Source organism: Priestia megaterium (assembly GCF_023824195.1).
GTDB classification, from domain to species: Bacteria; Bacillota; Bacilli; order Bacillales; family Bacillaceae_H; genus Priestia; species Priestia megaterium_D.
In genome coordinates, this window is the sequence record NZ_CP085442.1 from 2,944,482 (window position 1) to 3,002,152 (window position 57,671).

A 57,671-nucleotide genomic window follows, 5' to 3' on the forward strand; every position below is an offset into this window, starting at 1 on the left:
TGCAAACGTTAAAAAAAGATATTAAAGCAGAAAAGCCTAATCCTATTTTTGAAGACATTGAATTGGCCAAAAAAGTGATGGATAAAAAAGTGGATACCGAACACTTAAAAAAGCTGTTTGGCGTGGAAAAACCTGAAGATATTTTAAAGATAAAGTTAAAAGAAGTAGAGACATGGGCTAAAAGTAAAAAAACAAACATTACCGATTTTCCTTATTTAGATTCAAAGATGAATTATCAAATAGAGAAAGCATTTCACACAGACTTTACTTTTTTAATTGCTGAAATCATACTAGAAAAATACAATGGAAATTTGAGTAACTGGATTGATAAAAGATTGAATTCGTGGGTAGAGGCCCCTATCTTCTCAAATGAAAGTCATTCTCTTAAAACCAATATGGAAGTTAAAACAAACTCCCAAGAAGTCGTTTTATATAATGACTATAAAGTTGATGAAGAATATTTCATTCGCACCATTATCCCTGTGAATGATAATCAAACGGTTCTTTCCAAACGAAATATGGTTTTAGATCCAAAAGATTCCCAAATTATCCAGTTTGCTCTTTCACAGCGCGACGAGATGTTTTATAAAGAAAAAACGGTGACTCTTGATTTAGCGGATATCGTTAAAGAAATTTATAATTCAAAAGGTGTAAAAAACTATGAAGCGGTTGAAGCCCGCATTATGAAAATTGCCAGATATCACGTAGAAGGTGTAGCGAAGAAGAAAAATTCCAGAGATACAAAATTTGCGATAAACTTCTTCCAAAAGGCTGTTATTGAAACCGATGAAGTAACGGGCAGACGATATGCAACCATTGTATTTAGCGACGATACGCATCAAGGCTTTTTAAATCAGCAGTTTGTACAAATTTACAGTGACGTTATTAAAAAGTTTAAAGATAACTCTCTGTCTTCTCTACTGCTATATGCATTTCAAAAAGAGCGATTAGATTGTTATTTACAAGAGAAGTCTTACACCCATTTTTACCCATATCAATATTTTGCTTCAAAAGTTCGTTTTCGTTCAAAGAAAATTGATGTCAATCTAAAATTAATTAATGAATCTCTAGCAGAGTTTGTTAGCAATCAAGTACTGATCCAAAGTTATCAGCAAAAACTTCAAGGATTTGAAATCTCTTTTATTCCTCTTCAAAATTATGAAATTCAAGACTATTTTGGAGGAGAACATAGAGAAACATTGGAAGGGTAAATTGTTCCCTTCCTTTTTTATTTGATATTTTGCCACTTTCAGCTTATAAATACAAAATATCCCTCTACTTTTATTTCATAGTTTGGAAGTTTTGTCATTTTTAACGTACTAACCAGAAGCTTTTGCCGTTTTTTACGTACCTCTTTGCTTCTTTTGCCGTTTTTAGCGTACTAATTACTACCTTTTGCTGTTTTTGACGTACCACTCTGATTCTTTTGCCGTTTTTGACGTACTAAATGCATTTTATTTACTAGTAATCACTTATTAATTGTTAATTATTCTCTTTTTTTCGTAAAACAATCCTACCTTTTGCCGTTTTTGACGTACTCCTTCACTACTTTTGCCGTTTTCTGCGTATTAAACATTGCTTTTCCCCTTGTTATTGCCTTTTCAAACCCCATTTTTTATTTTTTTCGCAACATATATAAAACTTTTGCCATTTTTGACGTACCAAACGAAAACTTTTGCTGTTTTTGGCGTACTACTACGCCTTTTTTGCCGTTTTTTACGTACTAAAAATAGCTTTTGCCGTTTTTGGCGTACCAATAAAATTCATTGTGTTATTTACAACGATCATGGAAGCGATTTTTTTACCTTTTTTTAGGTGAATCGAGATGACTTTTGCTGTTTTTGGCGTACCACTCTTTACTTTTGCTATTTTTGGCGTACTATACTGAGCCTTTTGCTGTTTTTTACGTACTAAAACGCATAAAGTTTTTTTTGATTTTTACTGATCGTAACAAACACTGTTCTACCGGTGCTTGCTTGCTTTTGCCGTTTTTGGCGTACTAAAAAACCTATACGCTGAACCCCTTGATATGACAGCATTCTTTGAACCTTTTGCCGTTTTTAGCGTACTACTCGTTCGTTTGCGATTCTATTTCTTATTGATATAATTTTCACAAGGTATTCTTTGTTATTTTACCCTAATAAATTATTGTTGATATGAAATAGATTGGAGGGATTCTCATGATAAAAAAAGAATTTGCGAAAATTGGAAAACAAATTATTCGCCAATTGTCTAGCACCGTAGAAAAATATAAAGATATTGAAGATCACATGGACCTAGACGCTCATGGGAACCCTACAATCAAAACAGTGGCAGAACATCACCGTTTATCTAAATCTCAAATTTCACAATTAATTTTTTATCACTTCCTTCACGTTGATGAAAGAGGTATTATTTGTGATGTTTCTGAAAAAGAGATTGCAGCCACTTTGAATTGTACAGTTCGAACAGTTCGCAACAACAATGTAGTATTAGCAGAAACAGAATTAATTTCCTATTCTCGCAGCGGCAAAGGAATCAATATTTGTATTGTTCCCTATCCTCAATATTTTGAAGAACACGGCTTTGGGTTTATGGAATTAGAATATACTCGCTTTGAAGAACTTATTCTAATTGAAAACGTAAACGCCCTTCGCTTAGAGCTGCGCAAAGAATTGGTTTATGACAACGATACGATTAAGCGTCAGTTTAATCCTGGAGAAAACACTTCAAAAATTAGCTTTAATGACTATAAAATTTTTACGCCGAAATATACTCACTACAAAGGTATGATGCAAAAAATAGCTGAAACGCAGACGAGTGCATTTAAAACCGTTGTCCAAGGATCTACTATTTTCTTTGTTTTAAAAGACGGAGCTAAAAATGGCAAGATGTCAAAACAAGAAAAGAAAGATCAATACGATGCGGCGATTCGACGTACTATTGAAGAGACTTTTGTAAAATTATCTGGACACAGCACAGATTCTACAGGAATTGTCATGTCTTCATTCCAAAACGAAGACATCGCTGATTTGGTTCAGCTTTCTTTTGAATATGGTATTGAACGAGTGAAGTCTGCCCTTTATTCTCTGATTGAACAGGCCTTCTTCAGCCATGATGCTCAAGTCGTTGAAAATTACGGTGGAAAAATCCGTACGCTCATTCGAAAAGAGCTTTCAAAAAATCTTCAAGATCAAGCCCCTGCCGAACTTACAGCTTCATAAGGGGCTTATTTGGCATGCCTTTTTTTATTTTTTCTCCCTTCTCTTCTCTTTTTGATACAAATAGCGCAAACAAACACCCATTTTTGCAGCTATCCAATTCCATTATCCTATCTATATAAACGTAATGAGTTCAAATAAATGATATTTCTTGTGTATAACTACGGAATATTACTAAAAAAACACCTTCATACTTATCCACAAAAGAAAGAAAACATATTCAATGACTGTTATATCATCCTCTTTGTTAATAAAAACATCCTTTTTATTTTTTTATTAACGATGATTTCCAGGTTATTTACTCTTTAACACGACTACTTTTATCCACAGTGGAAATAATTCATACTTTTAACAGCAATCTTCATACCATGAGTTTTAAAATCCATCTATTGCAGAAGAAAAAACATAGTGAATAAAATAGATTACATATCTGTTGTTATAAAAAACATCCTTTAGCTAAAGGATGCTGTTCACAAAAAAGGTCTATTTTCCACACAGTTATTTATTGAAAAGCTATTTCCTTTCTAACCCTTGATATCATTGGGTTTTTAGAGGATTTTTCTTTCTCTAATATCTGTATATAATGTTTGCTGATAAGATCTATACTAATATCTGCTATAAGTTTTTATTTAATATTTGTGTAAAGAAATGTTTTAAAAACCTCTATGCTTGAGGATTTTCGCTTTTTCTAAAATAAGGAGCTTTCATTACTTATACTAAATACAAATAAATTAAAATAAATAAATACACTCACTCAGGCGTATCTTAATAAATTCTAGTAGTATATTTTAAAAAATAAATTATACTATTCAGTAGAGAAAATTTTATAAAAGCAAGAAAGGGACTTAGTAATGAAAGACATACAGTGGGTGCAGCAAACTTTATTTAACACCGGTAAGTGGATTGAAATTAGTGAAGTAATCATAAAGATTATCTTGATTTTTATCATTGCTCAAATTGTCATACGGTTTGCTCGTAGTGCAATTAATAAAATCTTTGATTTCAGATTTAAAACTAAGCTGCTGAGGTACAACGAACGAAAAGAAATAACGCTGAAAAAGCTTTGTCTGAGCATTGTCACGTACGTAGTGTATTTTATTGTACTTATTACGTCTTTAGAGGCAATCGGAATTAATATGAAAGCACTTTTAGCTGGCATTAGCGTAGCAGGATTTATCACAGGCTTAGGTGCACAAAATTTGATTAAAGATATTTTAAACGGCTTTTTTATTCTATTTGAAGATCAATTCTCAGTAGGAGATCACGTATCCATAAACGATACGGAAGGAACTGTTGAAGAAATTGGATTGCGCACTACAAAAATTCGCGGTGTTGACGGAGAGTTTTACTTTTTTGCTAATAGTAACATTACAAAAGTAGCGAACTACACGCTCGGTGAAATTCCCGAAGTACATAAAGCTGAACAAGTAAAAACTCGTGAAGAATAGCTTCACGAGTTTTTATTTACGACAGTTGTAAAGAATTGATCGTATGATGTAAGGTGATAATCTGCTTCAATGTCGTCATTTTGAAATGCACATGTTTTGATGCCCAGTTCACGGGCAGGCTTTAAATCAAGCTCCCGGTCTCCAATTACTAAATCAAGCTGATACTTATCGTGAAGATAGGCATAAGCGCCGCTGTCAGGCTTTCGTTTGTAGCCATCATCTTTTGTAATAATCTCCGTGAAGTAGTGCTCCATATTAAAAAATGCAAGAATATCAAGAGTAGACTGTCTGGATTTATGCGTAACAATTACATTTGTATCCGCAAAGCTCAGTACATCTTCTACGTGGGGAAAAGCGGGCTTATCTTTTGGATTGATTTTTTGCTCGAGCACATGGAAGTGATTATCAAACAAAGACTTTTCAATATCAAAGTGCTTAATTGCTACGTCAGAAGATATCTTCATTTGTTTTAAAATATCATCTTCTGAGATTGTTGGATCTGTTAGTAATTCTTTGAATGCTTTTACAATCGTTGGATAGGTATCAAAGATGGTTCCATCGAAGTCCCATAAAATATTCATTTTCGCTGTCTCTCCTTTTTAAAAACGTAACGATTATACCAAATTTTTCATTGCTTGTCAGTGAACCTTTTTGCCATCGTTGCATTTAAAGTAAAAAAACTCGTTTTATACGAGTTTTTTTACTTTATTAACTGCTGCTGCAGCCACTCCCACAGCTAGAGCTTGAACAGCTGGAGCTGCTGCAGTTTGAACTAGAACAGCTGCTACCGCTGTCATGATGGTGATGACCTCCATCGTGGTGGTGATGGTGGCGATTGTCTTCCCATGGACTTGAACAGCTGTAGCCACTGTAAGAAGCTGTATCTCCCGCATACATCGTCTTTTTATATAGCAGCAGTTCATTCATATGTCTTGAAAAGTCGGTAGCTTCGTAAAGTGAATAAAAAACAAAGCCTTGAAAAAGAAGTTCGGTTGATACATTCCCTTTTTTTAATGCTTTTTTAAAGTACGACGATCCTCCCGATTTCATTCGTTTTTTTGCATCCTTAATTTCTTCTTTTAACGCTTGAATCAAATGTCTCTTCTGTTCTTCCCATTTGCCGTTTCTTAAAAAATAGCGATCTAGCAATTCATCTTCTGATAATCTTTGAAAATCTTGAAGCGTACTTTTATCAAGCGGATGCTGAAAAAATTTTCCCCAAAGCAATCTGCTGTTGCCCGTTATGTCAAACAAATGAGCATACATCCAATCAAAGAAGGCGCGCTTATCCGGCTGTGGGGATGGAGCTGTCTCTACATTTGGCTGGTGATGCAAAAAGCGGTTGAAAAAACGGTCTGTAAAACGCTCATAATCCACTGTAAACATGATCATTTCGTGCCACACTTCATCTACTTTTGCACTAAACATCGGTACGTCCTTGATGACTGCATTTAATAAAAAGTAGCGCTTTATCTCAAAGAACGTCCACTCCACTTCATCGTCTTTTATGCTGCTCCCTTTCATACGCTGTTTTACTTGCTGAACATAAGCTGTCGGTAACGAATCTTCTAGTGAATGAACAATATCTTCAAACCCCTGATCTTTATGTATTCCAAGCTCACCTGGAAGCTCCTCTTTGTACAAGCGAAATCCCCTTGGCTTTGCAATCCCTTTAATAATTACGGCTAAAAGAATTATCGCTCCTACTATAATGGCTGCTATCATCTTCTTCCCCCTATATCGTATCTATATATTCAATATTTTACCACATTCGTAAAATACAAAAAAAGAGCTCAATTAACTTGAGCTCTCGTCATCATCGGGTATCTCGTCTACTTTTTCTACTTTGACCAGACCTTTGGTGCTATATTCAAGGTCAAAGTATGCTTTGACGATATCCCCTTTTTTTAAATTGCTTGGAATCGGTTCATTTAAATTTTTATCGGAAAATTTAATGCCCGTTCCTTCCTTTGTTGTTCCGCTGTATGTACCGTTTTCGATTTTTTCAATAGTAATATAATACACTCGATATTTATGCGCTTCCTCGTCGCCTTTCGCTTTCTCTTTAACGGTTTCTTGTTCAGGAAGCTTACTCAGTGTTTCTTGGGCCTGTTCAGAAGTCGGCTCTGCTGATCGATTTATGAATTGCATCACAACTAACACTAAACATATAACTACTAAAACTAATAATAATATCTTTTTTGCTGATAAAGACAATGAACTGTGCCTCCTTACACCTTTATGTATATCATGCTGCACACAAGAGATTATACACGATAAAGGATTAGAAATTGGAATAAATTCTATAAAAATAGTAAAAATATGAGAAAGTACCTAGAATTTTTTACGCTTTTCTGCACTTTTTTGAGATAGAAAAGAAATTTGGTACCTTATCCTTAAATTGTAACTGATTCACTTCATTTTCGAAAAGAGTTTTGCCCATATTGTCGTAAAAAAGTCATAATAAGAAGGAATATCACACCATATTGTCGAACGTATGTATATACTTATAATGAACTGCCGAACTGCTTTTCTCTACCCTCATTGTTGAGGCAATATGGCAACTGAAACAGCTTGCTGTTAAATTCAGATTACACATCTATACTCAGGAGGTGGAATACAAAATGATGTTTGCACTTATTGTTGTGGTTGGTATCGTAGCACTTGGCGTAGCTAGCTTCTACGTCATTAAGCGGCCTCAAGGCGCTGTGGATCCTGAGGATCGCAAACCGCTTGTTTCTGTAAACGGACATGTTAAATTTGCAGAAGGAATTAATCAAATTTCCATATCCAAAATCGACATGTACGATCAGCGTCTTGTTATCAATCAAGTAGCTATTATTCCATTTAACCGTATTCAACGAGCAGAATTTTCAAAGGTTGTCAAAAATGAAAAAGGCCTTCACGGAGCTCCTGTTCAACGCTATTTCGGTGAATTAACCATTCATTTCACAGACAAGAATGGACAAGAAACATACATTCGCTGTGAAACACCGAAAAAAAATCAATTTCACCTCATCTACCAGTACGATTTAATGAAAAGACAATTAAATAAGCGTCTTGGTCTTGAAGATCAGCAGCCTTACCTTACTCTCCAAGAACCATACGAACTATAAGAGAAAACCTCCCTTTTTCACATATTATTTCACTTCCCTGTACATACTAGAAGCGAAACTGAAAATGGGAGGTCATTCCAATGGATTTCGTCCGTTTTTTGCAATATTTTTGTTCAATCGCCGGTGCTCTATGCTTAGGGTTTACCTACTATCACATGTTCAAGCGTGACGCTCCGGTTAAAAAAGAAGAATCACAGCAAGGTGGAACTGATTGAAGTTCTACTTGCTGTGATTCTTCTTTTTATATCAAAAGATTATCCCTTTTCTTAAAACGCCCAGTTCCCTTTTCTAAACACAGGCTCGCTTGTACCGTCAGCTTTAATGCCATCGATGTCCATTTCAGCTGAGCCAATCATGAAGTCAACGTGGGTGATGCTGTCGTTTGCTCCGTTTTGTGCTAGCTCTTCTTTAGACATCGTTTTTCCGCCTTCTAAACAGAAAGAGTACGAGCTGCCGATCGCTAAGTGGTTGGATGCATTTTCATCAAACAGCGTATTGTAGAAAATGATGTTTGACTGAGAAATTGGCGATTGATGCGGTACTAAGGCTACTTCTCCTAAGTATTTGGCACCTTCATCTGTTTCAATTAGGTGCTTTAATGTTTCTTCACCTTCTTCTGCTTTTACATCGACAATTTGTCCGTTTTCAAATGTTAGCGTGAAGTTTTCAATTAAGTTCCCTGCGTAGCTAAGCGGTTTTGTGCTTGTTACTTGACCGTTTACGCCGTCTTTTTTTGGAAGTGTAAATACTTCTTCTGTTGGCATGTTGGCCATAAACGAGTTACCGTCTTCATTAACACTGCCTGCGCCAACCCAAATATGTTTGTCAGGAAGCTCAATTGTTAAATCTGTTCCTGGCGCTTTATAGTGAAGTTTAGAAAATTTCTTTTCATTTAAAATGTCTACTTTTTTATGTAATGAAGCGTTATGCTCTTCCCACGCGGCGACTGGATCTTCTTGGTCTACGCGCACGGATTTGAAAATAGCTTCCCACAGTTTTTCTTGCTGTTGTTCTTCTGGAACGTCAGGAAATACTTTAGCCGCCCAGTCTTTTGAAGGAACAGCTACAATGGACCAGCTGATTTTATCGGATTGGATCGCTTCACGGAATTTTTTCATTGCTTTTCCACTTACTTTTTGGAACGCAGCAATACGTTTGCCGTCTACTCCTTTTAGTAAGTCAGGACCGCTTGAAATTACAGATAAAACAGCGCCTCCGTTTTTAACAAGCTCTTCTCTTGCTTGAGCTTTCCAAGCAGGAAATTCATTAAATACAGATTCATCCGCTTTTTCATATTTCAAACGAACTAAATGATCGTCATGCCAGTCTACCTCAACAGACTGTGCTCCGGATTCATACGCTTTTTTCGCAATTTCACGAACAAAATCAGCGGAAGAAATATCGGCATTAATGTTTAAAATTTGCCCTTTTTGAATGTTTACACCGACTTTTACAGCTAGTTCGGCGTACTTTTCAATATTGCGCTCAAACTGTTCCATAATTTATCTCCTTTACGTATATATTCTAACAACTTCATTGTATCATGAATAAAACGCCAATTAAAAATGCCAGCCTATAGTTTACATAATATAATTACGTTATTTTACAGATTATTATATAGCAAAAGTTTGTTCTCTAAGAATCAGAACAAACTTTTGTCTTTCACAGATTCAGTTTTGTAGCCGAGCCGCTCCGAAATGTTCTTGCCTATATCAACCATGCGTTCTTGAAGATAAGTTAATCGCTCATTTGTCATACGCATAGTAGCACCAGAAATGCTGACTGCAGCAACGACTTGACCAAGGTGATCAAAAATAGGCGCTGCGATGCAGGTAATTCCGTATTCATTTTCTTCTAAATCCAGCGCATATCCTTTTCGTTTTACTTCTGAAAGTTCTCGAAGAAAGCTTTCTTCATCTGTAATGGTGTGATCGGTATGAGCTGGTAAACCTTTTCTTTCAAGAATGCTTGTTACCGTGTTAAGCGGTAAAAAAGCTAGAATAGCTTTACCGACAGACGTACAGTGCATAGGCGCTCTTTTCCCCACTTTTGAATGCATGCGCAGCGTCTGATTGCCTTCTAATTTTTCAATATACACTACTTCACCTTGATCGTAGACAACAAGATGAATAACTTCATTTGTTTCACTTTCAAGTTCTTGCAAAAACGGTTTTGCTTCCGTTCGTAGATCAATAGAATCTAAAAGTTTTGAACTTACTTCTAAAAACTTATACCCAAGCTTGTACCGCCCGGTTTCTTGATCTTGTTCAATATAGCCGTACTGAGCAAGAGTAGTTAGAATACGATATACGGAGCTTTTGTTGATATCCATTTGCTTTGCAATTTCTGTGACGCCTACCCCTTCTCTTTCCATGCTGACAATTGTGACGATATCCAACGCCCGGCTTACAGACTTCACCATGTTTTCTCTCTCCATTTTTCTCTCTCCTTTATGTGTCGTGTTACTGCCGGGCATTTTTTATCACTCTTATACGTTTACACGTTCTTTCTCTGCAACAAACGGATTTTGGAGGGTCCCAATTTCTCGGATGGTGCATTCAATGACATCGTTTGCGCTTACCAGTTCCGCGCCGACCGGACTTCCTGTTAAAACCACATCTCCCGGCTTAAGGGTCATAACAGTAGAAAGGTAAGCAATCATTTGCTCAACGGAAATAATCATTAAATCTGTCGAGCTGTTTTGTTTTTCAACGCCATTTAAAAACGCTTTTACATGAATGGATTTAAAATCAAGCTCCGTTTCGATTACGGGGCCAAGAGGCGTAAATGAATCAAAGGATTTTCCAATGGTCCAGTGCCCGTCTTCATGAAAATAATCCGGAGCCGTTACATCGTTTCCAATTGTATACCCAAATATATAGTCCAGCACGTCTTCTTTTGCGATGTTCTTTGCTTCTTTTCCAATAATAACTGCAAGCTCAGACTCAAACTTGACGTGCTTAATCGCAGTTGGAATGACAATGTCCTCGTTTGGACCGATCACAGAAGATACGGGCTTAAAAAAGAAGACAGGAATAGAAGGCAGTTCTTTTGGAAGCTCCACCTTTGCGGCTGCATAATTTGCGCCTATTCCAATAATTTGATTTGGCTCTAAAGGAGCCAAAAGCCTTACTTCACTCAGTGAAAAAGTCTGTCCTGTATAGTCCCATTTCTCAAATATATTTCCTTTAATGACGCTGATCGTATCCTCTTTTAGTACACCTGTATGACGGCTATCTTGTACAGCGAACCTTACAAATTTCATGACATAACTCCTTTTCCCATTTGCTTGATTTTAATAAGGATAGTGGATAGTCAGATTCTTAAGATGTAAGTACAGCCTGCCATCCCTATGCTGACAGGCCGTTTCTTTACTGTTTTATAGCTGCTTTTGCCTTTGCTTCGATACGGCGGCGGTGTAAAATGGGCTCCGTATAGCCGTTTGGCTGATCATAGCCTTGAAATACTAAATCGCAGGCTGCCTGAAAAGCAATGGATGTGCTGTAGTTCGTTGCCATTGGCTGATACAAAGGATCATTTTCATTTTGTTGATCCACTACTTTTGCCATTCGCTTTAATGTTTCCGTTACTTGTTCTTTTGTACAAATTCCATGATGAAGCCAGTTAGCTACGTGCTGACTGGAAATACGCAGCGTTGCCCGGTCTTCCATTAGCCCTACATTATTAATATCCGGTACTTTTGAGCACCCTACTCCTTGGTCGACCCATCTTACTACATAACCAAGTATTCCTTGAGCGTTGTTGTCGAGCTCCTGCTGGATTTCATCTTTGCTCCAATTTGGTTTTTCTGCTACAGGAATTTGCAAAATGTCATCTTGTAAATCAGTAGACTGAGTAAGCAGTTCATTTTGAACATCTCTTACATCAATTTGATGATAGTGAAGAGCATGAAGCGTTGCTGCAGTTGGTGAAGGCACCCATGCCGTATTCGCTCCTGCTTTTAAATGCCCTACTTTTTGTTTAAGCATTTCCGCCATCATATCCGGCATTGCCCACATTCCTTTTCCGATTTGAGCGCGGCCTTGGAACCCGCTTGCTAATCCTACATTTACATTGGACTGCTCATAGCCTTGAAGCCATTTAGACGCTTTCATATCATTTTTACGAATAACAGCGCCTGCTTCCATTGAGGTATGAATTTCGTCACCTGTTCGATCCAAGAATCCAGTATTAATAAAAGCCACTCGGTCTTTTACTTCTTTGATACACGCTTTTAAATTAAGCGTCGTGCGGCGCTCTTCGTCCATTACGCCAATTTTAATCGTATGACGCTCAAGCCCTAGCATATCTTCAATTGAATTAAATAACGTGTTGGCAAAAGCCACTTCTTTGGAGCCGTGCATTTTCGGTTTAACGATATAGATAGAGCTCTTTTGAGAATTTTGATACGTACCGTTTTTAAGCAAGGTGTGTTTGGCAATTAAACTAGTAATCACGCTGTCTAAAATACCTTCATAGATTTCGTTGCCATCTCGATCTAAAACAGCGCTGTTTGTCATTAAATGCCCAACGTTTCGAACAAACATAAGCGAACGGCCAGACAGTGAAATCTTTTTCTTGTCGGGAGAAACATAGGTACGGTCTGGATTTAAACGCCTTGTCATGTTTTGACTTCCTTTTTTAAAAGTAGACGTCAAATCACCTTTCATTAATCCTAGCCAGTTGCGGTAAACATCTACTTTATCTTCTGCGTCTACTGCGGCTACTGAATCTTCACAGTCCATAATCGTCGTAAGAGCTGCTTCCATTAAAATATCTTTTACACCCGCATCGTCTGTTTTACCAATCGAATCCGCACGATCAATTTGAACTTCAAAATGCAGGCCGTTGTTTTTGAATAAAAGAGCATCAGGGCTTTCTTCTTCTCCTTGATACCCTACAAATTTCTCTTCTTCCTGTAATTCTGTTAAACTGCCATCGTTTAATTGAGCGACTAGCTTTCCATTTTCAAGGCTGTACTGAACCACTTCCGCATGAGAAGACTGAACGAGCGGAACCACTTCATCAAGAAAATTCTTCGCAAACGCAATAACTTTTTCTCCTCGAATTGGATTATAAGAACTCGTACGCGAAGCTCCATTCTCTTCACTGATTGCATCAGTGCCGTAAAGAGCATCATAGAGACTTCCCCAACGTGCATTAGCAGCGTTGATAGCATACCGAGCGTTATTCACTGGTACAACAAGCTGTGGTCCTGCTTGATAGGCAATTTCGCTGTCTACTCCTTCTGTACCAATAAGAAAATCTTCTGCCTTGTCTTCTAAATAGCCAATTCTCGTTAAAAACGATTTGTATTCGTTAAAGTCACCGTCAGGATTTTCTTGATGCCACGCATTAATTTGAGCTTGCAGCTGATCACGTTTTTCTAACAAACGTTTATTTACGGGTGTTAACTCTGTTACTAACGCTTCAAAATCAGACCAAAAATTTTCTGTACTTAGGCCGCTGCCCGGAAGAGCTTCCTCATTGATAAATTGATAGAGAACTGGAGCTACTTTCAGATTTCCAACTTGTTTGTAGTTTGTCACCGTCTGTTTCCTCCTCTTACTCTTTTACATTTTAAAATTGGACACGCTTTCATTCCTTTTTGCTAAAATGGTTAAGATGAACATATGCGGTTCTGTTTCTTATTGCGAAACAGCGTTTTATTTTTGTTAAAAAAATCATATCATCGAGCGAATGTATTTTCAAGAATTTTCTAAAAATATTCTACTTTTTTCTTTTCTTTTTTGACTTCAGCGCAGCGGCTCGGACTTGGAAAAAGCTTTCCTGCATTTAATAGATTTTTAGGATTAAATACTTCTCGTATATTCATTTGTGCTTGAATTTCATCTTCATTGAAAACAAATCGCATTTCTTCTTTTTTTTCAATGCCCACGCCGTGTTCGCCGGTAATCGTTCCTCCTACTTCTGCACATACTTGCAAACATGCGCTTCCGGCGTCGAGTGCTTTTTCAGTTTCCCCTGGCTTTCTAGCATCAAATAATACAAGCGGATGCAAGTTCCCGTCTCCAGCGTGAAAGATATTGGCAATGCGAAGGCCAGATTCTTCGCTAATTTTGTTGATTCGCTTCAGCACTTGAGGCAGTTTACTTCTTGGAATGACGCCGTCTTGTACGAGATAGTCAGGGGATATAGCTCCCATCGCTCCAAACCCTGTTTTACGATTTGCCCACCACCTCGCGCGCTCTTCTTCACTTTCAGCTACTTTCACTTCTCGTACGTTTTGTTTTTTACATACGTCTAAAATACGAAGGATTTGCTCTTCTATACCGGCTGAAATGCCGTCTACTTCAATTAATAAAAGAGCTTCAATATCTCTAGGGTGTCCGACTGGAAATGCAGCAGCTTCCACTCCTTCAATGGCGGTTTTATCCATCATTTCAAGCGCAGCAGGCACAATGCCGGCTGATATAATGTCCGATACCGCTTGACTGCCGTCTTCTACGCGGTCGAAATAGGCAAGAACCGTTTGTTTTGCTTCCGGATTTTTCAAAATGCGCACAGTAATTTTTGTAACGATTCCTAACGTCCCTTCTGATCCTGTTAAAAGCCCTAATAAATCATATCCCGGTTCATCCGGAATACCTTGCTTGCCAAGTTCAATTACATCTCCATTTGGAAGCACCACTTCTAACCCTAAAATATGGTTGGTTGTTACTCCATATTTAAGACAGTGAGCTCCTCCTGCGTTTTCTGCTACATTTCCACCAATGGTGCAGCAATACTGACTCGAAGGATCCGGTGCATAATAATATCCTTTTTCAGAGATTGAATTGGTTAATCTAAGATTAATAAATCCCGGCTCTACAACGGCACGCCTGTTTTCATAGTCGACGCTAAGAAGTCGCTTCATTTTCACTAAACTAATAACCACTTCGTTATTAAGCGGAATCGCTCCTCCGCTCAGCCCTGTCCCTGCTCCTCTTGCCAGAAAAGGCAAATCATTTTCATTGCAGTATTTAACAATGCTAGAAACTTCTTTCGTATTTTTAGGAAATACCACCGCTTTAGGCAAATGTCTATGAATAGTAAACCCATCGCAGTCGTATGCAAGCAAATCTTCTTTGTGATACAAAATAGAATGAGGGTCTACTAGTTGAGAAAGATTTTTCACATGAAGATCTTTTATTCTATTTTTCTTCAACACGTTGTGCTTCCTCCTCTTCTTTTTGATAGGCCCACTCTAAAAGCTGTACCGTGTGAACAATTTGCTGACTTCGTCCATATTTTTTCACTCCTACTGCCATCTGCAGCATGCATCCCGGGTTTCCCATTGAAATCATTTCTACGTCATGAGGCACGTGTTCCATTTTACTTTGAAGCACAGCTCCCGCCATATCAGGATTTGTTAAATTATAAATTCCTGCACTTCCACAGCATCGGTCCGCATTAGCCATATGAACCATTTCCACTCCTGGAATAGAAAGTAAAATATCTCTTGGTTCTTCTCTAACTCCTTGACCATGAGCTAAATGACAAGCATCGTGATACGTAATGCGCTTATGCAGCTTTGCCTGCGGGGGGCGGTATCCCGTATCGTGAAGGTATTTTGAAATATCCTGGACTTTTTCAGCAAAGACTTCGGCTTTTTCAAGCCACTCTTGCTCTTCTTCTCTAAATAGTTCGGGATACTCTTTTAACATGCAGCCGCATCCCGCAGCGTTTACAATAATGGTATCGGCATGCTGAAACGCCTCTATATTTTTTTTTGCAAGCTTCCTTCCCATGTCTCGGTCTCCTGCATGAACGTGCAAAGCACCACAGCATGTCTGAGACGGAGGAATAACGACGTCGTTTCCGTTTCTTCTTAATACATTAAGAGTCGCTTCGTTAATATCACTGAACATGACGTCCATGATGCAGCCGGTTAAAAAAGCCACTTCTGCTTTTCTGTCGGCTTTTGCTTTTAAAACGCGTTTCTTTTTATATTTTTTACGAACAGAACGGGTAATTTTAGGCATTACATGTTCTATTTCTGCTAGATGTGTCGGCATCATATTTAACATGCCAGTTGTGCGCATCATTTTTTGCATCCCGCTTTTTTGGTACAGCTTCAATAAGCTTCCTGCAGCTTCTAAGCGGTGAGAATGAGGAAAAAGTTCCTTAAGAAAAAATTTGCTGATCATCCCTTTCCACCCGGTCAAAGGCATCGCCTGACGAATTTGGCCGCGGGCTTCTTCAATGAGTCCGCCAACGTCTACATTTGCAGGGCAAGCAGTTGTACAGGCACGGCAGTCCAAACAGGCAAAAACAGGGTCTGTAAACTGCTCATTTACGTTTATTTTTCCTTCTGCTACCGATTTGATAAGATGCACGCGTCCTCTTGGTGAATGCTGTTCTTGCCCCGTTAGTTCATAAGTAGGACAAGACTCCAAGCACATTCCGCAGTGTACACAATCCGCCCATTTTTTTTCGTCTGGCGCGTCTTTCCACAAATAATTGCTGACGCTTTGACATGGAGCATCTTTGATATCCGCCTTAGCTGAATTCACTTAGATTCCTCCTATAAATCGTTTATAGTTAAGCACATTTTTAGCGTCCACCTTTGCTTTAATTCCTGCTAGTAACGGAAAATGAGAAGGTTTTTCTCCCCACACATTTACTTTTTGACGCATTATAAAAGGCAAATGTTTAACCACCACGTATCCTCCGTACGTTTTAGCAGTTTCAGTCAATGAAGTGATAACGGAAAGAATGGCTTCTTCTGAGCCTTTTATGTAGACTGAGCAAAGACCGTGTCCAACGCCTCCATGTGCTTTTATCAGCACTGGACGGGACGTTTTTAACGCCGTACTTTTATTTATCACATCCAGTACATTCATATTTGGTACGCCAATTTTTAGCGTGGCTTCCGTTTCTTCTTCGGAAGAACAACGTGCACCATTTGGACTAATGTTACTAAAAAATCCCCAAAATACCTCGGCTTCTTTTTCGTGGAGTACTTTTAAAACCGTATCAGCCGGCTGAATACTTTTGATGTAATTCTCTTGATAATGAACGGAACTTTCCACGTCTTCAAAGCTGATTACAAGCGTAAACAGATGCTGCCCTATTACATCTTCAGCTAGAGAAGGATCTAATAATTCCAAAGCAACGGGCTCTATCATGGAATCTAAGACTTTGCTAACAAATGCATAAATTTCTTCGATATTGCCTGTTGAAAAAGAAATAAAGACAATGCTTTGATATTTAGGCAGCGGACGCAGCTTTAACGTTATTTCGGATATAACGCCGAGCGTTCCCATTGAACCAATAAACAGCTTATTCATATCATAGCCAGCCACGTTCTTGACGACTTTTCCCCCTGAACGAACAATGGTTCCATCTGAATATACGACTCTCATGCCGATTACTGCATCTCGAGCTGATCCATAAGACAAGCGCTTTGGACCACTTTCATTCGCTGCAATAATCCCGCCGATTGTAGCGTAGTCTCCTAGAGCTGGATCAAGTGAAATTTGCTGATTGTACGTTTTTAAATACGTTTGCAGCTCTCCAAACGGCGTACCAGCTTTTACAGTAACCGTCATATCTCCTACGGTATGTTCAACAATTCCGCTGTATTCAGTCAGCGAAAGCAAAAGGTCTGCTGTGTCTATAAGCCCGCCAAACCCTTTTTTTGTACCGTTCCCTTCAATAACGACTTTTTTTCCGTGTTCCATCGCATACTTTAAAACGGCTGCTATTTCTTGTTCTGAAGTTGGCTTAACATGAAGGGATCCGTTATTTCCAAGGAAGTGATTCATATGCTGTTCTTCAAGTGTGGAAGGATGAGATAAAATGGATTTTAAATGACCTGGAAGCTTCAACGTACTCAATAAATTGACTCCTCTCGTTTTGTAATAGCAAACAACGTTTCACTAATAACGTAAAGAAGTGCCATGTATAATACGACTGAAAGTAGTAGATTAATAAGAAGAATAATTAGTAGAATAGATGCAAAGATATATTTTAAGCGCTTACAATCATTTAATCACCTATTCTTGGGATTTTCAACCAATATTTTCTTCTTATCAACAAAAAAATGTCCGTTCTTTTGAAAAAAGTTTCTTTTAGTACTTGCCTATCACAAAAGGATTAGAATATAATGTAAGCGAATTCATTTTTACATAAGTCATCAGATGACCTTATCATCGTAGTTTTGATTGTTTCGTAGTTCACTAATTTGAAAATGAGGTGTTAGTTATGACATGGACACAGCAGTTCACTCCTGTAGGAAACAGCGTCATTTGGTCTTCATTAATCGCTTTGATTCCTATTCTTTACTTCTTTTGGGCTCTGGCTATTAAACGAATGAAAGGTTATATGGCTGGAGTTACAACTTTACTGGTCGCACTTGCCGTTGCAATACTTGCTTATAAAATGCCGGCTAGCATGGCTTTTATGTCAGCCAGTCAAGGAGCCGTATACGGTATACTGCCGATTGGATGGATTATCATTACGTCTGTTTTTCTTTACAAACTAACCGTAAAAACCGGTCAGTTTGATATTATTCGTACCTCTGTCTTATCTATTACAGAAGATCGCAGACTTCAAGCTTTGTTAGTTGCTTTTTCGTTTGGGGCTTTTCTTGAAGGTGCTGCTGGTTTTGGTGCACCTGTTGCTATTTCAGCAGCTCTGCTGGTAGGTTTAGGATTTAATCCGCTGTATGCCGCTGGCTTATGTTTATTAGCAAACACAGCACCCGTTGCTTTTGGTGCAATCGGTATTCCTATCACGGCTATGGAAGGTCCTACTGGAGTAGCGGCAATGGAAATCTCTAAAATGGTAGGCCGCCAGCTTCCTTTTATTTCTGTATTTATTCCGCTATATTTGGTTTTTGTAATGGCAGGATTTAAGAAAACATTAGAAGTACTCCCTGCTATTTTAGTATCCGGCATCTCTTTTGCCCTTACCCAGTTTGTCAGCTCTAACTTTTTAGGACCTGAACTTCCCGATATTTTATCGGCACTCGTTTCACTTTTTGCGCTCGCTATTTTCTTAAAATTCTGGAAACCGAAAACAACGTTTCGCTTTCAATCTGAAAAAGCAGCACATGAAGTAGCTTCCGCTTCAGCTGAGCCAAGAGATACTCAAGATCAACCCGCATTCACGGGGGCTCAAATTGCAAAGGCATGGTCACCTTTTTTAATTTTAACGATATTTATTTCTATATGGGGAATTCCTCAAATTAAAACCGCTTTGACAGGACATTATGAAGGAGCTAACGCTTTTTTGAGCGCTATCAATTCCATCGGACATTATTTAACGTTTATGCCAGAAGTACCTTGGTTAAATAATTTAATTTTAAATGGAAATGGAGAACCGATTGCGGCAGTGTATAAGTTAGAATTACTAGGCGCTGCCGGCACAGCTATCCTGTTGTCTGCTGTTGTCACAAAATTTATCGTCAACATCTCTTGGAAAGACTGGTTTATTACGTTTAACGAGACGTGCAAAGAATTAGCGTTGCCGCTGCTTACCATTATGTCCGTTGTGGCATTTGCTTACGTGACAAATGCGTCTGGAATGAGTACAACCTTAGGACTACTGCTAGCTAAAACAGGCGCGTTATTTCCGTTTTTTTCTCCTGTACTCGGCTGGCTTGGTGTTTTTATTACAGGATCAGATACATCAGCCAACTTATTGTTCGGCAACTTGCAAAAAATCACGGCTACGTCTATTGGAATGGAACCGCTTCTTGCGCTTGCAGCAAACTCTTCTGGTGGAGTAACCGGTAAAATGATTTCCCCGCAATCCATTGCCGTTGCCTGTGCTGCGGTTGGGTTGGCTGGAAAAGAGTCCGATTTGCTTCGTTTTACGGTGAAGCACAGCTTATTTTTACTGCTGATTGTCTGCGTATTAACATTTTTACAATCTAATGTATTATCGTGGATGATTCCTTAATCAAAAAAAGCTTCCGTATCTAGAGGTACCCCTCTAAACGGAAGCTTTTTTTCTTTTATTTAAGATCGATTAATAGCATATACAACAAATAGAACTATATCTAGCAAAATCATTACAACACCGAAAAGCAGCCAGATGTTTCCTTGAGTCTTTTTCTCTCCTTCTTGCATTTCAAATGCTCGAATAGCAAATACAATTCCAAGTGTAAACACAAGAAAAAACAGCTGGCGATAATCAAAAAACGACAGTACGACAAAAATTAAAGTGAAAAACACCATAATCATTTCTAAAATCCGATAAGGCTGCTTTTGACACGCTAATAACAGTTTCATTTCTTGACCTACTTTCATCCCGTTTTTAATAGCGTTATTTTACTACTAATTTTAAATGAGATGTTAGTGTTTCGAGCACTGTTCACTGTTTTGTAACAAAAAAGCGTACGTTAGTTAAACGCACGCTTCTTTTTTATTCATTTACATTTGGATTCATCGGATTATCAATCCCTGTTTTATCTTGAATTTTTTTATAAATAAAATACGTGTAGATGGCAATTAAAATGGAGAATGCCCACGTAACAGCCTGACGGAATACAATCATGTTCCCGTACCCTTCTACTCCGTACTTTTGAATCAATACGTATTTTACAATTGCTAAAAATACATAGCGGCCTGCAAACAGTACTGTAAGCCAGTTCATCATTTTGAATAAATCAGGCTGGTGGAAGAGCTTAAGAGAATCTTCTCGCTTATAGCCCATTAAGTAAGCCGTATCTACAAAAAAGTACAAACCAATTGGCTTTTTTATCACAATGGTAAAAAGGACAACTACAGCCAGTCCAATCATAAAGTATACTTGATTGTTTAACATCGTCGCTGCGTTTCCTGAAATTAAATCAATAATGGTACGTGCCAGCAGCGTAATGACAATAAACAATCCTGTTACGTTAAACTGGCGATCTTTAATAAATGTATAAATGGTATACACAAACGCTGGTGCTGTTGAAAGCAAAATGGCATAGTAATCACCAATAATGTCTTTTCCTTGGTTCCATATTAGGTAAGGAATAGCGATATAAAAAAGTAAATCAAACCATACTCGTTTTGTATTGTTCATATATAACTCCTTTAAAAACGTTGTTCCTGCTATTATATGGGATACTACGCAAGAAAAAAAGGCTTTTACCTGGAATGTTATGAAATTTTAATCATTTGATGTTTAGATCCAGAGCGACAGGGAAAACGATTTCTAGAAAGACTTCAAGAATTATAAACATCCAAACACTTGAGCAGCAACACATGTGCCACAAGTGAAAAATGCTGAAAGGATTGATTCATTATCGCACTTCACCTAACGTACACGTCAGAAATGGAAAAGGCCATGCAGCTTTCTCACGGCGTGGGGTATGCTGAATATAGCCGTAAACTAGACAAACGTCTACAGGTGGAAAAAGAACGAGAAAAAGATTATCAGGCTAGCAAAGATATACTGCGTGATATTAACCAGCATCGATAATAAAAAGCCGCTTGCTACTCTTGGTAGCAAGCGGCTTTTTATTTACAAATGAACCAAATTTATACATAATAAGGAAGTGCGTGTATCAAAGAAAGGAACTTGCTTATTATGATGGAAAAATTACTTATTATTTGTGTGTTTGTAGGAATTATTCACATGATTGAAACACTAGCCTACTCTGTGAGACTTGCGGGCTTGAAAACTCGGAAGCTAGTCGTGGCCCTATCTCTTTTTAATATTATTGTCATTGTTTCAAGAACAGCTAACATGGTGCAAGCTCCGCTGACCGGCAAATTAGGAGATGCGGTCCAGTCTAAAGAAGATTTACCCGTTCTACTTCATCAGCTTCAAACTATCTTGCTCGCGGCTTCTATTGGGACAATCGCAGGAGCTCTTTTAATTCCTAGCTTTGTATCAATCTTCTCCCGAATGATTTCACACTTAGAAGTAGCGGGATCTGTACCAAAAATGATGAAAAACATTGCTTCCATACATACGCTGGAAAAAGCAAAAAAACACGTGAAGCGTCCTAGGTGGATTATGCTGTCTCAGCTGCGAATAGGAGGAGTGCCCAAGCGGTTGCTTCTTTTGAATTTAATGGCTACGACCATTTATACAGTAGGTGTTCTTTCCACTCTTTATGCTTCTACGCTCGAGCCTACTCTTTCTAAATCAATTCTGATGTCTTCTGGTCTTATTAACGGACTAGCGATGATTACCCTTGCTGTATTTGTAGATCCGCAAGTAGCCATTTTAACTGAAAAGGTAATGAAAGGTGAATCCACTAAGCAATCTATGAACAAAATGGTTGGTACACTCGTCATCTCTCGTTTGTGCGGGACAGTATGTGCCCAGATTCTCTTAGTCCCCGCTGCTCTTTATATTGCATGGATTTGCAAATTAATCCCTTAGAAAAAAGACTTCGTTAAAGAAGTCTTTTTATACATATTCCACTTTTTTGTATCTATGAACAGCAGCGATTAAAAGAAAAAAACTGCTCATTAACGTAACAACTACGGTATAGGTGACACTTTGTGACCAGTGCAATTGTTCAAGCAGACGAGCGGCGTATTGTGACAGCGCTGCAGGACTCCACTTTAATTGATTCGTAAACAAAGTACTCAAAAATGAAAGTAACGCAATAATCAAAATGCTTACTCCAGCAATCCCTCCGCTTTGTAAAAGAAATGTTCCTGCTGCCACTAAAACGGACAAGATAAAAATCAGCCACAGGCTGTATAAAAGAAAGCTAACTAGCATATGAGTCCAATCCACATGTGAAAATAAAAGATTTGTATAATACCACGCTGCTACATAGCTTATAAACATTGAGCCAATAACCAGTACGATTTGCGCGGCCCATTTACTCATAATGTATTGAATGACGCTCACCGGTCTCATCATAACAAGTACAGCAGCATGATTTTGTCGTTCATTTGAAATCATATTCATGCTTGCTAGTACAATCAGTAAGGTTCCTATTGTGCTATATTGTGAAAGGACACCTTGCATTACTTCTTGACCGGTGGGCGTAGGAAGTTGAATAATTGCTCCTTTCGGTAAATTCCCTGCCATGTCAATGATTTGTGGCATATAATAATTCGTTAAAGGCTGTGTGATGCCTAGTAAAATTAGAGAGATTGGCAGCCAAATTCCTTTGCCGTTCGCAAATAATTCATGCAGTTCCTTCTTAAATAAGACTCCAAATGTGTTCATTTGTTCATCACCTCTAGATACACATCTTCGAGAGAATGCTTTTTTCGTTCAAATAAAACAAGGTTTGCTTGTTGATCAACAAGCAGTTGAAGCAGTTGCTGCTGCTGAGATGTATCTTTTACACCTACAGTGGCTTTATAAGGAGAATGAAACAGCACCTGTTCACTTGGCAGACTGCTAAGAGATGGAGGGAGCCTTTCTTCTGTTTCAATCGTAAAAGCAGGAGACGTAAACTCTTGGCGCAGCGAACTCTTTGTTCCATTCCATTTCATACGTCCGTTTTTAATCATGATAATGTTATCGCATATTTGTTCTGCATCATGCAAAATGTGAGTTGAAAAAAGGATGGTCGTATCTTTTTTTAATGTTTCGATAATCATTAGGACATCTTTTCTGCCTTCAGGATCCAAAGCCGAAACCGGTTCATCTAGAATTAGCAGTTCAGGTTTATGTAACAAGGCTTGCGCCAAGCCCAAACGTTGTTTCATTCCTCCAGAAAAGCCAGCAATTTTCTGCTTTTCCTTTCCTTTTAAACCTACAGTTTCAAGTACTTCATCTATTCGTTGAGAAAGCACATTTTTTGAAATGTTAGATAAAAGACCTAAAAAAGTTAAATACTGCTGAGGCGTCATCCAATTAAAAAACGTAGGATGCTGTGGCAGAAAGCCAATAAATGATCGTACGTCTTGATGTTGTTTATCTTCAAAAGAAATTTTTCCTTTATTAGGTGCAGTAAGACCTGCGATCATATGCAGAGTAGTCGTCTTACCTGCACCATTAGGGCCTAACAATGCTGCACATTTTCCTTTATCGAGATTAAATGAAAGGTTATTCACAACGGTTATATTACGATACGTTTTTGTCAGTCTTTCTACTTGCATAAACATCTTCGTTCCACCTCACTGTTTTTTACGTCCTAAAACAAAATATAAAACGGGGCCAACTGTACTTACACATAAAATGATGAGTCCCCATAACCATTTTGGTCCGTTTGTCTCTTCTTGCTTTATGCAGCTTATCAATGCTGGAATCATTAAAAGCAATTGTAATAATAGAATTGGAGCAATTAACAACCAGTTAATGTCCTTCATTTACATCCCCCTTTTTCTTCGTGCTGGAAGCCAAATAATAAAAAACCAATAAAACAGCGTTGGCATTGGAATTTGAATCAGTCCCCATATTCCCCAAAACCATGGATGAGCGCCACGTTTTTTTGCATTGATAAAAAGTAGAAAGCTTTGAAGAAGGAGAAATGGTGAAATAAATAGCACAAGAATCCATTTTTCATTCATTATAAAAACATCTCCTTTTTTCGTTTATAGTGAAAAACGATAAAGGAAATAGGAGCAACAATGATCCCAATTACTTCAATGGCGATAAATAAGGTAGGTATTTGTAAAATAGCAGTTGCCATTACCGTTAAAATAACAATTGCTGTTAATGTAAATAAGCATAACTCTTTCCGGAAAGCTTTTTTCTGCTTTTGTTTTTGAATGAGAAGTTGTTCTTGAATTACATGAAGAGAAATACGTTCATGACTTGCTAAACTCTCTAGCTGCTCCCAATCTTTTTTTAAAGAATGTAAGGACTGATTGTCATTTTCTTCTCTCATTCTTTCCACTCCTTTCTCAGTATGTTTACTCCTTTATTTACTCTTGATTTAACCGTTCCTGCTCGCATATTCAGCATATGGGCAATCTCATCATACGTATATCCATAATAATGTCGAAGCAAGACAGGAATTCGAAAGCGCGAATCGAGTTCATTAAAATCGGAAAACATCTCGCTCCATTCCACTCCTTTGTATTTAGCTTTCCACTGAAGCTGGTGCGATAAAGACTGCTTTATTCGCTGAAGGCTGCTTTTTTCACGTTTTTGCTTACGCAAATAATCCATGTACAGTCTTGAAGCAATGGATATCATCCAAGTCGAAAACTTTGCTTCATTTTTGTATGAAGAAAGATTCACGTAACATTTCATCATTGCTTCCTGACACAATTCACTGCATAAGTCCTCATCTAATGTCAGCTTTAAAAGGTATTTATATAAAAATGAATGATAGCGCTGAAATAATAATGAAAAGGCATCATCATCACCTTGTAATGCTTTTTGGACAAGGATGAAATCATCTTGTTCCAAAGCGGTCATCCCTCCTTTTCGTTTCATCACCTATATGACGCTTTAGCGATTGAAATCGTTCATTTTTTATATAAAAAATTTTTTATACATAAAAAAACGCCCCGCAGGACGTTTTTATTTAGTACGAAGCATTTTTAATCCTTCTTCATCTTCTTCTAATGAATAGACTTCGTCGTTTTTAGCGAATAAAACACCGTGGAAGATTTGAAGATCATCATCACAGGCCTCACAAAATTCTTTTTCGCCTTCGTTCCAAAAGCTAAAGAGCGCTAGTTCATCGCTTCGCACGCTTGCGTATTTTTGATGAAATTCATAAATCATCATCGCATAGTAGCGAAGCGCTTCTTCTTTTTTTTCAAATTCAATGGTTTCAATAATATCTTTTTCCCAGCCTTCTAAAAACAGCCAAGGTTCACAATCACTTTTTATTTTATGAACTCTCCATTTATCTGTCATGATTGAACATCTCCTTACTTACAGCTTACTTCTAAAAATTCTCTTTTCCTTATTATTCAGCAAAAATAACTTTGAATCAAGTAAAACGGAAAAAAACGCCTATTTTCAGGAAATAGACGCTAACAAGATAGCTTAATCTGAACTTCTTTTTTATATTAATAATAGCCCCTTAAACTATAAGGAACTAAATTACCCGTATAGTACTGGGTAACGGGAGGAAAAACGCCCGCTGAAGGCGTAATTTTCCCCCACCAATATGGTTTTTTCCCTCACCAGTTGTCCATAGCTCCATCAGGTGACACGACAAATCCAATTGGACGTGCAAATGAAGGCATAAAATACGGATAAAACGAATACTGAAAAGGCGTGTAGAAAGAAGAGTAAAACATCTCTTTTCTTAGCCGTTTCCGAAGCCGTTTTGGTCAGAACCATCCGGATCGAGCGTATTTGTATTAGAAAGTCCTGAATTTGTATTTACACAAATTCCTGTATTTGAAGATCCTGAACCTTGTGCAGTTTTACTGTTACTTTTTGGAGAAACATAGTACGTGTCGCCAAACGTAACGACTCCTCCTGTAACGTTTGGAATCACTACATGATTAATAACAATTGGCATTATCCTCACCCTTTTTATTTTCATCGTGATGTAATATATGAATGTTTTATCAAAAGGGTTATAAATTAATGGATATAACTAAAAAATCCCCCTACAGAATGGGGGATTTTTACGCGTTTACCTCTTTTTTAGAATGACTTAATTCATCTCTTAAAATATCATAATCTCGTTCTGCTACTTCTTCAACTTTTGTATACAATTCATTCTCTGTTAGGAGTCCTTTTTCTTCAAGTAATTCGACAAGAGCCTTAAATTTTATTCTAGATAAAAGCATTTCGTTTACCGTGCTCTCTGTTGGCTGTTCATTTTTCACTTGTTCTTTTGCTTTAACAGGTTCTTCCTGCAGCTTCACTCTAAAAACAATATTTGTATGATCTGTAATTTCAGGTGACTGATAAAATGTGCTATGCGAAATGTTTTTGAGTGTTAGCGTTTCTTTTGTCTCCATATTTGTTACTTCAAAGTACGGGTCCTCAAAAAATGCATCATATTTATCATAAGCTGCTTTGCCTACAACCGAAAAAGAAAAGTTTAGCCTTTTCAACTCTTCACCTGTATTCGCATCAGTAATCATTTTTTCTTCAAACATATCAACGTGAAAATTTACGTTATTAATCATTAGTTGTGTCAATTCAATCGCCTCCTTCTTTATTAATACGACATGGGGTGACAAGTTCCCTGTTTTTTTATATAAAAAACATCTCCCAACAATGGGGATGTTTTTCAAGGAGCTAGAAAAATGCTCTTTTTTAGCTCTACAATTCTTCTTCTGCTTTGTCATATTTGCGATCGTGCGCCGTATCTTCTTCGTTATCACGAATGGTTTTTTGGAGCACAAAAGCAGACATCGTTAAGTATAATGTTCCAACGGCATAATAACCTTTTACCGGTAATGATGCATCTAAGGTATAAATTCCTATAAACATAGCTAATAGTGCTGTAATAAAAGCTGTCCATGCTAAAAATGTAAAAGCTGCTGTATTACGCTTTTTCATCGTATGACCTCCTCTTTTCCTTTTTCTGTTAAGCGTCGCTTTCATTTTACATTGTAAAATAATTGTGGTCATGGGTATTTATAGTCAGTTACCCTTTTAATCAGAACAAGAAACGGAAGGGTTTAGGTCTTACATCCTATTTTTATCATAAAGCTTTTTTTCGAAATGATTGGATATATAGAATTTCTATCTAAAAGTATGTTCATTCGTTTTCATTAAGAAAAGCTCCAGTTAATTATTGCAATAAAAAAATCATCGCCGAGACGATGATTTTTTGTTTAGCCTTCAAAGTATTCTTTATAAAAGCCGCCGACTTGGCCAGTGTTATCAACAACAAAATAAAACTCTTCTGTTTCGTTTTTCACATCATATGTTTTTCCTGCTGTTAATACATTTTCAACCACGAATTTTTTCGCATCTGTATGTATGCATTTTACTTGTTTAATTGTTGGACGATCGTTCCATTCTAAATGAATCATGTATGTACACTCCTTTGTTTTCATTCAAGATTCATTTTATCTTACTTGAAGTAAAAAAGAAACGGAGCGAATTTAAAAATTAAAAAATTCGCTCATGCACTTTTTTTTTGGCAACTGTTGCTTGTACAAACTGCGCCGTTTGTGCAACAATTGTGTCTTTATCAAAATCCATCGACGCAACATGGTAAGAGTTTCGAAGCATATGCTGTCTTTTTTCTGCTGATTGAATATGTTTTAAGATATAAGCTGAATTCTCAGGTGGTACTACGTTATCAACGGTTGATGTCAGTACTAAAGCCGGGCATGTTACATAAGATAAGCGTTCTTTCGTTTCATCCATTAAAGAAAGCAGCTCACGCATGGAGCGCACTGGTACTTTGTCGTACGTAATTTCATGTACGTTTGAATCTTTAATATCAGGATGATCTTCTTTTAAATAACGAGGCGTATGACGAGAGCGATAAGGCTCCATTGATGGAATGGATGTCATAGCCGGATTGATTGCAATAACTCCGTCAAGGTCTAATCCTTGGCTTGCTGTATGAAAGGTGAGAGTGCCCCCCATGGACTGACCCAAGATAAATACATGACGGCATTCTTGCTTCAAACGCTGATACCCATTTAAAAAGTCTTGCTTCCATTCCTCGTACGTTGTTTGTTCAATATCATAGTAGTGAGTACCATGTCCCGTTAGTCGCAAACCGTACACAGTAAAACCTTTTTTAGCTAATTCTTTTCCGATATATTCCATACTTTGAGGAGTCCCCATAAATCCATGAGAAACAAGTATACCAATGTCGCTGCCTTTATAATAAAAAGATTCTGCGCCTTGAATTACGTCATAACGTTCCATTTTCTTCACCCTTTACCACAAATTTTCTGACTACGTGAACTATCTTTATAATACACCTATAATTCCTATAAGTCAACTGGGTTATTTATTTTTTTATGATTCAAAAAGAACGAAGCAAGAATTATCTCTTGCTTCGTTCTTTTTGAATATGTGGAAATACTAGCTCAGCAAACGTATATGCTTCTTCTAGATGCGGGTAGCCTGATAAAATAAACGTATCAATTCCTAGCTCTTTGTACTCTTTTAAACGCTCCGCTACAATTTCAGGACTTCCAACAAGAGCGTTTCCAGCTCCTTCTCGTGCTAAGCCAATTCCAGCCCATAGATTCGGAGCAATCTCTAGTGCACCTCGATCTTTTGTGCCGCTGTGCAAACTTGACTGTGTTTTTTGGGCAGTAGAGTCAAATGACGCAAACTTATCTTGAAACGCTTTGATCGTATCATCATTAACATGTTTAATTAATTTATCCGCAGATTCCCACGCTTCGTCTTCCGATTCTCTAACAATAACGTGCAGGCGAATACCAAAGCGAATGTCCCTACCTTCGTTTGAAGCTTTTTCTTTCATCTCATCAATTTTTGCTTTAATCACTGCGGGCGGCTCTCCCCATAACAAATATACATCTGCATGCTTTGCTCCTACTTCTTTTCCTGCTGGAGAAGATCCGCCAAAGTACAGCGGAGGATACGGTTTTTGAACAGGAGGAGATGGAATGTACGCGCCTGTTACATCAACATGTTCTCCTTTATAATCTACTTTTTTTCCTTCCATTACATCTCGCCAAATCGTTAAAAATTCATCTGTTAACTCGTAGCGTTTATCGTGGGTTAAATAGTTACCGTACGTTGCTTGCTCCACGGGATCTCCTCCCGTCACAATATTTAACATAAGTCGGCCGTTTGACATTTGATCGAATGTCGAAGCCATCCGTGCTGAAAGTGTTGGAGACATTACACCCGGGCGAAGTGCAATTAAAAACTTCAGTCGATTCGTAACGGAAGCAAGTGCCGATGCAATCACCCATGAATCTTCACAATTTGAACCAGTAGGCAACAAAGCACCGTCATATCCTAGATAATCCAGCCCATGTGCGATTTGCTTTAAGTAGTGAATGTCACTTGTTCTGCTTCCTTCGGTTGTGCCTAGATAATGTCCGTCGCCTGCTGTAGGGAAAAACCATAAGATGTTCATTTTTATTTCCTCCTAAATATTCTCGTATTCTATATAAAGCGTTTTCATATTATTTGTTCAATTCTTGTCCGCTAATTACAGAGATGCATTTTTATATTAGCGTATGTAATACTACTCTTTTTATTTATTAAATTAGTAAAATCATAATACCTCTTTAACCTATATGTCAAGTATGAATTAAGATAAAAAAAACAAGAATTAAAAGTAATTCTTGTTTGCTTTATTTCCTCATACGTGAAGCCATCGCATTAGCAAGGGTTGATTTTGTTGATATATTTTCAAACGATAAACCTAAATGAGAAGCGGTAATCGCGATTTCAGGACGTACCCCAGAGATAGTTGATTCTACGCCTATTAATTTTAATGCATCAATCAGCTGGAAAATCTGATGAGCAACCATCGTATCAACAATAACCACTCCTGAAATATCAATATAAAGGTGATTCACTTGCTGTTCAGCGCAGCGAGTTAACGTATTTTCTAAAATTCGGCGCGCTCTTGCTGTGTCGATATCCCCAACAAGCGGAAGAATCGCAATATGATCGCTTAATGGAATAACTGGCGAGCTCAGCTCATTAATCAGCTCTTTGTGTGCTTCAAGCAACCGCTTTGAATGCTGATGGTGCTCTTCTACAAATTTATAAACGGTGATATCAAACACGCGTACAATCAATTCGTTCCATTCGTCTAGTTCTTCTTGCGTAATATCTTTCTCGTACTCTTCTACAAATTGATTTAAATACGTTAAATACTGTTTTCTAACTCGGAAAAATTCTCGAATAATATAATGAATAGGCGTTCTTACATGCTCTCCGTCTTCCGCAATCTTTAAAATCCACGTTTCAAATGAATCAAAAAATTCTTTTTCACTTTTTATAAATACATCGGCTATGTATAAATGAAATTCATTATTTTGATCTTTTAATACTGAAATGACTTCCGGATGAGTAGATGCATAAACCGATTCTGGGTCATTGTCTTCAATGCTTTCATACCATTCTTCCGTCAGTTGATCTGCATGTTTTAAAAAAAACATTCGAAGTGCTTCATTTTTATCCAAAACGATTCCCCTTTCCATACGAGCTACTACTATCATTATAATTCAACTTTTTCACCCTTACTAGTTTTATAAAAAGAGAAGAAAGAAAATTATTTTTTAAAATACGTGTAGTTTATGATTTTATGCTACATTGAAAATAGCTATAAAAACACAAAGGAGTTTTCAAATGATACGAACGTTAGCTCTTACGAACGATCACAAACTTGTGAAAAATATACAATTAGATCAGATTCACGATCCCTCTATTCAGTACTATTGGATTGACTTTAACTGTCCTTCTGAAGAAGAAGCGCTGCTGCTTCAATCATCCTTTCACTTTCATCCGTTAGCGATTGAAGATTGCTTTCATTTTCTGCAGCGTCCAAAACTCGATTATTATGAAGGATACAGTTTTTTTGTCCTTCATTCGTTAAATCGTCAAACGTTAGAAGCTGAAGAAGTTGACCTTTTTATCGGCGAAAATTATATGGTTACTTTTCATTTTCACCAGTCAGCTGCAATTGATAAAGTATGGGAAAAACTGCTTCATACGCCTTCGATTCATGAAAAAGGGATAAGCTATCTTGCGTATTCTGTGATGGATAAAGTGGTAGATGAATATTTTCCCACTGTATATCAAATTGAAGATGAGCTGAATGATATAGAAAACATAGATGCAAAAAAATCCATTTCTGTTTTAATGGAAGATGTATTCAAACTTCGAAGTGATTTGCTAAAAATCAGAAGAACCATTTTGCCTATGCGCGATTTATTGTACCGTGTTATAAATTCTGAACGCCTAGATGTTCATCCTGAACAAAAAAGGTATTTTAAAGATGTCTATGACCACTTATTAAAATTAGCCGATATGATTGAATCAAATCGGGAAATGACGTCTGATATGCGCGATAATTATCTTTCCCTTAATTCAAACCGGATGAATTCAATCATGATGACACTGACCGTTATTTCATCTATCTTTATTCCCCTTACCTTTATCGTTGGCGTATACGGAATGAATTTTGAAAATATGCCTGAGCTAAAGTGGCACTATGGCTATTTCTTTGTGCTTGGCTTCATGGGACTGATAACGCTGGGGTTAATTCTATGGTTCAAGCGAAAAGGCTGGTTTAATGCTGATAAAGAGTAGAACGATTGAGACATAACGAAATCAATCCAATCTAAAGACGAACAAATTGGATAAGTGAGCTAGTGCTGTCAATTTCCGCGCAAGACTTCGCTTTCCGCAGGAGTCTTCGCCTTGCCCTCCAATTAACAGCTATTACATACAATAAATCTACGTTCACCATCAGAATGAAAAAATCCGAACGAGTTGAATTCTTCATTAAGAATCTCGATTGATTGTTCGGATCTTCCTTCAACGAAAATACGTTTGTCCCAGCTTCTTTTCTATGGGAAGATAACTAGTTATTTCCCGAAAATATCCATAAAATAACGTGCTTACGTTTCCTTTTTCTAAAAAGTTTCATAAGATAGTGAAAATAATGCTCAGAAAGGAGGCTGAAGTAGTGGATATTAAAGGCAAACACTTGCTAATGGATGCGTTCGAATGCGATGAAGTGATATTAAATGACCCCTCACTTTTAAGGAGAATTCTTATTGAAGCTGCACTAGATGCAGAGATGGAAGTTTTGCACTGTTATTTTCACCAGTTTACGCCCCAAGGCATAACAGGCATTCTCGTATTAGCTACCTCTCACTTGTCTATTCATACGTGGCCGGAGGAAAACTACGCTTCATTAGATTTTTATACGTGCGGAGACAAAGAAATAATTGAAATTGGTTATGCATTGCTGAAGCAATTAGCTTCAAAAAAAGCTGTTGTGTATTCGATTTCTCGCGGAATTCAACACGCCGAAACTCCAACAAAAAATCGTCAGCATGCTGAAAGTACTCGTCTTCTCAATCATGGAGATGACTCAGATCACGTTAGTCTACAGCAGATCTTATCAGGCCAGCATGACATTTTGTTTCATCAAAAAAACCGTATTCAAGATATTCAGCTGATTAAAGCATCTGATATTCGAATGTATTTGGATGAACAGCTGCAATTTAGTTCATTGGATGAACATGCGTACCATGAAGCTCTTGTACACCCTATCTTTGCAGCTTCCTTAAGTCCTCGCCGCATTCTTATTCTAGGCGGTGGAGATGGTTTAGCTTTACGAGAAGTCCTTAAATATAAAGAAGTTAAAGAAATAGACCTTGTGGAAATAGATGCTGACGTTGTAAATGCTGCGATGAATGTAGAAGAATTAAAGAAGTTAAATCAACGCTCATTTGAAGATTCTCGTGTCACCGTTCATATTCAAGATGCTGTTGACTACCTCTCTTTGAATTCAGCGTGTTATGATATCATCATTATTGACTTTCCTGATCCTACTAACAAAAAAATAAGTGCTCTTTATACAAAAGAATTTTACGCACTTCTCCAACGTTCACTATCGCGCAGCGGCTTGGTCGTATGTCAGTCAAATTCTCCTAGAGACACACCTATCGTTTTTTGGAGCATTAATAAGACGATGAAAGCTTCTCAGTTTTATACGTTGAGCTACCACACCATTATTCCCTCTTTTGGAGATTGGGGGTTTCACATCGGCTCGAAAACACCTTTGGCTGCCCCTATACTCTCTACTGATGTTTCATCTACTACGCTGCCATCAGACTTTACTAAGTTAATGCGTTTTTCTCCCCATTCTCTTTCTAAAAAACAGTTTGCAGTTGTGAACTCTGCTGAGCACTTGGTTCTGCATAAAATATTTAAAAAAGAAGGCTTATATTTGTAAAAAAGAAATCTTGGCTTATACATTCCTTTTCTTTTGACATACTAAAACAGTCTCGTCACCACTGTGCAACAGAAAGGATTGTTATGAGAAAAATTTCGGTTTTTGTTATCTTATTGCTAACTGTTATTTTCCCTTCCCCCGCTTTTAGCCAAGTGAAAGTGCCTGTCCTGATTTACCATTCTATTGATGCCTACACAGGCCACGGGGAAAAAGAACTGTATGTGACGCCTGAAAATTTTGAGAAACAACTTCTTTATCTTAAAAAGCAAGGATATACGCCGCTAACATTTGAAAAATGGCAGGAACTAAAGCATGTGAAAAAACCTATATTTATTACATTTGACGATGGATATAAAAATAATCTTACTATCTTGCCTATTTTTCAAAGAGCAGCCAGCCCTCAATTTCATCCAGCGGCTACAATTTTTGTGATTTCAGATTTTATCGGCCGTCCTAACCGTTTGTCGCCAGCGGATTTAAAAAAATTTGTTGATTCAGGATTTTTTTCCATTCAGTCTCATACCGCTACTCATCCGGATTTAACTAAGACGAAAAATTTATCCTATGAGCTAGCTGATTCAAAACGAAAAATTGAAGCCATCACGAGCCAGCCCGTTATTGCTCTTGCTTACCCTTATGGAAAGGTCAATAGCCGTGTAGTGGAAGAAACAAAAAAGAATTATACATTTGGTCTTTCAACGATTCCAAAATTTTTCACTGAGAGCGGACAAAAGAATGAAAACTATCTTATTCCCCGTCTGTACGTCACGTATTCTACAACGATTGAAGATTTTGCTAAGCTATTAAAAGAAAGATAGAAGAGATTGAGACATAACGAAATCAATTGAATCTAAAGGCGAATAAATTGGATAAAGAAGCTAGTATAGATCAATGGTTACACCACTGTTGATTTCCGTGCAAGACTTCGCTTTCCGTGGGCGGCCCGTGAGACTCCTCGTCGCGGGGTCTCACCTAGTCCGCTTTTCCCGCAGGAGTCTTCGCCTTGCCCTCCAATCACCAGCTAGAAGCAGCTACATACAGGAAACCTACGTTCACCAACAAAATGAAAAAATCCGAACGAGTTGGATTCTCCATCAAGAATCTCGATTTATCGTTCGGATCTTCCTTCAACTAAACTACTTTTGTCCCAGCCTCTTTTAGAATTTTGTTATTTCTAGTCCTCGCTCTTGCTGCCATTCAGCATAAAAAACTTCGCTGTATTTTTTAATTTTCTTGATTGCAAGCTGTTTTTTTAACCATCTTTCATCTACGTTTGCTTCTTTCAAATTACCAGGCACTACTTTTCCATCCATGATTAAAGCAATAGGTAAATTGGTTTGAGAATAAGGGATGTTTAAATCATTTTTCGTCGGAGGGCCGAATTCATGTTTAGGAGCGACGCTCACCTCTCCATTTGTTTCTAAAATGACGTATTCTGCTTCATACAGTGAAAAATACCCTTGCTGTCTCATTAGATGCTGAAGCTGATTCAAGTCCAAGTTGTTTTTCTTAAGCTCTTTGTAAAGGATTTTCCCTTTATAAATAATCATTGAAGGCTTTCCTTCAAGAATCCCTCTAAATCCTGTAAAGGTTTGAGATAGCTTTGTCACTGCGTAGATCAGAAGCCCCCAAATCAAAACGCTATAAAGAATTTCAGTTAACTCTACTCCTTTTTCAAGAGCTGCATCCCCCACAATATTTCCCAGGACAAGCGTGGTAATAAAGTCAAACGGAGTGATTTGAGCAAACTGCGTCTTACCTAAAAGCTTCAGCATAATAAATAGCGCTAAAAATCCACATATCAGTTCAATCGCAATATCTTTATACATCGATACCCTTCCTCTATAGCAAGCATGTTATAGTATCAGTTTGTATCATATGTGAGAGTGATAAACCTGACTTTTCATTTTTCTTTTCTTCGTTCTCCAGTTATAGAACTTTTGATTAAGCTTTTTTCTTACTTGCATAGGTTTCTAACGTTGCATATTGATTAAAAATGGATGCGGCTGCTTTTTTCCCTACATATCTAAGGTGCCATGGTTCGTATTTATAGCCGGTAACCTGCTCTTCACCTTCAGGGTATCGAATAATGAATCCGTATTGATACGCATTTTTTGAAAGCCAATGAGCCTCTGATGTATCAGCGAAGCAGTCTGCTGCAGCACACATTCCACTTCCTCCCGTGACATCGATTGCTAGTCCCGTTTCGTGTTCACTTGTTCCAGGGTAGGCGCTATAGGTGCGTGCTTGTTCTTCGCCGTCTCGCTTTGCGTAAAATGCAAAAAGCTCTTTTTGCCGCTCGTGAGATCGATAACCAGATACACCAAGTAAACTGATTCCCTCTTTTTCAGCATCTGGGAAAAGTTCTTCAAGCGCTTGTGCCGCAGGCTTTCTAAGCATTCGTTTTTCTATTTTTTCGTTGAACATAAACGGAACGTCGGCATAGACTAAATCGGAAGGCTGATAGGATTCAGGAAGCTGACGATTTTTATTAACTAAAGCCGTAACCGATTCTGGATTGGCTATTACCACTGTTTCGTCTACATTAGGTTTCGTTAAAGATGAAGAAGCTGATGAGCTTTCTAGTTTTTGAGCCTGTCCATTTTTTGTGAATTCTCTGGCAGGCTTTGATGAAGAATTGCTTGTTCCGCACCCTGCTATCATCAGCGTAAAAGCTAAAGAACAAATAAATAAAAAGTATCTCATGATGTCTTACTCCTTTCAAACGACTTTTGATGCGCTACAAAAGCCTATAAAGAAAGGATAAAATATAAATGTTTCTGTCTGTTATTCAGTTGTTTCAAACTTGTAAACACTCTTAAAAAAATTTAACGTGTGAAAAAAATAGAAATAGACTGCCTAAGCAGTCTATTTCAAAAAGATAATATAAGTATGAACTTGATTTTGCGTAAAGCTCGATGCAACTAGTTTATTTCCTGATTGACTCCAAGCAAGCTGATCAGTGGCATAGTCTAAATTTACGTTTAAGTGTGTAACATCTCCTGTTAATCCATCTGCTATGAATATCCCTTTATCTCCCTCTTTTTCAGAAATAAAGTTATAAGCTAATTTCGAACCGTCGGGAGACCAGCTTGCACCAAAAATTTGAGTGGACAGAGCAAGCTGAAAGGCCTCTGATCCTTTTAAATCTGTGATAGACAGTGTTCTCGTTTGAGCATCTTTTTGCTGAATGAGCGCTAATTGTTTTCCATTTGGAGACGGAATAATAGAGACAACATCATCTCGAATTTTTTCCGGATCCGTCTTTTCATTATGAAGGAAAAAAAGCTGGTTGTTTACACCAATATAATAAATGCCGCCTATTCCTTTAACTGCATCTAAAATTCGATCGCCTCTGTGCAACAGAGGTTCTGCTTCTCCTTTTACATTTGCTTTAGAAAGCTTTCCTTCCATTGTAATAAACATTACTTCTGAATTATTAAGCCATTCTCCGCTCGATGGATAGAGAAGAGCATTCTTTATTTTAACTGTTTCTTTTGTTTGAACGTTCATTATATAACCAAATGTATCTTCGCCTTTTGCAACTTTATAAAAAAGATACTCACCATTCGGAGAAAGCTTCGCCGCATGTTGAATTTCATCGCTTGGATGCAAAACAAAAGTGGACTTATTTTTTAAATTATAAGTAGCTAAATTCTGCGCATATACCTCTTTGGAACCGAAATCGTGCGAGCGAAATTGTTTATTTTCTTTACTAACGATAATGCTGTGTTCATTCAAAAATTGAAACGCTCTGACTCCTTTGATATCCTGAACGTTTTTCACCTCTATTTTTCCATCTTGATCTACTTGATCCAATACAGTGATTTTCTTGTCGGGTTTTTCAACAGTTTCCCTATGGCTTTGTCCTTGGGCGCACGAGGTTAAAATAAAAAGACCGCTTGCCATATATATCATTAATCTATACCGTTTCAATAACGGTTCACTCCTTTTAACTAACTCATTTCTTTGTTTTTCAAAGGAAACGACACTTTGAAAATTGTCCATGCAGGGTCAGAATGATGCAACTTGATAACGCCTTTTTGTTTTTCAGTTAAATCTTTGGCTAATGCTAAGCCAAGGCCTGTTCCTCCGGATAATCGCGACCGGTCTTTATTTACAGTAAAAAATGGTTGGAATAATTTCTCTTCCGCTTCAGCTGGAATTCCTATTCCAGTGTTGGCTATATCCACAATGATAGAATTCTCTAAAGTGTAAGACGTTACTTCCACTTTTCCGCCTGGTTCATTATATTTAATAGCATTATCAATTAAATTGATAAAAATGTGTATTAAGCTTTCGCGATCAGCCCAAACAACCGATTCGTTTATATTTGTATGAAGGGTTAAATCAAATTTAGCCGCTTTTCCTTTCATGCGGTCGCATATGTCTTCGAGAAGTCCCTTCAATTTAACTGACTCCGGTCGCTGCTCAAAATCATATTTCTCAAGTGCTGAAAGTTTTAAGATTTTATCTACCATTTCATGAAGACGATCCGTTTCTTTACGGATATTTTGCACGCCGTCTTCCATAAGCTGAGGATCATCTCGATACATATCAAGTAAGTCAACATAGGCTTTGATTGATGTTAAAGGCGTTTTAAATTCGTGGCTGATGTTTCCGATAAACTGCTTTTGCTGCTGTTCAAGAGACTGTAGCTTTGAAATAGCGAGTTCAAGCTTTCTTTTTTCTTCCTTCATTTGATCGATATTTTTTTCAATCGACGTACTCATAAAAAACAAGCCTTGACTGAGCTCCCCGAGTTCATCGCCCCGTTTGAACGGCAGGTCGGTTAAATAACGGCCTTTTCGAATCTGCTGTGAAGTTTTTTGAAGGCTAGCAATAATCGAAGCAATACGGTAAAAATAAGCATAGCCAATTAAAAAGGCTGAGGCTGCTGCAATCGTTCCCCAAGCACGAAATAGGTGTCTAATGTCAGCTATAAACTGCTGATTATTTTTTAATGAATGGTCAAAACGAACGGCTCCAATAAATTGATTATCGATTGACACAGGTGCAAAGTAAATAAGAGAAGAACCCGAGTTTTGATAGGCTATTTTTCCTTTCAAAGCATAGCTAAGCGTGTCAGAAACATCCACATCTTTTTGGCCGATGGGAATAGAACTTCCTGCTTCCTGTCCTTTTTGATTATATAGAACTGTTTGCATTCCGCTTTGTGATGCAATAGAAGATGCAAGGCGCTGTCCTTTTTGCTGAAGAAAAGAATTTATGTTCAAAGAGGGGTCACCCGTTAAATAACTTTGACGAATTGTTTGCTCGGCTGCTTTGCTTTTTTGAATAAGTTCACTTTCTAGCTGATCGCGCTGATTTGTTTCAATTCCTTTTAATACGAGTACGCTCAGGACAGTTACTGTTAAAATAATTAAAAAAGCAAGAACGAGTCCCATCTTAGCTTTGAGGCTTATTTTCATTCATTGACCCCTGCTGTCGCTTTATATCCAACGCCATATACTGTTTGTAGCAAATAAGGTTCTGCGTCTCCTACTTTTTTTCGAAGGCGCTGCATGTGAATGTCTACCGTACGTGTACCGCCTGCATAATCCATTCCCCAGACAAGATCTAATAAATCTTCTCTCGTGTACACTCTTTCTAAGTTGACAAGTAATAAAGCAATAAGATCAAATTCTTTTGGTGTAAGCTTGACTAAATCATTGGCAACGTGTAACGTGCGCTGAATTAAGTTTACCTTCACTTTTCCTACAGTGATTTCTCCTGCAGCCTCAGGCGCTGCATTCTTTTCCATTCGCCGAACAAGTGCTTTAGCTCTGGCTACAAGTTCTCTTAAATCAAAAGGCTTGGTCATGTAATCATCTGCGCCTAACTCTAAGCCTAGAACTTTATCAACGATATCATTTTTAACCGTTAACAAGATAATCCCCATTCCTCTTCGATTCTCAAGTTTTCGGCATACTTCATAGCCGGTTAATTTCGGCATCATCACATCTAATATCATCACGTCAGGTTGAAAGCTTTTTACTTTTTCAAGTGCTTCCTCACCGTCAGATGCTGTGTCTACAATATATCCTTCGCGCTTGAAAGCATAGGATACCGCTGTAGCAATACTTTTTTCATCATCAACTACTAAAATCCTTTTATTCAATGTATCACGTACTTTCATTTGATATTTCTATTCGTCTATCTTATCAAACAGCTTTCCCAAAAACATCTCCAAGTTGTTTCGAAATTGTAAACAAAAATAAAAACACCATATAAGGTGGCGTTTTTTTAGATCTAATATTCATTTGTAAAAGGAAGAATGTTATGCGTATGCAAATATTGATGCAGCAGATCCATACGCTGCTCGCTGCTAATAAAACCAATGTATCCGTCCGGTCTAATAACGTACAGAGCATCTTTTTGAAGCCCTGCTTTCTTCAAGTAAGAGTTCCAAGAAAACTCGTGCAAGGAGAAGTCTTTTTCTTGCATGCTCTTTTTTAGCTTCTCTGCTGCTGTTCCATAGACATGTATTTGCCAGTTTAATGACTGTAAAGATTCAAAATTCCCTTCCACATAAGGTAACCGATCACCACTTTGCACACTTGTCCCTTGCCCGCTGTTTAGGTCACTATTTCGATACTTAATGCGGATTTGAGATAAAATCGTAAATGCTTTGTGACGGGGATAAGGGAAACGAAATAAAAAGGATAGTACAGGCGGAAAGATATGCTTTCTAAAAAATTGACTCGTTTTATCTCGTGCCACCATTCGCTTAAAAGCGTGATCAGTTGTATTTACAAGCAGCTCTGCAAAAGGCAACCTTTCTTCTTCGTATGTATCTAATATGGAAAGTGCCGCTTTGTGTTGAAGGACAGCTGCTAATTTCCATGAAAGGTTGATTGCATCTCCAATTCCTGTGTTCATTCCTTGTCCGCCTGCAGGACTATGAATATGGGCTGCATCTCCACTTAGAAAAATACGCCCCTGTCGGAAACGACTTGCTACTCTGTGATGGATATGATATGTCGAGAACCAATTTATACCCTCAACCTGAGCACCAAATGTTTGTTGAAGAAAAGCGTGAATGTTTTCAGCTTTTACATCGTTTTGATCCCCAAAAGCTGAAGGAATAACGCCGATCATTCGATACGTTCCTTTACTTCTAACAGGCATACAAATCAAAAATTCTTCATTGCTAAATGAAATACTGATTTTTTGATTCTTCATCATTTCACCAGAGCCTTCAACATCCATCACATAAAAATGCTGTTTATATTTTTCTCCTTTAAATTCTATCTTCATTTGTTTCCGAACTGTACTATGTGCTCCGTCACATCCACAAATATACTTAAAATAAGCGGTTTCCTCTTGCTGGGCTTTTAATAAAGTTTTTACCCCTTCTCCGTGTTCAGCTAGAGATAGTAACTCCGTCTTCCATTCTACTTCAATCCCAAGATTTTTTAATTTTTCAAGTAGAAACCGCTCGTGGTCGTCCTGTGGAAATGTAAGAACAAAAGGAAAAGGACTTAATCCTTCTCCTAAAGATCCTAGATGAACTTTTGCTTTTATTTTATTCTTTACTCGGACGTATACATCTTCCATCTTAATCCCGCGGTCTATGACTTCATCTGCAAAACCGAACTGCTGATAAAATTCAAGGGTTCGCGGTAAAATAGCCATTGCCCGGGAGGCTTGCCCAGGCCCGTCGCTTCTATCAATAATTCGAAAAGGAATGTTATGTCTGGCTAAATTGTAGGCCATAACGAGGCCAGTAGGGCCGGCACCAACGATTAGGATTTGTGGATTCATCATCATCTCTCCTTTTCATTCAGTTACAGTATCTTTTATATTGAGCGAGACTTCTCTTTTTTTACAGAAGATGCAGGTAAAGCAGAAGCAAACAGAGCACATAAACTTATTAAAGAGATAAGAGCTAGAGCAGATACAGAATGATTCCATGTCAGATGTTCTCCAAAGAAAAATAGTTCTCGTACGCCATCTACCATAAATCTCATTGGCAGCCATGGATAAATCCACTCTCTATAAAAATCAGGCATAATCTCTGGGGCCATTGAAAGTAAAGGTGCGCCAAAAAATAGAATAATAACGAAAATCGGAAGTCCCTTTAGTCCTAGCCATGAAAGTACGGCTGATATCAGAGTGAAAAAACTGAAGTAAGCAATAGCTAAGAATAGTGCTGTATCCAAAAATGAAGGAACGCTTATTCCAACTACTTCAGCCAGCCACGCTAGCCCGAAACCTGCAGCTAAAGCAAGTATAACCCCGATGATTACGAACCCTACTTGGTTAACGATTTTCTCTTTACGAGAAGAAAACGTGATTTTTTGGATAGCGAGAAATACAACTGCTGCCCCTGCTATACTCGCCATCCACAGCGGCTGAAATAATGAAACGGGGGCATTTCCGTTGACACTATGAGTCCCTGTTTGGTTTACGTTTATAACTGTCTTTTGAATCGGTGCAGCGAGTGCTAATGCTTGGTTTGCACTTAGTTGCGTTCCGTTTTGTTCAAATCTTTTCACTATCTGCAAGCGCATATTTTCATTTATCTTATCAACTGCTCCGTTTAGCACCTGACTTGCTAGTGTTGAAGCAGCTGTATTCATTCCCTGATTCACTAATAATCTAATAGCAGGTGCATCAGGCTGAGCCGTCTGAAGAGTCGCCTGTTTTTGGGTGAAATCTTTTGGAATGATAAGCGCCCCATAGTATTTTTGATTATTTAACCCTTTTTCAACTTCTTTAGTAGTTGATACAAAAATCCATTTAACCGAAGACTGTTCAGTGCTTGAACTCTTCATATTTTGTTTTATTTGATCTCCTATATTTACCTTACCCTTTGCTGGAACTGTCATTCCTTCGTCGGCATTTACGAATGCAATTGGCAAATTCTTAGGTGCTTGGCTTACTGAAGGAATTAACGTTAGGATAAAAATGAAAATAACTGCTACCACTATAATTGGTGAAAAGTATATACGTTTTTGGTGAACTAACTTCATATAAATGTCCCCTTTTCATTTTAAACATATGGACTTTGACGAAAGAAAAAATAATGTACATGGTGTTGATTAGTGATCACTATGTAAATTATAATAAATTCATCTGCAATCTCAATATGCAATAATCGTGAGAATGGTGCTTACTGAACACAAAACATATAACTGTTCATTATAAAAGAAAAAAGTAGGTGTTTAAAAACTGTGGGTAATTCAAAAACAGATCGCCGAATTATTCGAACAAAAAGATTCATTCGAGATGCTTTAACAGAATTGATGGAAGAGAAAGGGTTTGAAGGAGTAACAGTCAGAGATCTAACAAAAAAAGCGGATATTAATCGTGGAACCTTTTATTTACACTACCAGGACAAATACGATTTGCTTGAAAAAAGCGAAAATGAAGTCATTCAAGAGATAAAAGAATTTATCAAAAAAGCAAATCCAAATGAGATTGTGTCTGCTAATTTGAAAGAACAGCCTTTACCGTTTATTATTGCACTTTTTGAATATATTCAAGAGAATGCGCGTTTTATGCAGGTTATGCTTGGTCCAAAAGGAAATCCTGGATTTCATCTTAAAATTAAAGAGGTCATGAAAACCAATATGCTGGAAAAATTAGAGCTCATTGATAATAAAATGCCTCCGCTTGTTCCACTTGAACATTTAATGTCTTATGTAACGTCAGCGCATCTTGGAGTCATTCAGCACTGGCTAGAACAAGATATGAAGCAGTCACCGCGAGAAATGGCCCTGACACTCGCTAGCATGACTTTTTTGGGTCCTGCTTATGTTGCAGGCATTAAACGAACATAAAAGAACCTGCTATTTTCTTAGAGAATAGCAGGTTCTTTTTATTAACCTTCTAGTAATAAAGATTCTGGATCTTCTAATAGTTCTTTAACAGTAGCTAGGAAGCTTACGGCTTCTTTGCCGTCAACGATACGGTGATCGTAAGAAAGTGCAATATACATCATCGGACGATTTTCGATACGCTCTTCATCAATTGCTACCGGACGAAGCTGGACTTTGTGCATTCCTAAAATACCAACTTGAGGTCCGTTTAGGATTGGTGTAGACATTAATGAACCGAATACGCCGCCGTTTGTAATTGTGAACGTTCCACCTTGTAAATCTTTTAATGCTAATTTATTGTCGCGCGCTTTTTTCGCTAAATCAACGATAGATCCTTCGATACCAGCGAATGTTTTGCGGTCAGCATCACGTACAACTGGAACAACAAGACCGTCTGGAGCTGACACAGCAATACCGATATCATAGAATTTTTTAATTAATAACTCGTTTCCTTGAATTTCAGCGTTTAATAATGGATACTTTTTAAGTGCTGCTACTACTGCTTTTGTAAAGAATGACATAAAGCCAAGTCTTACGTCGTGCTGTTCAAAGAATTTGTCTTTGCGTCGTTTGCGAAGAGCCATAACAGCGGTCATGTCTACTTCGTTAAACGTTGTTAGCATAGCCGCTGTTTGCTGAACTTCAACAAGACGTTTGGCAATTGTTTGACGACGACGTGACATACGTTCGCGTTCAACAGGTTTGTCGCTATTTTCACTTGCCGCTGGAGACGGAGATACCGGGTTAGCTGGCTTACTTGCTTGTGCCTGCTGTTTTTGCTCATTTGATTTTTGATCTGCATATGAATCAATATCATGTTTACGCACACGGCCAAGAGGATCAGTAGTTGGCACTTGATCTAGCTTGATTCCGCGTTCTCTTGCTGCTTTGCGAGCTGCAGGAGAAGCAATCAGCCATTGTTTTTGATTTCCTTGCTGAGGCGCTTCAGCTGCTGGCGCAACTTCTTCAACAGTTTTTTGCTGAGCTGGAGCCGCTTCTTGCTTTGGTGCTTCCTCTGCTGGTTTTTCTTCAGCTTTTGGTGCTGCTGATGCTGAAGCTCCTTCTTTCGCTTCAAGACGTGCAATTGTTTCACCAACTTGCACTGTGTCGCCTTCACCAGCAAGAAGTTCTGTTAGCACACCAGAGTCTTCAGCTGTAATTTCCACGTTAACTTTATCTGTTTCAAGTTCAACGATATAATCGCCTTTTTCAACAAAATCTCCTACTTGTTTTAGCCACTGTGCAACTGTTCCTTCAGAAATTGATTCTGCTAATTCCGGTACTTTAATCTCTCCCATGGTTCATTCCCCTTCCTTATCGTGTAACAACGTCGTTAGCAATTTCATTTTTAGTTAATGCATCTTGTAAAATACGTTCTTGTTCTTGTCTGTGAACTGTTGGATCTCCTTCAGCTGGACTTGAGCGTCTTGTGCGGCCGATGTAGTCAACCGTAGCTCCTTCTGGTGCTACTTCACGAAGTCGATCTTCTACATAGTTCCATGCGCCCATGTTTTCCGGCTCTTCTTGTAACCAGACAATCTCTTTTAAATTTTTATAGCGAGCAAAGATTTCAGCAATTACGCGTCTCGGGAACGGATAAATTTGTTCTAGACGAAGGACGTGTAGCCAATCTTTATCATCTTCTGCTTTGTTTAAGCGTTCCGTTAATTCACTGCTGATTTTTCCGCTGCACAGAACGATTCGTTCAACTGCATCTTCTTTTTTGCCTAATCCAGGCTGTTCTACTACTAAGCGGAAAGAGCCTTTTGTAAACTCTTCAAGGTTTGACACACTAAAAGCATTACGAAGCAAACTTTTTGGTGTCATAACTACTAGCGGTCTTACTTCTTCGCGCTGTAAAATGGCAGCTTGTCGTCGAAGTAAGTGGAAATATTGTGCAGCGCTTGTTACGTTTGCGATTGTCCAGTTGTTTTCTCCAGCTAGCTGTAAATAACGTTCTAGACGAGCGCTTGAGTGTTCTGGCCCTTGACCTTCATGGCCGTGTGGAAGCAATAAGACCATTCCAGATTTTTGTCCCCACTTAGCACGGCCTGCTGCAATAAACTGGTCAATAATAACTTGACCTGCATTGGCAAAATCACCGAACTGTGCTTCCCAAAGAACAAGCGTTTCAGGAGCAAATACATTATAGCCGTATTCAAATCCAAGCACTGAACCTTCAGATAATGGACTGTTACGAATATCAAAGGAAGCGCTTACGTTCTTCATTGCGTGTAGTGGTGAGTAAACATCCCCTGTCTTATGATCATGAAGAACAAGATGTCTATGTGCAAACGTACCACGTTCAGAATCTTGGCCTGTAATACGAATTGGCGTGCCGTCTCTTAAAATCGTAGCAAATGCAAATGCCTCACCCAATGACCAATCTACGCTTTCATTTTCTTCAAACGCTTTGGCACGTTTAGATAAGATGCGATCAAGTTTTGGAAATACGTTAAATCCTTCAGGGTATTTCACTAGCTCTTGATTCACTTCAAACAGCTCTTCTTTTGTAACAGATGTATCAATATCTGAAATTCCTTTGAAGACTGCTTGTGGCATTTCCATAATTCTATGTTGCTTTTCAGCTTTTGGCGGTACTTTCTCATAAGCTGCTTTTAACTTCGCTTGTAACTCTTCATTAATTTGATCTGCTTGGCCGCTTTGAATTACATTTTGTTCTTCAAGCTGCTTTGCATACATAGCACGAACGGTTGGACGTTTTGTCACAATTTCATACATCTTCGGCTGCGTTACAGACGGTTCATCCATTTCATTGTGACCAAATCGACGGTATCCAATTAAATCAATCAAGAAATCTTTGTTAAAGCGTCTGCGATACTCATAAGCAAAGTAAGCAGCAGCTAAACAGGCTTCCGGATCATCCGCATTTACGTGAACAATGGGAATTTCAAACCCTTTTGCTAAGTCACTTGCATATTTCGTTGAACGAGAATCGACGCTTTCTGTTGTAAATCCAATCATGTTGTTAGCAATAATGTGGATTGTTCCACCTGTTTGATAACCAGTCAATTGATTTAAGTTCAGCGTTTCTTGTACAATACCTTCACCAGGGAACGCAGCATCTCCGTGAATTAAAATCGCGAACGATTTTTTTACATCTTGTTTTGGGTATCCATTCACATCACGCTCATCTTGAGCCGCTCTTGTAAACCCTTCCACAACCGGATTAACAAACTCCAAGTGACTAGGGTTACTAGCCAATGTCAAACGAGCTCGAACTGTGTTCTCTGCTTTAATTTGTTTGTCGGCACCCAGGTGATATTTTACGTCTCCCGTCCAGCCGTAGTTGATACCGATTGAACCTTCTGAAGGAACTAATTCCTTGTTAGGTGCATGCTGGAATTCTGCAAAAATCATTTCATACGGCTTGCCTAATACGTGTGCCAATACATTTAAGCGCCCACGATGAGCCATACCGATATTAACCGTTTTTGGGCTTGTTTCCACTGAGCGTGCAATCAGTTCATCTACAAGTGGAATTAACATATCTACGCCTTCAATAGAAAAGCGTTTTTGTCCGACAAATGTACGGTGTAAAAATTGTTCAAAGCCTTCTACTTCTGTTAAACGCTTTAATATAGAAGTTCTTTTCTCATTTGAAAGAGGTTGGAAAATAGCACCTGACTCGACCATATCAGTCAGCCACTTATTCTCTTCCATGTTATGTACGTGATGGAATTCAAACGCAATGGTTTTTGTGTAGACATCTGTTAAATAGTTAATTGCGTCTAAACCATTTTTGACGTGTGATGGTGCATTTGTACATAAAATGTCAACCGGAATTGATTTCAAATCTTCTTGCGTTAAATTGTAATCTTCCAAGTGAAGCAAGACAGGATCTTTCTTCTCGCTTTCAAGAGGCTTAATTGATGCGTATAGATGACCATAAGCACGGATGTTTTCCGCTAGCTTAATAGCCGATGCGATTTTAGATGTGTTAGCTGAAGGTGCAGCCTGTGCGTATTCAGCTTGCTGAACTTGCTCACTTTCGTTTAATGGAGGAGCACCCCAATAATCAAATAATTCTTTTAACTCTGGATCTACTAGATCTGACTGCTCTTCATATAACTCATACTGTTCTAATACATAGCCATAGTTCGGACCTAAAAATCCTTGCCAAGGCTCCCCTCTATTCGACGTTTCGTTACCCATGATAAAACCCCCAACGAGTTATAATAATTGTCGTACTCAACAATCTTTCCATTTTGAATGTCGATTACCTTATCGTCTGACATCTTTACAACGAGTGATAAATCTCACTGCGTGTGTATCTGATATCTGCTTATATTTTACCACTCTTTTACTCGTCAATCAAAATGAAATCGCTATATTTCTTTAATTTTTTTTACTTTTTTAATAGTCTTACTACTTTTTGAAAGCGTTTTATAAGTAAAGCTGATTAAAGGTCGAATTAGGTGTTAATTAATTGTTATTGACCTAGCTTTTGGCAAAATTAAATTGCTTGAAATATATTTTATGACCATTAAAAAAAAGAAGCAGCGTTTTGCTTCTTTTTTTAAAACTCATCTACGATTTTTTCAACGTCTTCAAAATAACCATTATCTACTTCTGTAAGCTTGTTGCTTTTCGCCGCTTCGAGTAAATGAGTGAACCAAGTTAGTTCTACTTTCAAATGCATAATCGTGCGCATAATGATCGACAGATTTGCAATGGAATGATCCACCTTTTTAACTTGGTACAAATTTTGCATTTTTTCTAAATAAGCAGCCGTTTCCTCAATCTTTTTTTCTAAAGCAGAAGCCACTTTTTCTTGATCGACGTAAGAAGTAAATGAAAGAGCAGCATAAACTGGTCTATGCATATGCTCTTTTTTTAATAGCTGTTCAAAATAAAGGCGCTCAAATTCTTCTCTTCCTGCATCCGTGATAGAATAAACGGTCTTTTCAGGTCTGTTCGTCTCTCGAATCACATCTACTACTTTCACCAACTGATTTTTTTCAAGCGTATCAAAGGCATAATATAAAGAGCCGCTTGCAAGTTTAATATAGTGCTTCATTTGTCTTTCATTAATGGTTTGCTGAATTTCATAAGGGTGCTTATTTCCTTCCATTAATAAACCCAATATGACTAATTTAACACTCATAACACCTTTCACCTCTTGACATGCATCTTATTTAGTAAAAAAAGCACGAACATCTTCGTGCTTTTTCTATTTTTGAGCTGCAGGTTCCTTAGCTTCTACCCGCTTTTTAGGGGAAACTTCCACTCGTTCATTTCCCATTAAAAAGACCGTAATGATAGCTACTGCAATTGGAATAAGAGCAAGCATAAATGCGTACGTGATCGACGTAGACATAGCATCAACAATCTTATCTAATATTTGAGGCGGAATGCTGTTTCGGGCACTTGATTGAAAAACTGCACTCGGATCTCCTATTTGAGAAAATGCTCCTTGTGATCCATTTCCCATACCTTGAAAATTGCGCTGCAGCTCATTTGTAAATGTATTGCTTTGAATCGTTCCAAAAATCGTAACTCCCAGCGTCATTCCTAAGGAACGCGCAAATGAGTTCGTTGAGTTGGCAGAACCTCTAAACTGTGGATCCAGCTTATGCGTTGACGAAGTTGGTAAAAGAGAAAAGCTAAATCCTACGCCAAACCCAGTCAAAATCATGAATACCGTTAGCATCCAACGAGGTGTATCAGGTTCCATTGTTCCTAATAAAAACATTCCTACTGCAAATGAAAAGACGGACATAATCATTAAGTTTCGGAAGCTTGTTTTTGTGAGGAAAATCCCGCCGATAGCACTTCCTGCTACCGAGCCTAACATCATCGGAGTTAAAATTAAACCTGCATTTGTAGCAGACCCTCCATAGACAGCTTGAACGAAAATAGGAATAAATACCGTTAAAATAATAAACGTTGCTCCGTATAAGAAAGCGAGAATTTGTGATGTTGCAAATAAACGGCGTTTGAACATCCAAAATGAAATAATCGGCTCTTGCGCGCGTTTTTCCACAAAAAAGAAGAGTGATAGCGCCACAGCAAAAATAGCAAAAAGAGATAAAATTTGCGGAGAAGACCACTCGTACTCTTTTCCTCCAAGTTCAAGAGCAAACATTAAACTGACTACTGAAATTACAAGAGTGGCTGCACCAGCCCAGTCAATTTTTTGTTTTTTATGACTTGTTGATTCTTTATAAAAGCGCACAATAAAAAATAACGATAAAAGTCCAATCGGCACGTTCACATAAAACACCCAGTGCCAGCTGATGTATTCCGTAATGTATGCACCAAGAAGCGGACCAAATACGCTTGCTGAGCCAAAAACGGCACCTAACAATCCCGTCATTTTCCCGCGTTTTTCGAGAGGGAAAATATCAAATACAATGGTAAAAGCAATCGGAAGAAGCGCTCCTCCTCCAATTCCTTGAATCGCCCGGTAAATACTTAGCTGCACAATGCTTTGCGCTAGGCCACACAATGCAGATCCAAGTAAAAATACCGTCAATCCAAAAATAAAAAACCGTTTACGGCCGTACATATCAGATAGTTTACCAAATATCGGCATACCTGCCATCACGGCAACCATATAGGCGGACGTAACCCAAACAAACTTATCTAACCCGCCTAGATCAGAAATGATTTTCCCCATAGCCGTCGCTACGATGGTATTATCCATGGCTGACATAAAAATACCGAGCAGCAATCCTGCTACGATAAAACGAATATTTTTTTCTGATGAAACCATTTCAGTTCCTCCTTTCGCGTCATCTTTTTGATGAACAGAAATGATAGCTACTTAAATTATTATATTCAAATTTGAGTATTTTACAATCTTAAATGTGCTTTTTTTTAGAAATAAACATAAGAAAAGCGTAATGGGTCCATTACGCTTTTACTGTGAGCTGAGGCTCTAATTCAATCTCAACATTTCCTTGAATGGCTCTTGAAATCATACAGGATGTTTCTGCTTTTTTTATAATTCGATTGATTTTTTCTTCTTGAGCCGCAAATTCAGATGTGATGATAACATGAGGTTTATGAATAATTTTTTCGTATGTGAATACACCATTCGTCACGTCCACAATAGCTTCTGATTCCATCGTTAAAGCCTCCTGACGGATTCCGCTTCTTTCGAACATCGCTGCAAGCGTGATGATATAGCAAGTGGCTGCTGCCCCTAGCAGCATTTCATCTGGATTTGTTCCCACTCCTGGCCCGTCCATTTCTGGTGGAATAGAAATTTTTGTTTTTAATTGTCCTGATTCAATTGTACCTACTTCATTTCGGCCTCCTGGCCAATTTGCTTGCAAATGAAAGTGATGTTTTGCCATAGTTTATCCTTCTTCCTTCTATATAATGATGTGTACCTAGCGTACCCTTTTTATGTATAAATTAAAAATGTTCTGCTTGTCACAGCAAAAAGACTGCTAAACGGTGCAGTCTTTGTTTTTTCTTAACTTAAAGGTACTTTCTTTTCGCTTTCAACGAAAGCTTTGATTAATGATGGCAGCCAGTCCTGCAGGTTTGTAAATGAATATCCCCAAAAGCTAGCTTTTTCATTGCTCATCGTCCAAGAATGATCTACTCCGTAAGGAGAACTATTTTCATCTGTTAAACGAGAGGTTGTTTTTGCTGTTTTATTCGCTGCTTGTTCAATATATGAAAATAAATTTTTGAGTGAAATGGCACCATTTGAACAAGCGTTAATCGGCCCTTTTAGCTTCTGTTCTGCACACCAGACTAAAAATTCACCTGCTTCTTCCTGTGAAATGAAGTTCATTTCTGCTTCAATAGCCGGTACACCAATTTCTTCTTCATGCATAATTTTTTCTACGTGAAAACGTAAGCGATCCGTATAATCATCTTTTCCCATTACAATTGGAAAACGGACAGCCGTTACCGAAAACGGCGCTTTTTGAAAAAATACCGCCTCAGCTTGGCGTTTTCCTTCTTGGTAGGAAATATTTTCACGGCGTGTATATGAAATAGGATACTTGTATGGATCAAAATCTTCTTCATAACACGTTTTTTCTAAAGAACCGTATACTGAAAGAGTCGAGGTGAGTACATAGTGACTCGTACTATGACGAAAAGCTTCAACAGCCACAGCTGCGCCGTGTGAAGAATAGCATATTTGATCGAAAATAACATCCCATTTTCTTCCTCGTGTTGTTTCGATTACAGAATCTTTTTCTACACGATCAAGAAAAATTCGCTCAACTCGGTCGCCGAAATCATCTGGTGTTTTACCTCGCGTTGCTAACGTAACCTTAACTCCTTTAGAGAGCAATGTCTGGACTAAATTTTTTCCAAAAAAACGAGTTCCACCTAACACAAGTGCTGTTTTCATCCTTTTCTCCACCTTTCGTATTTGATATGGATAACCATACCATTATTATCCAACTTTTTTGTTCATAAAGCTATGAATCTTTCCGCTTATTTTTTTATATTCTCACCTATTTTTTCGCCACTGTCGTGTTAAGATGTACATATCTAACAAAAAGGAGCGACAGTGATGAATCCTTTTCCACTTCCCCTTAACGAACGCCTTGTTGTTCTTGATATTATTCGGGGCATTGCTTTGCTAGGCATTTTCTTAGTAAATATCCCGGCTTTTGCTTCTCCGATATTTATTTTTCAGCTGTACGATATTCCTTATCAATATAAAGGAATCGATGTTTACATTGATTTATTCCTGCTGCTGTTTGTTCAAGGAAAGTTTTTTACCATTTTTTCTTTTTTATTTGGACTTGGATGCGGAATCTTTTTGCATAGAGCTGAAGAAAGGCATTACTTTGCCGCTGCTTTATGGTCAAGAAGAATGGCTTCTTTGCTATTAATCGGGCTTTTTCATCTTGTCTTTTTCTGGTATGGAGACATTTTGCATGTGTATGCTATTGGCGGTTTTTTATTGTTCTTTTTTTATAATCGAAAAACCAAGACGATTTTGCTGTGGGCAATAGGCTTGCTATGCTTTTTTTATCTTTTGGCTTGCATGCAGTTTTTTATTTCAGCACACGTCTTGCAAGAGGCTCAGCGGGAGTATAAAGTTTTACATGAACATGCCTTAACCCAATATTTATCCACCTACAGGCAAGCAGACTATTTATCTTGGCTGTTTTATCGTTTGAATGTTGAAGTGGTGCCTATGCTATTAAATCTACCGTTTTCTATCTTTCCCGTATTTTCTATGTTTTTATTTGGCTTATATACTGCTAAAAAAGGATTAGTACATAATATCGAACAAAATCGTTCTTTTTTTAAGAAAATTCAGTTAATGACAGGCGCAGCAGGTTTTACTTTAACTATCATTCTCGCTATCTTAAAACTAGAAATTTTAAAATATGGACTCTATCAGCAGGCGGCCATTCACCTTTTTACAAGTTTGAGCGGCATTTTTCTATGTTTTTTTTATCTTACCACCTTACTGTTATTCCTGCAATTTTCTCCTTACGCTTCGATGCTGGGTCTTTTTAAGTATAGTGGAACAATGGCATTAACAACTTACCTTAGCCAAACTTTAATTTGCCTGTGGATGGTTCGAGCCTTTGATTTATACGGAACTCTTACCTTAACAGAAAGCACGATTATTTGTCTCATTATATATACACTCCAGCTTTTTTTTAATAAGTGGTGGCTTTATTATTTCTATTACGGTCCGTGTGAATGGTTATGGCGGAGCTTTACATACCGAGCTTTCCCGCCTCTCAGACGGAATAGAAAAGCTTCAGCTTAACAGCAAATCGGCCTTCAAATTTGAAAGCCGATTTGTCTTCTTTACTGCAAAGGCGGTATGGTTATTCGTTTAATTCCATTTGTCTCAAACTCTCGTATATAATCCATTTCTCGATGGAAAATTTGCATAAAAACTTCATTTTTTATTTCTTTAATGGGTCCTATTTGTTCTATCACATCTCGTTTAGCCATGCGATAGGCTAGCGCTTCCCAAAACACTTCGTTATCGTATTCTCCAATAATATCTTGAAGAGAATCTTCATGTTCTTCTGTAAACATAACCTCACTGTTTAGCGTGTGAAAAGGTCCTTTTTCAAGGAAAGGCTCTGCGTGAGAAAACATTTGTTTTTCTACATCCGTATATTCTTGTGCATGCTCATCTTCCACTCCAGAACATGCTGTGACCATCCAGTTACCTAAATAAATTAAATCAAGCAGTTGAAAAAAGTGCGTTTCAGATAGTTGAAGTTCAATATCGTTTTTTACAGGAGCTTTTGACATAAGCGCGGATCTCTCCTTTAATTTTGAGGGTAGTTGCTACTAAATAAAATAGCTAAAAGGGTTAGTATGCAGGCTAGCAGGAAAACTGAAGAAATGGCTTCACCTCTTTTCTGTAGTGTAAAAATAGAGGTACTGACATCCAAAGAAGTGAATACGAAGGGTGTAAACTTATCATAATCGAAATAAAGACAAGATACAAGACTTTTTTACTAGATTTTCTGACTATTTTCGTCATAAATACCTATTTTTGTTTTGTTTATACTAGAAAGGTCCGAAAATTGTGTGCTGAGCTGCTCAAAATAAAAAAGCGCTGAACCAGGCGCTTTAACGGTGTAAAAAAATAGATAAACCAATAAAAAAAGCAGCTAAAATAAAATCAAAAATCCATTGCCACTTCTCACGTTTTAACAATACGTGCTCTACCCCTGATAACAGCGAACTTATACTAACCAAAACAAAAATAAAGCTTAATTGGTTAAACGAAAATTTAGTGACAAAATTTGATACAAGTATGACTGCTACGGTGATGAACAGTGCTATTTGACTTATAAGTACCCATTTAATTCTCTGTTTATATCCGTCTTTTAAAGCTTGTAATAAATCGTTGCTGATCACTCTCGCTAAACCCCTTTTGTATTCCTATCGTCAAAAGTAAGAACGCAGCAAAAAAACGCTTATCTGCATCTTAACTACTTAGCAAAACTAGCTATTAAATCGAAACATAAATATCAACTTGACTGTACTCAGGATCAATACAGCGTTCATCATATAATTCAAAATCTATTTTATAGGCACGATGATTTTTTTTAGCCCACTCGCGAATATAAGCCCAAGCCTCTACGACTACCTGTCTAGCTGGCCCAACAGCTGTTGTAAACACCATGTATTCACCTTCTGGGATGATGAACTCTCTCATATCATCTTTCAGTTCGCCGCCGGGTAAAACTTCATATCCGAGAGCAAATGTAAAATCCATTTTTTGATTATATTCAAATTCTGTATAAAGAGCAAATGTATTACCATTTACTTTATTGGCGATTTTATTAGCTAACTGTTGTTTATAAAAAGTCTGCCAGTGCTCAGGAATAAGACCTGTGCCCATTTCTTCCACAGGTTCATCTGTTCGAATAGGCACTCCTACAACAGTAAATTCATTTACCTTGACTACTTTTTGACTTACAACTAAGTCAGTCAACATATTGAGCCCCCTTAATTCTTCTTTTTCTGTAGGTACAATGAGGGAAATACTTCTTAATATGCATTTTATTTGTATTCAAAGAAAACGTCAACCTTTTATGCAAATCCCTTAACGAAGGGGCTGAAGATCATTCTTCTAAACTATAAAAAAACGATTCTATTTTCTTTGTACACATCATACGTATAAGATACCCCTAATTTACAATAGAGTGAGGTAAAAAAATGAAGATCATTGAACTTGCCGAATTCATTAAAACAAGTAAAAAAACAACTAAACTTGCTCTCTCCTCTTCTACAGTACAGTATACATTAGAAACAGATGATTTGAAAATTGAATTAAAAACAGGCGGCACGAATAAGCGAATCGTGTTTTTTCGCATCTTCTTAAAAGGAATATACAAGGATTGGATTTGTTATCACCGGAACGAACATCATATTTACGAATTGTATCAAAATATTTCTTTATCCCCTCAACTGCAAAAGCAGCTTTTGTATGCTATTGCATCATAAAATAGCTGGCTTAGTTAGCCAGCTATTTTTTAATACATTAGACGAACCTCAAGCCAATTAGGTTTTAAATTACTCATTTTTTATCAAAAAAAAGAGCATCGGACGCTTTGGTCCGGTGCTCTTTTTATTTATGCTGTAGTTTTGTGATTGGATGTTTGTGCGGCTTTACATGTAATTTTTCCTTTGTCCATTGAATTCCTCTATATAAATAGTACGAGCACCAAAAAACTGCTGGAACGATAAGTACGTAAGCAACGACACTATTCGTAAAGAAAGAAGAATCTATAGAACGAAGCAATCGATAGGTCTCATTTAATATACATATATGCACTACATAAATGCCAACTGAATTTTTCCCAACCTTTGAAAAAAACGAGTTTTTGCCAAGACCTGGACTGCTCAATACGAATAAAAACAATGATGCTGATAAAAAAATCGTAGAAATAAAATAGTCTCCGGGCTTGCTGTGCTGGATATTGACCAACCAGTAACGCTCGGCGATTTCTAACGCTGAAAACACAAAAAAGCTGGCTAAATAAATCATTGGCCTTGCGTTTAATACTAAAAGAATTCGCTTACCGTAAAGGGCAAACATAGCTCCTAATACTGTATAGAACAAACCAAAGAACAGGGCATCTCTCGTTTGAAAAGAAAGTGGAAAAAATAAAGAATAAGACTGCCCAAATAACCCAGTTACATATAATACGGTGCTGATAAGCATTAATAAGCCAATCTTTTTCCATCTTTGAAATAAGAAAACGATGACAACAGCCCAAATTAATGCAATCAAGTACCAAAGCTGAAATCCGCTTGTGTCACTTCCATAATAAAAGATATCTTTGAATGTGATGGATGATGTTAAATAATCAGCTACTGCACCTTTTCGTTCTGCTAATGTTCCGTGGTTCTGAAATAAGCGCAGAACTACACCAAACAATAAATAAAAGATGAACCAACATGCATAAAGCTTTGAAATATTCCACGTGTATTTTTTTAAGTATACAGAAGGCTTTGGATGTTTTTGAATTTTATTCATAAACAAATACCCTGATACAATAAAGAAAAAAGGAACCGCGAATCGTGCAAATGTGTCAACAATGACATCTAGCACATTTTCCTGGTTCCCTAAAAAGAAATCGTCATGTGATGGATTAACATGAATACAAACTACAAACACTGTAGCAAAAAACTTAATAAAATCAATTGAATAATTACGTTCCATCTTGTTGTCAGCTCCTTAAAATAAACTCGAGCTCTATTTTAGCATAATTATCCAAATGGAAAAGAGGTTTTGGTAAAATTAACCTTATAGTCATGGAAAAATTTTCTTAACTTCCAATATTCTAGGCTTGTTTACTTGTATGATGTCTTTCAATATTCCAAATAAATAATTCTAAAGAACTACAAAATAAAAAACAGATTACCGGTAACTTGTTTTTTAAATTAACATTTTCCATGCAAACTTATTATCTTGTTTAATATCGACTTCTTTTTCATGCAAAGCCTGCACATGCTGTTTAATTTGTTTGAGAAACAGCATTACTTCCCCGCTTGATACTGCAGCTGAGTTGAGGGATAACGAATGTTTTTTAGCAATTTTTAATTCCTCTGTTTCCACTGAAATACTAACGTGGCGAAATAAGTGCCAAGGGTAGTAAACTGTTTTAAAAGATTTTGAGAAATAAATTCCTTTGGAACAAACGGTAATCCCCTCGGTTTTTTGAAGAGGATATGTATTTAAATGAGCTACAATTTTTTCTTTAGCAGGTAAATAGAGCCTGTTTCGCATCTCTTTTTCAACTTCTTCACATAGTTGCCCTTCCACTGACAACACATCTTTTGGATCAGGGGTTTGATGAATTTGAAAAGATGAACAAATAGAAGTTAATTCTTTTGAGGATACACACGGATATATATAGTCTTGACACATATATTCATGGGAATGAGTGCGAATAAATTTCTTGATTTTTTTTAATAGAGATACTAGCTTTCTAGCTGAGTAATCGTTTTGATTGACTTGAAATTTCTCCACGTCATTAAAACAAATCATTTCTTCTTTTCGAATGGTAATGGATTGAATGTTAGCGAACTCTTCCCATAACATTTTCCCTTTTTTCATCCCTCTGCTTTTCCAGTAAATCCCCTTATTTGTAAAGCAAATTCCCCTTTTATCTAAGCCTGCTATAAAAGAGCTGTGTAAATACGCAATTATTTTTTCTTGGGGCTGAAACTGAAAGTATTTGCTAGCCATTTTTTTGTAGAAACTAGGTATTTGCATTACATAAAATTGACTTTCTCTATAGGTTAAGCATAAGTCAGTCAAATAATTAGTTTTCAGCGTCGCCACGCTCTCACTTCCTTTTTGAGTGTAAATAACCGTACCCATTTTTTTCTATTACTTTATAAACGTTTTTTAGTGAAAAAAGTTT

Annotated in this window: 59 protein-coding genes (1 of these 59 only partly in view); 14 read left to right on the plus strand and 45 right to left on the minus strand. The window is 37.6% G+C overall.

Annotated elements, in window-relative coordinates; translation table 11 throughout:
• The 3 genes from LIS78_RS14955 to LIS78_RS14965 form a co-directional block, all read left to right on the plus strand.
• Positions 1-1,211, plus strand: the 3' portion of a protein-coding gene (locus LIS78_RS14955; RefSeq protein ID WP_028409018.1) for a hypothetical protein. The gene continues 253 nt to the left of window position 1, outside the view; 1,211 of the gene's 1,464 nt are visible here — the last part of the coding sequence; the start codon falls outside the window, past its left edge; it ends in the stop codon at positions 1,209-1,211.
• A 969-nt stretch (positions 1,212-2,180) separates the two neighbouring features.
• Positions 2,181-3,203 (plus strand): hypothetical protein, encoded by a 1,023-nt coding sequence (locus LIS78_RS14960; protein WP_195782871.1) that lies wholly within the window; start codon positions 2,181-2,183, stop codon positions 3,201-3,203.
• Between the two features lie 848 nt (positions 3,204-4,051).
• A complete protein-coding gene (locus LIS78_RS14965) occupies positions 4,052-4,648 on the plus strand; it encodes a mechanosensitive ion channel family protein (RefSeq protein WP_252283923.1) in 597 nt (198 codons plus the stop codon).
• 2 nt (positions 4,649-4,650) lie between these two features.
• On the opposite strand, the gene LIS78_RS14970 is transcribed toward LIS78_RS14965, so the two are convergent.
• From LIS78_RS14970 to LIS78_RS14980, 3 genes are all read right to left on the minus strand, one after another.
• Positions 4,651-5,229 carry an HAD-IA family hydrolase gene (locus LIS78_RS14970; protein WP_116071537.1) on the minus strand — a complete coding sequence of 193 codons (579 nt, stop codon included), beginning with the start codon at positions 5,227-5,229 and terminating at the stop codon, positions 4,651-4,653.
• A 127-nt stretch (positions 5,230-5,356) separates the two neighbouring features.
• Entirely contained in the window at positions 5,357-6,373 is a 1,017-nt protein-coding gene (locus LIS78_RS14975; RefSeq protein ID WP_195782869.1) for a UCP032817 domain-containing protein, read from the minus strand.
• Positions 6,374-6,445: 72 nt separating this feature from the next.
• Positions 6,446-6,865 (minus strand): hypothetical protein, encoded by a 420-nt coding sequence (locus tag LIS78_RS14980; protein ID WP_014459592.1) that lies wholly within the window; start codon positions 6,863-6,865, stop codon positions 6,446-6,448.
• 407 nt (positions 6,866-7,272) lie between these two features.
• Between LIS78_RS14980 and LIS78_RS14985 the strand changes: the two genes are divergently transcribed.
• Positions 7,273-7,764 (plus strand): hypothetical protein, encoded by a 492-nt coding sequence (locus LIS78_RS14985; RefSeq protein WP_028409022.1) that lies wholly within the window; start codon positions 7,273-7,275, stop codon positions 7,762-7,764.
• Positions 7,765-7,844: 80 nt separating this feature from the next.
• Complete coding sequence (locus LIS78_RS31410) at positions 7,845-7,979, plus strand: hypothetical protein (protein ID WP_013083673.1); 135 nt, start codon at positions 7,845-7,847, stop codon at positions 7,977-7,979.
• Positions 7,980-8,030: 51 nt separating this feature from the next.
• Here LIS78_RS31410 and LIS78_RS14990 read toward each other — a convergent pair whose 3' ends face one another.
• The 7 genes from LIS78_RS14990 to LIS78_RS15020 form a co-directional block, all read right to left on the minus strand.
• Positions 8,031-9,263, minus strand: coding sequence for an aminopeptidase (locus LIS78_RS14990; RefSeq protein WP_195782868.1), 1,233 nt, complete (start codon positions 9,261-9,263; stop codon positions 8,031-8,033).
• A gap of 143 nt (positions 9,264-9,406) precedes the next feature.
• Positions 9,407-10,201, minus strand: a complete 795-nt coding sequence (locus LIS78_RS14995; protein ID WP_195782867.1) for an IclR family transcriptional regulator — start codon at positions 10,199-10,201, stop codon at positions 9,407-9,409.
• Between the two features lie 51 nt (positions 10,202-10,252).
• Positions 10,253-11,029, minus strand: coding sequence for a fumarylacetoacetate hydrolase family protein (locus tag LIS78_RS15000; protein WP_195782866.1), 777 nt, complete (start codon positions 11,027-11,029; stop codon positions 10,253-10,255).
• Positions 11,030-11,135: 106 nt separating this feature from the next.
• Positions 11,136-13,313 (minus strand): malate synthase G, encoded by a 2,178-nt coding sequence (locus tag LIS78_RS15005; protein WP_195782865.1) that lies wholly within the window; start codon positions 13,311-13,313, stop codon positions 11,136-11,138.
• A gap of 170 nt (positions 13,314-13,483) precedes the next feature.
• A complete protein-coding gene (locus LIS78_RS15010; protein ID WP_252283924.1) occupies positions 13,484-14,935 on the minus strand; it encodes an FAD-linked oxidase C-terminal domain-containing protein in 1,452 nt (483 codons plus the stop codon).
• The gene (locus LIS78_RS15015) at positions 14,919-16,280 is read right to left on the minus strand and encodes a (Fe-S)-binding protein (protein WP_195782863.1); all 1,362 of its coding nucleotides are present in this window, start codon (positions 16,278-16,280) and stop codon (positions 14,919-14,921) included. Before LIS78_RS15015 ends, LIS78_RS15010 begins: the two co-directional genes overlap by 17 nt.
• Positions 16,281-17,606, minus strand: coding sequence for an FAD-binding oxidoreductase (locus LIS78_RS15020; protein ID WP_252283925.1), 1,326 nt, complete (start codon positions 17,604-17,606; stop codon positions 16,281-16,283). It abuts the gene before it with no gap.
• A 367-nt stretch (positions 17,607-17,973) separates the two neighbouring features.
• Here LIS78_RS15020 and LIS78_RS15025 point away from each other — a divergent pair, with 367 nt between their 5' ends.
• Positions 17,974-19,674 carry an L-lactate permease gene (locus tag LIS78_RS15025; protein WP_209149990.1) on the plus strand — a complete coding sequence of 567 codons (1,701 nt, stop codon included), beginning with the start codon at positions 17,974-17,976 and terminating at the stop codon, positions 19,672-19,674.
• A gap of 59 nt (positions 19,675-19,733) precedes the next feature.
• Here LIS78_RS15025 and LIS78_RS15030 read toward each other — a convergent pair whose 3' ends face one another.
• The gene (locus LIS78_RS15030; protein WP_229754581.1) at positions 19,734-20,006 is read right to left on the minus strand and encodes a hypothetical protein; all 273 of its coding nucleotides are present in this window, start codon (positions 20,004-20,006) and stop codon (positions 19,734-19,736) included.
• A gap of 133 nt (positions 20,007-20,139) precedes the next feature.
• Positions 20,140-20,787 carry a VC0807 family protein gene (locus tag LIS78_RS15035; RefSeq protein WP_195782859.1) on the minus strand — a complete coding sequence of 216 codons (648 nt, stop codon included), beginning with the start codon at positions 20,785-20,787 and terminating at the stop codon, positions 20,140-20,142.
• 252 nt (positions 20,788-21,039) lie between these two features.
• Here LIS78_RS15035 and LIS78_RS15040 point away from each other — a divergent pair, with 252 nt between their 5' ends.
• Together LIS78_RS15040 and LIS78_RS15045 are read left to right on the plus strand one after the other, a co-directional pair.
• The gene (locus LIS78_RS15040; protein WP_014459567.1) at positions 21,040-21,186 is read left to right on the plus strand and encodes a YuzK family famiily protein; all 147 of its coding nucleotides are present in this window, start codon (positions 21,040-21,042) and stop codon (positions 21,184-21,186) included.
• Between the two features lie 108 nt (positions 21,187-21,294).
• Positions 21,295-22,098, plus strand: a complete 804-nt coding sequence (locus LIS78_RS15045; RefSeq protein WP_153254391.1) for a lipid II flippase Amj family protein — start codon at positions 21,295-21,297, stop codon at positions 22,096-22,098.
• 27 nt (positions 22,099-22,125) lie between these two features.
• Here the strand turns inward: LIS78_RS15045 and LIS78_RS15050 are convergent, their stop codons facing one another.
• From LIS78_RS15050 to LIS78_RS15115, 14 genes are all read right to left on the minus strand, one after another.
• Positions 22,126-22,902, minus strand: a complete 777-nt coding sequence (locus LIS78_RS15050; RefSeq protein ID WP_195782858.1) for an ABC transporter permease — start codon at positions 22,900-22,902, stop codon at positions 22,126-22,128.
• Positions 22,899-23,789, minus strand: coding sequence for an ABC transporter ATP-binding protein (locus LIS78_RS15055; protein WP_195782857.1), 891 nt, complete (start codon positions 23,787-23,789; stop codon positions 22,899-22,901). The genes LIS78_RS15050 and LIS78_RS15055 overlap by 4 nt, the downstream gene beginning before the upstream one ends.
• A gap of 12 nt (positions 23,790-23,801) precedes the next feature.
• The gene (locus LIS78_RS15060) at positions 23,802-23,993 is read right to left on the minus strand and encodes a PLD nuclease N-terminal domain-containing protein (RefSeq protein ID WP_057235575.1); all 192 of its coding nucleotides are present in this window, start codon (positions 23,991-23,993) and stop codon (positions 23,802-23,804) included.
• Positions 23,994-24,194, minus strand: coding sequence for a hypothetical protein (locus LIS78_RS15065; protein WP_013057570.1), 201 nt, complete (start codon positions 24,192-24,194; stop codon positions 23,994-23,996).
• Positions 24,194-24,514 carry a YxlC family protein gene (locus LIS78_RS15070; RefSeq protein ID WP_195782856.1) on the minus strand — a complete coding sequence of 107 codons (321 nt, stop codon included), beginning with the start codon at positions 24,512-24,514 and terminating at the stop codon, positions 24,194-24,196. The genes LIS78_RS15065 and LIS78_RS15070 overlap by 1 nt, the downstream gene beginning before the upstream one ends.
• Entirely contained in the window at positions 24,511-25,041 is a 531-nt protein-coding gene (sigY, locus tag LIS78_RS15075) for an RNA polymerase sigma factor SigY (protein ID WP_013057572.1), read from the minus strand. Before sigY ends, LIS78_RS15070 begins: the two co-directional genes overlap by 4 nt.
• Before the next feature lie 114 nt (positions 25,042-25,155).
• Positions 25,156-25,497 (minus strand): DUF1033 family protein, encoded by a 342-nt coding sequence (locus LIS78_RS15080; protein WP_013057574.1) that lies wholly within the window; start codon positions 25,495-25,497, stop codon positions 25,156-25,158.
• A gap of 397 nt (positions 25,498-25,894) precedes the next feature.
• Positions 25,895-26,113, minus strand: a complete 219-nt coding sequence (locus LIS78_RS15085) for a spore germination protein (RefSeq protein ID WP_013083687.1) — start codon at positions 26,111-26,113, stop codon at positions 25,895-25,897.
• 109 nt (positions 26,114-26,222) lie between these two features.
• Entirely contained in the window at positions 26,223-26,744 is a 522-nt protein-coding gene (locus tag LIS78_RS15090) for a hypothetical protein (protein ID WP_252283926.1), read from the minus strand.
• A gap of 124 nt (positions 26,745-26,868) precedes the next feature.
• Positions 26,869-27,108 carry a YiaA/YiaB family inner membrane protein gene (locus LIS78_RS15095; protein WP_195696678.1) on the minus strand — a complete coding sequence of 80 codons (240 nt, stop codon included), beginning with the start codon at positions 27,106-27,108 and terminating at the stop codon, positions 26,869-26,871.
• A 278-nt stretch (positions 27,109-27,386) separates the two neighbouring features.
• Entirely contained in the window at positions 27,387-27,587 is a 201-nt protein-coding gene (locus tag LIS78_RS15100) for a DUF6501 family protein (protein WP_013057578.1), read from the minus strand.
• A gap of 79 nt (positions 27,588-27,666) precedes the next feature.
• The gene (locus LIS78_RS15105; protein ID WP_252283927.1) at positions 27,667-28,440 is read right to left on the minus strand and encodes an alpha/beta hydrolase; all 774 of its coding nucleotides are present in this window, start codon (positions 28,438-28,440) and stop codon (positions 27,667-27,669) included.
• Positions 28,441-28,561: 121 nt separating this feature from the next.
• Positions 28,562-29,632: an FMNH2-dependent alkanesulfonate monooxygenase gene (gene ssuD, locus LIS78_RS15110; protein ID WP_252283928.1), complete on the minus strand. Its 1,071-nt coding sequence runs from the start codon at positions 29,630-29,632 to the stop codon at positions 28,562-28,564.
• 220 nt (positions 29,633-29,852) lie between these two features.
• A complete protein-coding gene (locus tag LIS78_RS15115) occupies positions 29,853-30,728 on the minus strand; it encodes an STAS domain-containing protein (RefSeq protein ID WP_425334712.1) in 876 nt (291 codons plus the stop codon).
• Between the two features lie 130 nt (positions 30,729-30,858).
• Here LIS78_RS15115 and corA point away from each other — a divergent pair, with 130 nt between their 5' ends.
• The 3 genes from corA (at position 30,859) to LIS78_RS15130 (ending at position 34,296) form a co-directional block, all read left to right on the plus strand.
• Entirely contained in the window at positions 30,859-31,821 is a 963-nt protein-coding gene (gene corA / locus LIS78_RS15120) for a magnesium/cobalt transporter CorA (RefSeq protein WP_209149996.1), read from the plus strand.
• Positions 31,822-32,200: 379 nt separating this feature from the next.
• Positions 32,201-33,478, plus strand: a complete 1,278-nt coding sequence (locus LIS78_RS15125) for a polyamine aminopropyltransferase (protein WP_252283929.1) — start codon at positions 32,201-32,203, stop codon at positions 33,476-33,478.
• An 83-nt stretch (positions 33,479-33,561) separates the two neighbouring features.
• Positions 33,562-34,296: a polysaccharide deacetylase family protein gene (locus LIS78_RS15130; RefSeq protein ID WP_195782850.1), complete on the plus strand. Its 735-nt coding sequence runs from the start codon at positions 33,562-33,564 to the stop codon at positions 34,294-34,296.
• Positions 34,297-34,373: 77 nt separating this feature from the next.
• Here the strand turns inward: LIS78_RS15130 and LIS78_RS31415 are convergent, their stop codons facing one another.
• The 8 genes from LIS78_RS31415 to LIS78_RS15165 form a co-directional block, all read right to left on the minus strand.
• Entirely contained in the window at positions 34,374-34,496 is a 123-nt protein-coding gene (locus LIS78_RS31415) for a hypothetical protein (protein ID WP_268241097.1), read from the minus strand.
• A 139-nt stretch (positions 34,497-34,635) separates the two neighbouring features.
• Entirely contained in the window at positions 34,636-35,307 is a 672-nt protein-coding gene (locus tag LIS78_RS15135; RefSeq protein ID WP_195782849.1) for a DUF421 domain-containing protein, read from the minus strand.
• 115 nt (positions 35,308-35,422) lie between these two features.
• A complete protein-coding gene (locus tag LIS78_RS15140) occupies positions 35,423-36,184 on the minus strand; it encodes a M15 family metallopeptidase (RefSeq protein WP_252283931.1) in 762 nt (253 codons plus the stop codon).
• 162 nt (positions 36,185-36,346) lie between these two features.
• Positions 36,347-37,414, minus strand: coding sequence for a TolB family protein (locus tag LIS78_RS15145; RefSeq protein ID WP_252283932.1), 1,068 nt, complete (start codon positions 37,412-37,414; stop codon positions 36,347-36,349).
• A 20-nt stretch (positions 37,415-37,434) separates the two neighbouring features.
• Positions 37,435-38,910 (minus strand): sensor histidine kinase, encoded by a 1,476-nt coding sequence (locus LIS78_RS15150; RefSeq protein WP_252283933.1) that lies wholly within the window; start codon positions 38,908-38,910, stop codon positions 37,435-37,437.
• Complete coding sequence (locus LIS78_RS15155) at positions 38,907-39,599, minus strand: response regulator transcription factor (RefSeq protein ID WP_252285348.1); 693 nt, start codon at positions 39,597-39,599, stop codon at positions 38,907-38,909. The genes LIS78_RS15150 and LIS78_RS15155 overlap by 4 nt, the downstream gene beginning before the upstream one ends.
• 131 nt (positions 39,600-39,730) lie before the next feature.
• Positions 39,731-41,245, minus strand: coding sequence for an FAD-dependent monooxygenase (locus tag LIS78_RS15160; RefSeq protein WP_252283934.1), 1,515 nt, complete (start codon positions 41,243-41,245; stop codon positions 39,731-39,733).
• A 35-nt stretch (positions 41,246-41,280) separates the two neighbouring features.
• Positions 41,281-42,456 (minus strand): YhgE/Pip domain-containing protein, encoded by a 1,176-nt coding sequence (locus LIS78_RS15165; protein ID WP_195782845.1) that lies wholly within the window; start codon positions 42,454-42,456, stop codon positions 41,281-41,283.
• A gap of 201 nt (positions 42,457-42,657) precedes the next feature.
• On the opposite strand from LIS78_RS15165, the gene LIS78_RS15170 reads away from it, so the two are divergent.
• A complete protein-coding gene (locus tag LIS78_RS15170; protein WP_209150003.1) occupies positions 42,658-43,266 on the plus strand; it encodes a TetR/AcrR family transcriptional regulator in 609 nt (202 codons plus the stop codon).
• Between the two features lie 41 nt (positions 43,267-43,307).
• On the opposite strand, the gene odhB is transcribed toward LIS78_RS15170, so the two are convergent.
• The 6 genes from odhB to LIS78_RS15200 form a co-directional block, all read right to left on the minus strand.
• Positions 43,308-44,603: a 2-oxoglutarate dehydrogenase complex dihydrolipoyllysine-residue succinyltransferase gene (gene odhB, locus LIS78_RS15175; RefSeq protein WP_209150004.1), complete on the minus strand. Its 1,296-nt coding sequence runs from the start codon at positions 44,601-44,603 to the stop codon at positions 43,308-43,310.
• Positions 44,604-44,619: 16 nt separating this feature from the next.
• On the minus strand, positions 44,620-47,481 hold the full coding sequence (gene sucA / locus LIS78_RS15180) for a 2-oxoglutarate dehydrogenase E1 component (protein WP_029322500.1): 2,862 nt from the start codon (positions 47,479-47,481) through the stop codon (positions 44,620-44,622).
• Positions 47,482-47,845: 364 nt separating this feature from the next.
• Positions 47,846-48,433 (minus strand): PadR family transcriptional regulator, encoded by a 588-nt coding sequence (locus tag LIS78_RS15185; protein ID WP_252283936.1) that lies wholly within the window; start codon positions 48,431-48,433, stop codon positions 47,846-47,848.
• A gap of 66 nt (positions 48,434-48,499) precedes the next feature.
• Positions 48,500-50,044, minus strand: coding sequence for an MDR family MFS transporter (locus LIS78_RS15190; RefSeq protein ID WP_252283937.1), 1,545 nt, complete (start codon positions 50,042-50,044; stop codon positions 48,500-48,502).
• 139 nt (positions 50,045-50,183) lie between these two features.
• Positions 50,184-50,630, minus strand: a complete 447-nt coding sequence (locus LIS78_RS15195) for an OsmC family protein (RefSeq protein ID WP_195782840.1) — start codon at positions 50,628-50,630, stop codon at positions 50,184-50,186.
• A 122-nt stretch (positions 50,631-50,752) separates the two neighbouring features.
• Complete coding sequence (locus LIS78_RS15200) at positions 50,753-51,649, minus strand: NAD-dependent epimerase/dehydratase family protein (protein ID WP_057235488.1); 897 nt, start codon at positions 51,647-51,649, stop codon at positions 50,753-50,755.
• Positions 51,650-51,814: 165 nt separating this feature from the next.
• On the opposite strand from LIS78_RS15200, the gene LIS78_RS15205 reads away from it, so the two are divergent.
• Positions 51,815-53,035 carry a DUF418 domain-containing protein gene (locus LIS78_RS15205; protein WP_195782839.1) on the plus strand — a complete coding sequence of 407 codons (1,221 nt, stop codon included), beginning with the start codon at positions 51,815-51,817 and terminating at the stop codon, positions 53,033-53,035.
• Between the two features lie 41 nt (positions 53,036-53,076).
• Here the strand turns inward: LIS78_RS15205 and LIS78_RS15210 are convergent, their stop codons facing one another.
• From LIS78_RS15210 to LIS78_RS15220, 3 genes are all read right to left on the minus strand, one after another.
• Complete coding sequence (locus LIS78_RS15210) at positions 53,077-53,535, minus strand: hypothetical protein (RefSeq protein WP_116071463.1); 459 nt, start codon at positions 53,533-53,535, stop codon at positions 53,077-53,079.
• Positions 53,536-53,859: 324 nt separating this feature from the next.
• On the minus strand, positions 53,860-54,150 hold the full coding sequence (locus LIS78_RS15215) for a hypothetical protein (protein ID WP_028412860.1): 291 nt from the start codon (positions 54,148-54,150) through the stop codon (positions 53,860-53,862).
• Positions 54,151-54,244: 94 nt separating this feature from the next.
• Positions 54,245-54,733, minus strand: a complete 489-nt coding sequence (locus tag LIS78_RS15220) for a GyrI-like domain-containing protein (protein ID WP_195782837.1) — start codon at positions 54,731-54,733, stop codon at positions 54,245-54,247.
• A gap of 221 nt (positions 54,734-54,954) precedes the next feature.
• Between LIS78_RS15220 and LIS78_RS15225 the strand changes: the two genes are divergently transcribed.
• Positions 54,955-55,242 (plus strand): hypothetical protein, encoded by a 288-nt coding sequence (locus LIS78_RS15225; RefSeq protein ID WP_209150006.1) that lies wholly within the window; start codon positions 54,955-54,957, stop codon positions 55,240-55,242.
• 124 nt (positions 55,243-55,366) lie between these two features.
• Here the strand turns inward: LIS78_RS15225 and LIS78_RS15230 are convergent, their stop codons facing one another.
• Together LIS78_RS15230 and LIS78_RS15235 are read right to left on the minus strand one after the other, a co-directional pair.
• On the minus strand, positions 55,367-56,464 hold the full coding sequence (locus tag LIS78_RS15230; protein WP_195782835.1) for an acyltransferase: 1,098 nt from the start codon (positions 56,462-56,464) through the stop codon (positions 55,367-55,369).
• A 216-nt stretch (positions 56,465-56,680) separates the two neighbouring features.
• Complete coding sequence (locus LIS78_RS15235; RefSeq protein ID WP_195782834.1) at positions 56,681-57,589, minus strand: hypothetical protein; 909 nt, start codon at positions 57,587-57,589, stop codon at positions 56,681-56,683.
• Positions 57,590-57,671 lie beyond the last annotated feature (82 nt).

What these genes read in the sequence shown, in the direction of transcription:
- LIS78_RS14960 (WP_195782871.1), top strand. Translation starts at nt 2,181, where the DNA reads ATGATAAAAAAAGAATTTGCGAAAATTGGAAAACAAATTATTCGCCAA.
- LIS78_RS14965 (WP_252283923.1), top strand. Translation starts at nt 4,052, where the DNA reads ATGAAAGACATACAGTGGGTGCAGCAAACTTTATTTAACACCGGTAAG.
- LIS78_RS14970 (WP_116071537.1), bottom strand. Translation starts at nt 5,229, where the DNA reads ATGAATATTTTATGGGACTTCGATGGAACCATCTTTGATACCTATCCA.
- LIS78_RS14975 (WP_195782869.1), bottom strand. Translation starts at nt 6,373, where the DNA reads ATGATAGCAGCCATTATAGTAGGAGCGATAATTCTTTTAGCCGTAATT.
- LIS78_RS14985 (WP_028409022.1), top strand. Translation starts at nt 7,273, where the DNA reads ATGATGTTTGCACTTATTGTTGTGGTTGGTATCGTAGCACTTGGCGTA.
- LIS78_RS31410 (WP_013083673.1), top strand. Translation starts at nt 7,845, where the DNA reads ATGGATTTCGTCCGTTTTTTGCAATATTTTTGTTCAATCGCCGGTGCT.
- LIS78_RS14990 (WP_195782868.1), bottom strand. Translation starts at nt 9,263, where the DNA reads ATGGAACAGTTTGAGCGCAATATTGAAAAGTACGCCGAACTAGCTGTA.
- LIS78_RS14995 (WP_195782867.1), bottom strand. Translation starts at nt 10,201, where the DNA reads ATGGAGAGAGAAAACATGGTGAAGTCTGTAAGCCGGGCGTTGGATATC.
- LIS78_RS15000 (WP_195782866.1), bottom strand. Translation starts at nt 11,029, where the DNA reads ATGAAATTTGTAAGGTTCGCTGTACAAGATAGCCGTCATACAGGTGTA.
- LIS78_RS15025 (WP_209149990.1), top strand. Translation starts at nt 17,974, where the DNA reads ATGACATGGACACAGCAGTTCACTCCTGTAGGAAACAGCGTCATTTGG.
- LIS78_RS15030 (WP_229754581.1), bottom strand. Translation starts at nt 20,006, where the DNA reads ATGAAACTGTTATTAGCGTGTCAAAAGCAGCCTTATCGGATTTTAGAA.
- LIS78_RS15035 (WP_195782859.1), bottom strand. Translation starts at nt 20,787, where the DNA reads ATGAACAATACAAAACGAGTATGGTTTGATTTACTTTTTTATATCGCT.
- LIS78_RS15040 (WP_014459567.1), top strand. Translation starts at nt 21,040, where the DNA reads ATGGAAAAGGCCATGCAGCTTTCTCACGGCGTGGGGTATGCTGAATAT.
- LIS78_RS15045 (WP_153254391.1), top strand. Translation starts at nt 21,295, where the DNA reads ATGATGGAAAAATTACTTATTATTTGTGTGTTTGTAGGAATTATTCAC.
- LIS78_RS15050 (WP_195782858.1), bottom strand. Translation starts at nt 22,902, where the DNA reads ATGAACACATTTGGAGTCTTATTTAAGAAGGAACTGCATGAATTATTT.
- LIS78_RS15055 (WP_195782857.1), bottom strand. Translation starts at nt 23,789, where the DNA reads ATGTTTATGCAAGTAGAAAGACTGACAAAAACGTATCGTAATATAACC.
- LIS78_RS15060 (WP_057235575.1), bottom strand. Translation starts at nt 23,993, where the DNA reads ATGAAGGACATTAACTGGTTGTTAATTGCTCCAATTCTATTATTACAA.
- LIS78_RS15065 (WP_013057570.1), bottom strand. Translation starts at nt 24,194, where the DNA reads ATGAATGAAAAATGGATTCTTGTGCTATTTATTTCACCATTTCTCCTT.
- LIS78_RS15070 (WP_195782856.1), bottom strand. Translation starts at nt 24,514, where the DNA reads ATGAGAGAAGAAAATGACAATCAGTCCTTACATTCTTTAAAAAAAGAT.
- LIS78_RS15080 (WP_013057574.1), bottom strand. Translation starts at nt 25,497, where the DNA reads ATGACAGATAAATGGAGAGTTCATAAAATAAAAAGTGATTGTGAACCT.
- LIS78_RS15085 (WP_013083687.1), bottom strand. Translation starts at nt 26,113, where the DNA reads ATGCCAATTGTTATTAATCATGTAGTGATTCCAAACGTTACAGGAGGA.
- LIS78_RS15095 (WP_195696678.1), bottom strand. Translation starts at nt 27,108, where the DNA reads ATGAAAAAGCGTAATACAGCAGCTTTTACATTTTTAGCATGGACAGCT.
- LIS78_RS15100 (WP_013057578.1), bottom strand. Translation starts at nt 27,587, where the DNA reads ATGATTCATTTAGAATGGAACGATCGTCCAACAATTAAACAAGTAAAA.
- LIS78_RS15105 (WP_252283927.1), bottom strand. Translation starts at nt 28,440, where the DNA reads ATGGAACGTTATGACGTAATTCAAGGCGCAGAATCTTTTTATTATAAA.
- ssuD (WP_252283928.1), bottom strand. Translation starts at nt 29,632, where the DNA reads ATGAACATCTTATGGTTTTTCCCTACAGCAGGCGACGGACATTATCTA.
- LIS78_RS15115 (WP_425334712.1), bottom strand. Translation starts at nt 30,728, where the DNA reads ATGATAGTAGTAGCTCGTATGGAAAGGGGAATCGTTTTGGATAAAAAT.
- corA (WP_209149996.1), top strand. Translation starts at nt 30,859, where the DNA reads ATGATACGAACGTTAGCTCTTACGAACGATCACAAACTTGTGAAAAAT.
- LIS78_RS15130 (WP_195782850.1), top strand. Translation starts at nt 33,562, where the DNA reads ATGAGAAAAATTTCGGTTTTTGTTATCTTATTGCTAACTGTTATTTTC.
- LIS78_RS15135 (WP_195782849.1), bottom strand. Translation starts at nt 35,307, where the DNA reads ATGTATAAAGATATTGCGATTGAACTGATATGTGGATTTTTAGCGCTA.
- LIS78_RS15140 (WP_252283931.1), bottom strand. Translation starts at nt 36,184, where the DNA reads ATGAGATACTTTTTATTTATTTGTTCTTTAGCTTTTACGCTGATGATA.
- LIS78_RS15150 (WP_252283933.1), bottom strand. Translation starts at nt 38,910, where the DNA reads ATGAAAATAAGCCTCAAAGCTAAGATGGGACTCGTTCTTGCTTTTTTA.
- LIS78_RS15160 (WP_252283934.1), bottom strand. Translation starts at nt 41,245, where the DNA reads ATGAATCCACAAATCCTAATCGTTGGTGCCGGCCCTACTGGCCTCGTT.
- LIS78_RS15165 (WP_195782845.1), bottom strand. Translation starts at nt 42,456, where the DNA reads ATGAAGTTAGTTCACCAAAAACGTATATACTTTTCACCAATTATAGTG.
- odhB (WP_209150004.1), bottom strand. Translation starts at nt 44,603, where the DNA reads ATGGGAGAGATTAAAGTACCGGAATTAGCAGAATCAATTTCTGAAGGA.
- sucA (WP_029322500.1), bottom strand. Translation starts at nt 47,481, where the DNA reads ATGGGTAACGAAACGTCGAATAGAGGGGAGCCTTGGCAAGGATTTTTA.
- LIS78_RS15185 (WP_252283936.1), bottom strand. Translation starts at nt 48,433, where the DNA reads ATGAGTGTTAAATTAGTCATATTGGGTTTATTAATGGAAGGAAATAAG.
- LIS78_RS15190 (WP_252283937.1), bottom strand. Translation starts at nt 50,044, where the DNA reads ATGGTTTCATCAGAAAAAAATATTCGTTTTATCGTAGCAGGATTGCTG.
- LIS78_RS15195 (WP_195782840.1), bottom strand. Translation starts at nt 50,630, where the DNA reads ATGGCAAAACATCACTTTCATTTGCAAGCAAATTGGCCAGGAGGCCGA.
- LIS78_RS15200 (WP_057235488.1), bottom strand. Translation starts at nt 51,649, where the DNA reads ATGAAAACAGCACTTGTGTTAGGTGGAACTCGTTTTTTTGGAAAAAAT.
- LIS78_RS15205 (WP_195782839.1), top strand. Translation starts at nt 51,815, where the DNA reads ATGAATCCTTTTCCACTTCCCCTTAACGAACGCCTTGTTGTTCTTGAT.
- LIS78_RS15210 (WP_116071463.1), bottom strand. Translation starts at nt 53,535, where the DNA reads ATGTCAAAAGCTCCTGTAAAAAACGATATTGAACTTCAACTATCTGAA.
- LIS78_RS15220 (WP_195782837.1), bottom strand. Translation starts at nt 54,733, where the DNA reads ATGTTGACTGACTTAGTTGTAAGTCAAAAAGTAGTCAAGGTAAATGAA.
- LIS78_RS15225 (WP_209150006.1), top strand. Translation starts at nt 54,955, where the DNA reads ATGAAGATCATTGAACTTGCCGAATTCATTAAAACAAGTAAAAAAACA.
- LIS78_RS15230 (WP_195782835.1), bottom strand. Translation starts at nt 56,464, where the DNA reads ATGGAACGTAATTATTCAATTGATTTTATTAAGTTTTTTGCTACAGTG.